We start from the raw sequence: 56790 nt of genomic DNA on the forward strand, positions 1-56790 counted from the left end.
GGTGTGGCCGCATTTATGGCGGGCAGCCCGCGCCGCCTTCCGCCTTTGAACATGCTGCGTGCCTTTGAAGCGGCGGGGCGGTTGCTGAGTGTCACCCACGCGGCAGGCGAGCTGAGCGTCACACAGAGCGCGGTGAGCCACCAGATCAAGGCCCTGGAGGAATGGCTCGGCGTGGCGCTGGTGGCGCGCGACGGGCGGCGGCTGGCGCTGACCACCGCAGGGGCGGCGCTGCTGCCCGGGCTGACGGGTGCGCTGGACCTGATGGCGCAGTCCACGGCAGGCATCGAGCGGCTTCCGCGGCGCCACACGCTGGTCGTGAATGCCACGTCCACGTTGGCCTCGCAGTGGCTAATCCCTCGGCTCGCAGGCTTTTGTGCGCAGATGCCGGGGCTGGATGTGCAGCTGGTCACCACGGTAGGGCACCTGGATTTCGAGCCTGCGCAGTACGACGTGTCGATCCGCTGCTTTGCCGACAGTGAATTGGCAGCGCTGCCCGAGCGCGCGGGTTGGCGAGGCGTCAGCCTGGAGGCGTTCATCCCGGAGCAGTTCACGCCCGTGTGCAGCCCTGCCATGCTCGCGGGCGCCAAGGCCATGTTGTCTCCCCAAGGCCTTGCGCAGCACACGCTGCTGCACAGCCGATCCACGCCCTTGGTCTGGCAGCAGTGGCTGGAAAGGGCGGGCGCTCCCGGCCTGCAGCCCCTGGGCGATTTGGTGTTTGACCATGCGCACCTGAGCGTGCAGGCCGCCATCCAGGGCCTGGGGGTGGCGCTGGGCAACCCGCGTTTTCTGGGCGATGCGCTCGCCAGTGGCTTGCTGGTCATGCCGTTTCCCGAGCTGCTGTCGGGCGAGAAGAACTATTGCTGGCTGCGGCCCGCACGCGCAGCGCAGGACCCGGCCTCGGTGGCCTTCTGCGCGTGGCTGGTGTCGGCTTAGGTCCGCGGGGCGCGTGTTGCCAAGCGCCCTTGCAGGATGTATGCAGCCGCCGTGAGAAGCGCCCACGCCAGCAGCACATCCCAGAACGCCATGACCAGGCACACCGGCGCCAACAGGGGGCCTGCGAGCGGGATAACGTAGAGCGCGAGGCGGTGTGTCCAGAACCCCGGGGCCGACATGCAGGGTGACGAGAAGGGATCGAAACTGCCTGGCGAGCAGCCCAGGGCGCCCAGCACCTCCAGCGCCATCCGGTTGCCCAGGATGGGCGTGCCGAAGGCCACGCAAAAACTAATGAGCCCAAGCAGCAGCGTCCAGAAGGCGGCGCGCGATGCCCAGCGCGCGATGTCAGCGCCGTTGACCCTGGCGCGGCGCGCTTGGCTGCGTCCCGGCATCGCAGCCGCGCTGGCGGCATGGTGTGCAGCCCGGTGCGTGGCCACCAGCGCGAGCATCCACAGCGCGATCAGCGCCCAGAAGTTGTGCAGCAGGACAAAGGGGTAGTCCGAAATACCCCCGGCCGAAAGAAACGGCGTGAGTCTCAGGCCCAGCGCATTGGGCAGCCAGGAGCAGCTGCGCAGCGCGGGGTTGGCGTGCGGCTGGCATTGCAGCAGCTCCAGCAGGCGCTCGGCCACCGTGCCGCCCACCATCGCAAAACAGAGGCAAAAGAGGATCAGCCCCCACTGGAGGACCTTGAAGAGGTGTCTGTATGACACGGGATGTTCCCTCCCCGGTTGGGTGATCGTGTGGCCGTTGGCTGGTGCCCGAGTGTGCGCCGCGCTGTTTGTATGGCCTGCTCCGCCGGGTCGCTTGCGCTATCGCTACATCACCAGCGCCCGGCCCAGCATCACGCACCAGTCCCAGCCTCGAAGGCGCGGGCGCGTGTGCAGGCTGCCGCCGCGCAGCGCATCCACCTTGTCGAGGATGCGCAGGCCGCCCTGCACCACCAGCCGCAGTTCCCATCCAGCTCGGCCAGGCAGGCGATGCACCAGTGGGGCTCCGCTCTGCATGCTGGCACGGGCCCATTGGGCGCAGTCGGTGATGAGGCGGATGTTTTCGGGCGTGTTTTGCAACGCCAGCAACTCGGCCTGGCAGGCACCGTGGGCAGCGCAGTCGGCGCGGGGCAGGTAGTGGCGGCCCCGGGGGATGTCCACGGAGAGGTCCTGCCAGAAGTTGATGAGCTGCAGTGCGGTGCAGATGGCGTCGCTTTCTTGCAGCGCCTGGGCGTTTGTCACGCCGTACAGATGCAGCAGCAGACGGCCCACCGGGTTGGCCGAGCGGCGGCAGTAGTCGAGCAGCTCCGCGCGGTCGGCGTAGCCCTCGGCGTCGCGGGTTTTTTCGACGTCCTGTGCAAAGGCGCTGAGCAGGTCTGCCAGCAGCGGCACAGGCAGCTGGTGGCTTTGCAGAACGGCCTGCAGTGGCAGGAACACGCCCGCCCAGCGCCGCGATGGGGCGTCGCCGCGCGCAATCGCCATGAGGTCGGCTTGGTAGGCGGCTAGATCGGCCAGACGCTCGGCGGGCGGGGCATCGCCTTCGTCGGCAATGTCGTCGGCGGTGCGCGCAAATGCGTAAATGGCGGCGATCGGCTGGCGCAGGTGCGGAGGGCAGAGCACCGATGCGACGGGGAAATTCTCGTAGTGCGTGACGGCGGGCGCGGCGGTGATTGCGGCGGTCGTCGCGGTTTGCACGGGGCCGGAGGGGCTCTGCGGCAGGGCGGCATCAGCAGCCGCGTGGGGGGCTGCGTTTGAGGCGGGGGAGGGGCTGGGGCGGTCGTTCACGGCCTGAATTGTCGCTTGACAACACAGGGTGGCTTCTCATAGATTACTAACCGGTCAGTCATTAAATAAAAATTACGTCCTGAGGCAAGGGGGGCTGATCGGTATTCGCCTGTGACGCAGGCTCCTCGGGATCCTCAGTGCGAATCGCCGCGCCGTGTGCATTTGCGGTGTCGGGCGGTCTGCTGCGTTGCAAATGCTCGCAATAGCTCGGCTATTGCTGTGCTTTGCGCCTAGCAGCCCATCCCGATCCGCAGCGCACACTTACCGCTCGATTCGTGCAGAGGATCCCAGGCCTGCGTTTTGCGTGCCATTTCCGCAGCTCCATCAATTTCACCGGATCTCCCATGCGCAATCCCTCCGCCCAGCGGTCTTCTTCTTGGCTCAGCAGGCCCCTGCTGGTGCTGGCCAGCGTAGCGCTGCTCGCCGCCTGCTCACGCCCCGCGCCGCCCGAAGCGCCGGTGCGCTCGGTCAAGTTGCTCACGGTGGGCGTGGGGGCGTTGCAGTCGAGCCTGGAGTATTCCGGCGAGGTGCGTGCGCGCGTCGAGTCCCGGTTGGGCTTTCGGGTGGCGGGCAAGATCGTCAAGCGCCAGGCGGAACTCGGCCAGCATGTGCGCGCCGGGCAGGTGCTGGCCCAGCTCGACCCCAAGGATTACCAACTGGCCACCGACGCTGCACGCGCGCAGCTCGCGTCGGCCACCACGCAGCGCGACCTGGCGGCGGCCGACTACAAGCGCTACCAGGCGCTCAAGGACCAGAACTTCATCAGCGGCGCCGAGCTGGAGCGCCGCGACGCGACCCTGAAGGCCGCGCAGTCGACGCTGGACCAGGCGCGCGCGCAGCTGTCGTCGCAAGGCAATCAGGCCGCCTACACGACGCTGATCGCCGATGTGTCGGGCGTGGTCACTGGCATTGATGCCGAGCCGGGCCAGGTGGTGTCGGCCGGCACGCCCGTGGTGCGCATTGCACAGGATGGGCCACGCGACGTGGTGTTTGCGGTGCCTGAAGACAAGGTGACGGCGATCGCGCCGGACTCCGAAGTGGCGGTGCGCGGCTGGTCTGGCGGTGCCGAGCTGCTGGGCCGCGTGCGCGAAGTGGCCGCCAGTGCGGACGCCTCGACCCGCACTTACCAGGTCAAGGTGGCCATCGAGGGCGCTGATGTGCCCCCGCTGGGCTCCACCGTGTACGTCAAGCCCAAGGTGCTGAACCACGCGGGCGTCCCCGCCATCAAGCTGCCCACCAGCGCACTGCGCCAGGAGGGCCAGGCCACCGCCGTGTGGCTGTACGACGCCGCGAGCGGCACCGTGAAATCGCATGTGGTGCAGATCGCCACGGCCGACGGCAACGAGGCGGTGGTGGCAGGCGGGCTCACGCCCGGGATGCAGGTGGTGGCTACGGGCGTGCATGTGCTCTCGCCTGGCCAGAAGGTGCTGGTTTATCAGCCAAAAGTGGCCTCAGCGCCTGTCAGTAAAGCGCAGACAGCTACTAATACTGTAGCAATCCCCGCGCCGGTGAATGCCACTGCCGCTGCCGTGGCTCCTGCCGCCCCGGCGAGCGCCAACTGAAGGCCGTTGCCATGACGCAAGTACAACCCAAAGAGGGGTTCAACCTCTCCAAGTGGGCGCTCGACCATCCCGCGCTCACGCGCTACCTGATGCTGGTGCTGATGCTGCTGGGCTTTGCGGCCTACTTTCAGCTGGGGCAGGACGAGGACCCGCCGTTCACCTTCCGTGCGATGGTGGTGCGCACCTACTGGCCGGGCGCCACGGCGCAGCAGGTGGCCGAGCAGGTCACCGACAAGCTTGAGCGCACGCTGCAGGAAGTGCCGTACGCGGACAAGATCCGCAGTTATTCGAAGCCCGGCGAGTCGCAGATCATTTTCCAGATCAAGGACTCTTCCAAACCGGGTGATGTGGCCAACGTCTGGTACAGCGTGCGCAAGAAGGTCGGCGACATGCGCTACACCTTGCCGCAGGGCATCCAGGGCCCGTTCTTCAACGACGATTTCGGTGATGTGTACGGTGTGATCTACGCGCTGGAGTCCGAAGGCTTCAGCTACGCCGAGCTCAAGCAATTTGCCGATGACGCGCGCCAACAACTGCTGCGCGTGCCCGATGTGGCCAAGGTCGAGCTGTTTGGTGCCCAGGACGAGAAGCTCTTCATCGAGATCTCGCAAAAACGCCTGTCCCAGCTGGGCCTGGACATGAACCAGGTGCTGGCGCAGCTGGGCCAGCAGAACGCCGTGGAGAGCGCCGGCGCCATCCAGACGCCGCAGGACCAGGTGCAGGTGCGTGTGGAGGGGCAATTCAACGCGGTAGAGGATCTCGCCGCGATGCCCATTCGTGGGCCTTCAGGCGCCCAACTGCGCCTGGGCGATATCGCCGAGGTCAAGCGCGGCTACGTCGACCCCGCTACCGTGAAGGTGCGCCACCAGGGGCGCGAAGTGATCGCGTTGGGCGTGTCGATGGCCAAGGGCGGCGACATCATTGCGCTGGGCAAGGCGCTGCACACCACCACCGACCGGATTGCCGGGGTGCTGCCAGCGGGCGTGAAACTCGTCAACGTGCAGGACCAGCCCACGGCAGTGGCCACCTCGGTGAACGAGTTCGTCAAGGTGCTGATCGAGGCCGTGGTCATCGTGCTGGCCGTGAGTTTCATTGCCCTGGGCCTGCACAAGCGCCCCGGCAAACAGCCGCTGTGGAAGCGCTGGTACATCGACCCGCGCCCGGGCATGGTGGTGGGCATCACCATTCCACTGGTGCTGGCCATGACCTTCCTAGCCATGTGGTACTGGGGCATTGGCCTGCACAAGATTTCGCTGGGCTCGCTCATCATTGCGCTGGGCCTGCTGGTGGACGACGCGATCATTGCGGTCGAGATGATGGTGCTCAAGCTCGAAGAGGGCTACGACAAGGTGCGCGCCGCGACCTTCGCATACGAGATCACCGCCATGCCCATGCTCACGGGCACGCTGATCACCGCCGCAGGCTTCCTGCCCATCGGCCTGGCCAAGTCGACGACGGGCGAGTACACCTTCGCCATCTTCGCCGTGACCGTGATCGCGCTGGTCTTGAGCTGGATCGTGTCGGTGTACTTCGTGCCCTACCTGGGTACGCTGCTGCTGAAGGTACCCGAACACGTGCTGCATGCGCAGGAGCACCACGGCACCGCCGAGGGCGCGCACGAGGTCTTCGACAGTCCGTTCTACCGCGTGTTCCGCCGCCTGGTGAATTGGTGCGTGTTGCACCGCTGGATCACCATCGGCCTCACCATCCTGATCTTTGTGCTGGGCATTGTGGGCATGGGCAAGGTGCAGCAGCAGTTCTTCCCGGATTCGAGCCGGCCCGAGATTCTGGTGGACATCTGGTTCCCGGAGGGCACGTCTTTCGCGGGCAATGAAGAAGTCACCAAGCGCGTGGAGCAGCGCCTGATGACCGAGGCGGGCGTTACGTCAGTCAGCACCTGGGTCGGTTCGGGCGTGCCGCGTTTTTACCTGCCGCTCGACCAGGTCTTTCCGCAGAGCAATGTGTCGCAGTTCATCGTGCTGCCCAAGGACCTCAAGGTGCGCGAATCGTTGCGCGTCAAGCTGCCCGCGCTGCTGGCCGAGGAGTTCCCTGAAGTGCGCGGCCGCGTGAAGCTGCTGCCCAACGGGCCGCCGGTGCCATACCCGGTTCAGTTCCGCGTGGTAGGTCCTGAGCCGCTGGTGCTCCGTGCCCGCGCCGATGAAGTCAAGGCCGTGCTGCGCCAGAACGCCGACATGCGCGGCGTGAACGACAACTGGAACGAGTCCGTGAAGGTGCTGCGCCTGGAGGTCGACCAGGCCAAGGCGCGCGCATTGGGCGTGACGAGCCAGTCGATTGCGCAGGCCTCCAAGACCATTCTGTCGGGCACGCAGGTGGGCCAGTTCCGCGAGGGCGACAAGCTCATCGACATCGTGCTGCGCCAGCCGCTGGACGAGCGCAACGCGATCACCGACATCGCCAACGCTTACCTGCCCACGGCGTCGGGCAAGTCGATCCCGCTCACGCAGATCGCCAAGCCGGTCTTCACCTGGGAGCCGGGCGTGATGTGGCGCGAGAACCGCGACTACGCGATCACCGTGCAGGGCGACGTGACCGAGGGCCTGCAGGGCGCGACCGTGACGGCGGCGCTGCAGCCGGCCCTGAAGGTAATCGAGGATAAGTGGCACGCGGCAGGGCAGAGTGCCTACCGCATCGAAGTGGCAGGTGCGGTGGAGGAGAGCTCCAAGGGCACCAGCTCCATCGTGGCGGGTGTTCCCGTCATGCTGTTCCTGGTGTTCACGTTGCTGATGCTGCAGTTGCACAGCTTCAGCCGCGCGTTCCTGGTGTACATCACCGGGTTCCTCGGGATCGCGGGTGTCTCGGCCGCGCTGCTGCTGCTCAACCGTCCCTTCGGCTTCGTGGCGCTGCTGGGCGTGATCGCGCTCATGGGCATGATCCAGCGCAACTCGGTGATCCTGATCGACCAGATCGAACAGGACCGAGCCCGGGGCGTGCCGGCGTGGGACGCTATCGTGGAGTCGGCCGTGCGCCGGCTGCGGCCCATCGTGCTCACAGCCGCCGCTGCGGTTCTGGCCATGATCCCGCTGTCGCGCAGCGTGTTCTGGGGCCCGATGGCCGTGGCCATCATGGGCGGCCTGGTCGTTGCGACCGTGCTGACCCTGCTGGCGCTGCCCGCGATGTACGCGGCCTGGTTTCGTGTCAAACGTCCCGCTCCGGAGCTTCTTGGAGGGGCTTGATTCCCACCCCGCCCGCATCAGGGTAAAATAGAAGGTTGACCGATTTCACACAGGCGGCAGCTCCGGTTGCCGCCTGTTTGTTTGTAGAACTGCGCGGGTGGCGAAATTGGTAGACGCACCAGGTTTAGGTCCTGACGCCAGCAATGGTGTGGGGGTTCGAGTCCCCCCCCGCGCACCACCCCTGTGAGACTTTGCGGAACACGGCGCTGCTGCGCTGCAGCCAGCACGATCCACATCCATAAGAGGAATAGCCATGGCCGTTACTGTTGAAACCCTTGAGAAGCTCGAGCGCAAGATTACGCTGAGCGTGCCCGTCACCCTGATCCAGTCCGAAGTCGACACGCGCCTGAAGCGCCTGGCCCGCACGGTCAAGATGGACGGCTTCCGTCCTGGCAAGGTGCCCATGAACGTGGTCGCCCAGCGCTATGGCTACTCGGTGCAATACGAAGTGCTCAACGACAAGGTCGGCGAGGCATTTGCCGTGGCTGCCAACGAAGCCAACCTGCGCGTGGCCGGCCAGCCCCGCATCACCGAAAAAGAAGGTGCTCCAGAAGGTCAAGTCACCTTCGACGCCATCTTTGAAGTGTTCCCTGAAGTCAAGATCGCCGACCTGTCGGACGCCGAAGTCGAAAAGCTGTCAGCCGAAGTCACCGACTCCGCCATCGACAAGACCATCGACATCCTGCGCAAGCAGCGCCGCAGCTTTGCCCAGCGCGCCATCGACGCTGCTGCGCAAGACGGCGACCGCGTGACCGTGGACTTCGAAGGCAAGATCGACGGCGAACCGTTTGACGGCGGCAAGGCCGAAGACTTCCAGTTCCTGGTCGGCGAAGGCCAGATGCTCAAGGAATTCGAAGACGCAGTGCGCGGCATGAAGTCGGGCGAAAGCAAGACCTTCCCCCTGGCATTCCCAGCCGAGTACCACGGCAAGGACGTCGCCGGCAAGACCGCTGACTTCCTCGTGACGATCAAGAAGATCGAAGCCGCCCACCTGCCCGAAGTGAACGACGCCCTGGCCAAGTCGCTGGGCATCGCCGACGGTTCCGTGGACGGCCTGCGCGCCGACATCAAGAAGAACCTGGAGCGCGAAGTCAAGTTCCGCCTGCTGGCCCGCAACAAGCAAGCCGTGATGGATGCCCTGGTGTCCAAGGCTGAGCTCGACCTGCCCAACTCCAGCGTGCAGGCTGAAATCGCCCGCCTGCTCGAAGGCGCCCGCGCCGAACTCAAGCAACGCGGCATTAAGGACGCCGACAAGGCCGAAATCCCTGAAGACGTGTTCCGCCCCCAGGCCGAGCGCCGCGTGCGCCTGGGCCTGGTGTTGGCTGAGCTGGTGCGCGCCAACGAACTGCAGGCCAAGCCCGAGCAGCTCAAGGCCCACATTGACGAGCTGGCTGCCAGCTACGAGAAGCCCGACGACGTGGTGCGCTGGTACTTCGGTGACCGCCAACGTCTGGCCGAAGTCGAAGCCGTTGTGATCGAAAACAACGTGACCGAATTCGTGCTGGGCAAGGCCAAGGTAGTGGAAAAGGCCGTATCCTTCGACGAGCTGATGGCCCAACAAGGCTGATAAGCCTTTGCCGCGCCGGCAGGCCCCTTGGGGCGGCCGATGGTGGTAATACATACCAGGGGCTTGTGCTTGACGGCACAGGCCCCAATTCATTTCTGGGTACAGTACCTGCTTGTCTGGAGAAAACATGAGCGCATTGGAAACACAAGGCCTGGGCATGGTCCCCATGGTCATCGAGCAGTCCGGCCGTGGCGAACGGTCTTATGACATTTACTCGCGCCTTCTGAAGGAGCGGGTGATCTTTCTGGTGGGTGAGGTGAACGACCAAACGGCCAACCTGGTGGTGGCCCAGTTGCTGTTCCTGGAGAGCGAGAACCCCGATAAGGACATCTCGTTCTACATCAACTCCCCGGGCGGCAGCGTGACGGCCGGCATGGCCATCTACGACACGATGCAGTTCATCAAGCCTGATGTGTCCACGCTTTGCTGCGGTTTTGCGGCCAGCATGGGCGCCTTCCTGCTGGCTGCCGGCGCGAAGGGCAAGCGTTTTGCGCTGCCCAACTCCAAGGTCATGATCCACCAGGTGCTGGGCGGAGCCCGCGGCCAGGCGACTGACATCGAGATCCACGCGCGCGACATCCTGCGCACGAAGGAACAGATGAACAAGATCCTGGCCGAGCGCACCGGCCAGCCGCTGGAAAAGGTCCGCGCCGATACAGAGCGCGACTACTTCCTCACGGCCGATGAAGCCAAGGACTATGGCCTGGTCGATCAGGTGATCAGCAAGCGTTCCTGATCTGCCGAGGACGGCGCGGCGGCGTTTTCCCTCGGGGAAGACGCCGTTTTTTATTTGGTTATCATCCCGACAACTTTCCGTACGTAACAAGGCATTGCCCCCATGGCCGAGAAAAAAGGCTCTTCCAGCGAAAAAACCCTTTACTGCTCTTTCTGCGGCAAGAGCCAGCACGAAGTAAAGAAGCTGATCGCCGGCCCGTCGGTCTTTATTTGCGACGAGTGCATTGACCTGTGCAACGAGATCATTCGTGATGAATTGCCGGCTGGTGACGCGGCGCGCGAAGGACGCAGCGACCTGCCCACGCCGTCCGAGATCAAGACCAACCTCGACAACTACGTGATTGGCCAGGATGTGGCCAAGCGCACGCTGGCGGTGGCGGTGTACAACCACTACAAGCGGCTGCGCCACAAGGACAAGGCCCACAAGGACGATGTGGAGCTCTCCAAGAGCAACATCCTGCTGATCGGGCCCACGGGCTCGGGCAAGACGCTGCTGGCCCAGACGTTGGCGCGCATGCTCGATGTACCGTTCGTGATGGCCGACGCCACCACGCTGACGGAAGCCGGCTACGTGGGTGAGGACGTGGAAAACATCGTCCAGAAGCTGCTGCAAAGCTGCAACTACGAGGTGGAGCGCGCCCAGCGCGGCATCGTCTACATCGACGAGATCGACAAGATTTCGCGCAAGTCGGACAACCCCTCCATCACCCGCGATGTGTCGGGCGAGGGCGTGCAGCAGGCGCTGCTCAAGCTCATCGAAGGCACCATGGCCAGCGTACCGCCCCAGGGCGGGCGCAAGCACCCGAACCAAGACTTCCTGCAGATCGACACGACCAACATCCTGTTCATCTGTGGCGGCGCGTTTGCGGGGCTCGAGAAAGTCATCGAGAACCGGACGGAGGCTTCGGGCATCGGTTTTGGCGCATCGGTCAAGAGCAAGAAGCAGCGTTCGCTGACCGAGGTGTTCACCGAGATCGAGCCGGAAGATTTGATCAAGTTCGGCCTGATCCCCGAATTGGTGGGACGCATGCCGGTGATCACGGCCCTGACCGAACTGAGCGAGGACGCGCTGGTCGAGATCCTGACCGAGCCCAAGAACGCGCTGGTCAAGCAGTACAACAAGCTCCTGTTGATGGAAGGCGTGGACCTCGAGATCCGCCCCGCAGCGCTCAAGGCCATCGCCCGCAAGGCGCTGGCGCGCAAGACGGGTGCCCGTGGCTTGCGTTCCATCCTGGAGCAATCCCTGATCGGAACCATGTTCGACCTGCCCAATACCAGCAACGTCGAAAAAGTGGTGGTGGACGAGTCCACCATCGAAGAAAACAAGCCACCGCTACTCGTGTATCGCGAGGCGGCCAAAAAGGCCTGAGATGCCCGGTGTGGGCGCCGACCTGTGGCCGCCCTTTGCCCTGATCAACCCTGGCCGCAGTACGGCTCTGTGCCAGGGTTGAAAATCCTTCCATGTGGACCCATCTCCACAGCGTACTTTGAGGATTTCCATGTCCGGACATACCCCCCTGCCTGCCACCCCGCTTGACCTGCCGCTGTTGCCTCTGCGCGACGTGGTGGTGTTCCCCCACATGGTGATCCCACTGTTTGTGGGCCGCCCCAAGAGCATCAAGGCGCTTGAACTGGCCATGGAGGCCGACCGCCGCATCATGCTAGTGGCCCAGAAGGCAGCAGCCAAAGATGAACCGTCCGTCGCGGACATGTTCGATGTGGGCTGCGTCTCTACGATCTTGCAGATGCTCAAGCTGCCCGATGGGACGGTCAAGGTGCTGGTCGAAGGCCAGCAACGCGCGCTGGTGACCTCCATTGAAGATGCCGAAACGCATTTCACTGCCACGGTGACGCCGGTCGAGGCCACGCCCGATGCGAACAAGCCCAGCGAGATCGAGGCACTGCGCCGTGCTGTGATGCAACAGTTTGACCAGTACGTCAAGCTCAACAAGAAGATTCCGCCGGAGATCCTGACGTCGATTTCCAGCATCGATGATCCAGGTCGTTTGGCCGACACCATCGCTGCGCACCTGCCGCTCAAGCTCGAAAACAAGCAGGTAGTGCTCGACCTCTCCGACGTGAAGGCGCGGCTTGAAAACCTGTTCGAACAACTGGACCGCGAAGTCGACATCCTGAATGTCGACAAAAAAATCCGTGGGCGCGTAAAGCGCCAGATGGAGAAGAACCAGCGCGATTTCTACCTCAACGAGCAGGTCAAGGCCATCCAGAAGGAACTGGGCGAGGGCGACGAGGGCGCCGACATCGAGGAGATCGAGAAGAAGATCAAGCTCGCCAAGATGTCTTCCGAAGCGCGCAAGAAGGCTGATGGCGAGCTCAAAAAGCTCAAGCTCATGTCGCCCATGTCCGCCGAAGCGACCGTGGTGCGCAATTACATCGAAGTGCTCACGGGCCTGCCCTGGAGCAAGAAGACCAAGATCAAACACGATCTCGTCAATGCCGAGGGCGTGCTCAACGAAGACCATTACGGTCTCGACAAGGTCAAGGACCGCATCCTTGAATATCTTGCGGTGCAGCAGCGCGTGGACAAGGTGAAGGCGCCCATCCTGTGCCTGGTGGGGCCTCCTGGCGTGGGCAAGACCTCACTCGGGCAGTCGATTGCCAAGGCCACGGGGCGCAAGTATGTGCGCATGGCCCTGGGCGGCATGCGCGACGAGGCCGAGATCCGCGGGCACCGCCGCACCTACATCGGCGCGCTGCCGGGCAAGGTATTGCAGAGCCTCTCCAAGGTGGGGACTCGCAATCCGCTGTTCCTGCTCGACGAGATCGACAAGCTGGGCACGGACTTCCGCGGCGACCCGTCGAGCGCGCTGCTGGAGGTGCTGGACCCCGAGCAGAACCACACGTTCGGCGACCACTATGTGGAGGTGGACTTCGACCTGTCTGACGTGATGTTCGTCGCCACGTCGAATTCGATGAACATCCCGCCGGCGCTGCTCGACCGCATGGAGGTAATCCGCCTTTCGGGTTACACCGAGGACGAGAAGACCAACATCGCCATGAAGTACCTGCTCCCCAAGCAGCTCAAGAACAACGGCGTCAAGGACGAGGAACTGCTGATTACCGAGCCCGCCGTGCGCGACATGGTGCGCTACTACACCCGTGAAGCAGGTGTGCGATCACTTGAGCGCGAGCTCTCCAAAATCTGCCGTAAGGTGGTCAAGGGCCTGCAGCTCAAGAAGCTGGAACCCCAGGTAGTCGTTAACGCGGACAACCTGCCGGACTTCCTGGGTGTGCGCAAGTACACCTATGGCCGCGCAGAGGCGCAGAACCAGGTGGGCCAGGTGGTGGGTCTGGCATGGACCGAAGTGGGCGGCGATTTGCTGACCATCGAAGCGGCCATCATGCCCGGCAAAGGTGTGATCACGCGCACCGGCTCGCTGGGCGATGTGATGAAAGAGTCCGTGGAAGCCGCGCGCACCGTGGTGCGCAGCCGTTCGCGGATGCTCGGCATCAGGGATGACATATTTGAGAAGCGCGACATTCACATCCACGTGCCCGATGGCGCTACTCCCAAGGATGGCCCCAGCGCAGGCGCGGCGATGACCACGGCGTTTGTCTCGGCGCTCACGGGTATTCCGGTGCGCGGCGATGTGGCGATGACGGGTGAGATCACCCTGCGCGGTGAGGTCACGGCGATCGGTGGGCTCAAGGAAAAGTTGTTGGCGGCGCTGCGCGGTGGCATCAAGACCGTGCTCATCCCCGAAGAGAACGTGAAAGACCTGCAGGAAATCCCGGACAACGTGAAGAGCGGCCTGGAGATCGTGCCTGTGCGCTGGATCGACAAGGTGCTTGAAGTGGCCCTAGAGCGCAAGCCCGTTCCGCTGACGGACGAAGAGGTTGCCGAGGTGGCTGCCGCTGCTGCGGCCGCTGACAAGACCAAGCCCCATTCGCCGGCCCCGGCGGGCGATGGCTTGAAACATTGATTGATTGATTGGCGCATTTTTTTGGAGAGCCCCAAAAAATGCGCTACAATTCACACCACTGCAGCAAACGTTGTACAATGTGAGGCTTCAGTAAATGCGGGAATAGCTCAGTTGGTAGAGCGCAACCTTGCCAAGGTTGAGGTCGAGAGTTCGAGACTCTTTTCCCGCTCCAATTTCCACAAAAAGGGAAGCAGTTGCTTCCCTTTTTTGTCAGAGGAATGTGAATTCCTGGCGCGGTAGCAAAGCGGTTATGCCCCGGATTGCAAATCCGGTTAGTCCGGTTCGACTCCGGACCGCGCCTCCAGATTGACTGGATTTTGGTAACTCCGGTGCCAAGGTCCGGGCCAGCAGTTTGCTGGGTTTGGCACGACGAAGTGGTTGGATGAATTTTTTGGCCGGCGAATATGCGGTGCTGAAAAATGGCGATATAATTTGAGGCTTGCTGATTTGCACTGACGGTAACGTCAGCGAATCGCGGCAAATGCGGGAATAGCTCAGTTGGTAGAGCGCAACCTTGCCAAGGTTGAGGTCGAGAGTTCGAGACTCTTTTCCCGCTCCATATCCCAAAGGGAAGCCTCGGCTTCCCTTTTTTCTTGGGCGGTGCAGTCACTGTGTTGCAGTGGCCCCGCTATCCCGCGAGACAGGGCATTGCGCGCATGCGTCGCCCGGGTTACGCTGCAACGCAGGTGTGCGTCGGCAGCCGGCGCCCCGATGGTGAAATTGGTAGACACTGCGGACTTAAAATCCGCCGCTTTCCTGAAAAGGGGCGTGCCGGTTCGACCCCGGCTCGGGGCACCACTACGAATCAATGATGTCAAGTTACAACGCTCCCTTCGAAATCCACGTCCACGGGCAGGTTCAGCTGCGTCCCGATGCCAGTTTTGAGCAGCTTCAGGAAGCGCTCAAGCCCCTGTGGAAATACGCTGGAGCCCGCTCTTTGGCCGACGGCGCAGCCAGCGCTTACGAAGAAGAGCCCGGCATCAAGTTCGATGTGCAGGACCACTTGCTGCAAATGTGCTGGACGGTGCGGGGCGACGAGGATTTTCGCCAGTCGCTGGACGAAATGTGCATGAACCTCAACGAGCTCGCGGAGCAGGGCGCTGCCCTTGAGGTCACCTTCTACGACGCGGACTTTGACGAAGATGAGGAAGGCGATGGCGCTGAGTCGCGCGACGACTTCGTCATGCTGTTTGTGGGCCCGACGCCGGCAGCCATCATGCAGGTCCAGCGCGATTTGCTGGTGCAGGATGTCGTGAACATGATGGAGCGCCACTTTGACGGCGCTGAGCTGGGCGGCGTGGTCACCGAGATCGACAAGCTGTTCAGTCAGCGTTTTGATGCACTGGTGAACTCGCTGGAGATCGGCAAGCCCCCGCGCGGCTCCGGTGGGTCTGGCGGTGGCGGCCATGGTGGCGGTGGCGGACGCCGCCCGCGGCACTTGCACTGAGCCGAAAGAAACAAGTCACCCCTGAACGATGGCGTTGTTGCTGATGGCAGCAGCGCCATCTGTCCATACGACGCCGGTTGCTCCATTTGCCTTTTGGCTTGATAAGGGTTTGATCGGTGTCATGAAGATCGGGCATACGCCGTTGCTCGCACCGCGTGACGACAAGCGTGGCCAGCCCCGGCGCACAGCCCTAGCCCTCGTGCTTGCCGCCCCACCGCCGACTGTTTTTTGTGCCAATGAAATCCGACCTTCCCTATCTGAGCGCCTACCCCGAGTCCCTGCAAGACCAGGCGCGGGAACTGCTGGTGCAGGGGCGGCTGGGCACCGTGCTGCTGCGCAAGTACCCCTCGCCCCACGCGGTGCGCAGTGACCGCGGTCTATACGACTACACGCAGGAGCTGAAATCTCGTTACCTGCGCAATGCAGGCACGATCAACAAGGTCCTGTTCGACAACAAGATCCACGTGGTGCGCCACGCCCTTGGTTTGCACACAACCGTGTCGCGCGTTCAGGGCAACAAGCTCGCGGCCAAGCATGAAATCCGCATCGCCGCGATGTTCAAGCAGGCGCCAGACGAGTTCTTGCGCATGATCGTGGTGCATGAGCTGGCCCACCTGCGCGAGAAGGACCATGGCAAGGCCTTCTACCAGCTCTGCGCGCACATGGAGCCCCACTACCACCAGTACGAGTTTGACCTGCGCCTGTACCTCACGCACATGGAGCATTCGGGGGAAAGGCTGTGGGGCGCCGACGCTGTGTAGCGTGTGTACCTGCCTTGCAGACATCTGTTTTGCTATTCTTTTGATAGCAACAAGCGCTTATAAATCAAGCGCTGGGGCCTGAAATGGCTTAGAAGTTAAGCTGGGATATCTCGTCGACCTCGTCACGAAAGCCGCCGCGACACCTCACGACGCCATCTTTTAACGGCACCGTCTTTTCACGGCACTGACACGCTGGCACAGCAGTCCGCCGGCAGGCCCAGCCAGCGTAGCGCGCCCGCCTGCAGCATGGCGACTGGCCCCGTTGTCAGCAGGCGAATCTCCGGCGTCGCAGTGAATGCCTCCTGGGCACCCCCATCGCCGTCCTCCCCGGCGACCTGTGCGGCGGCCCGCTCTCGCAGCAGCCCCGCCGCCTCCAGCAACCGCCGCGTCTGCCGCGCCACCGGTTCGCCGGTCTCGATGAGCTGCACCTTGGGACCGACCAGCGCCCGCAGTTCGTGCGCCACGAAGATGTAGTGGGTGCAGCCCAGCACCAGGGTATCGATCTGCCCCGGTGCTGTGCCAAACGCGCCCATGGCTTGAAGGTAGCGCGCGCACAGCGCCCCGGTTTCAGTGCCGGCCACGGCGCTGCCAACACCAGCGAGATCGCCAGGGGTGCCCAGCGCAGTTTCGGGCAGGTTCACGCTGCGCTCGATGGCGTGGGCCAGGCCGTCGCATGGCTGCACCACAAACTCCGCCTGGCCTTCCAACGAGGCGAGCAGCTTGCCGAATTTGCTGCTGGTGAGCGTGCCCCGCGTGCCGATCACGCCCACGCGGCCGGTCTGGGTCACTGCCAGCGCGGGTTTGATGGCGGGTTCGAGGCCGACGAGGGGCAAGGCGGGGTGGCTGCTGCGCACTTCGTGGATGGCGGCCGCAGTGGCGGTGTTGCAGGCCACCACCAGCGCCTTGATGTGATGCTGCTCGCACAGGTACTGCGTGATGGCATGTGTGCGCGCGCTCACATAGGCGTCGCCGCGCTCGCCGTAGGGTGCGTTGGCACTGTCCGCCAGGTACACGAAGTTCTCATGGGGCAGGGCCGCGCGCAGGGCGCGCAGGACGCTCAGTCCGCCGACACCGCTGTCAAACACGCCGATAGGGGAGGAAAGCAGCGGCATCGAGGACTTCACTTGGGGCAAAGCTGAGGATTGTAGGAAAGACAGAGCGCGCGATGGTGCCGCAGGGCAATCCCGGTGGCGGGCCCTGGGACGAAGACGTCACGAAGTACGCCCTGGGGAGAGTCCTCGGCACGCCCCCATAAAAAAACCGCCCGAAGGCGGTTTTCAAAAAGGGCGCACACGCAATTGCTGCCCGGCTGGGCGGTCCATCAGGCCGCGGCCACCCCGATGCCCTTGAACTCGCCGGTGGCGATGCGCTTTTCCCATTCAGCCGGGCCGGTGATGTGCGCGCTGGTGCCGCCGGCATCCACGGCCACGGTCACGGGCATGTCCACCACGTCGAACTCGTAGATGGCTTCCATGCCCATGTCGGCAAAGCCCACCACCTTGGCAGTCTTGATGGCCTTGCTGACCAGGTAGGCGGCGCCGCCCACGGCCATCAGGTAGGCGCTTTGGTGCTTCTTGATGGCTTCGATGGCGACCGGGCCGCGCTCGGCCTTGCCGATCATGGCGATCAGGCCGGTTTCGGCCAGCATCATTTCGGTGAAGCCGTCCATGCGGGTGGCGGTGGTGGGGCCGGCGGGGCCAACGGCCTCGTCGCGCACAGGGTCCACGGGGCCAACGTAGTAGATGACGCGGTTGGTGAAGTCCACGGGCAGCGGCTCGCCCTTGGCCAGCATGCCCTGGATGCGCTTGTGCGCAGCGTCGCGGCCGGTCAGCATCTTGCCGTTCAGCAGCAGGGTGTCGCCGGGTTTCCAGCTGGCGACTTCGGCCTTGGTCAAGGTGTTCAGGTCTACCTTTTTGCTGGTTTTGTAGTCGGGCGTCCAGTTCACGTTGGGCCACAGGTCCAGGCTCGGCGGGTCCAGGTAGACCGGGCCACTGCCGTCCATCACAAAGTGGGCGTGGCGGGTGGCGGCGCAGTTGGGGATCATGGCCACGGGCTTGCTGGCGGCGTGGGTGGGGTACATCTTGATCTTTACGTCCAGCACCGTGGTCAGGCCGCCCAAGCCTTGCGCGCCAATGCCCAGGGCGTTGACCTTTTCCATCAACTCGATGCGCAGGGCCTCGACCTTGGTCAGCTCGGCGCCAGAAGCCTTTTTGGCCTGCAGCTCGTACATGTCCAGGTCGTCCATCAGGCTTTCCTTGGCCATCAGCACGGCTTTCTCCGCGGTGCCGCCGATGCCGATGCCCAGCATGCCAGGTGGGCACCAGCCAGCGCCCATGGTGGGCACGGTCTTGAGCACCCAGTCGACGATGCTGTCGCCGGGGTTGAGCATGACCATCTTGCTCTTGTTCTCCGAGCCACCGCCCTTGGCCGCAACCGTCACTTCCACGGTGTTGCCGGGCACGATCTCGGTAAAGATCACCGCGGGCGTGTTGTCCTTGGTGTTCTTGCGGTCGAAATGCGGGTCGGCCACCACGCTGGCGCGCAGGGTGTTGTCGGGGTGGTTGTAGCCGCGTCGCACGCCTTCGTTAATGGCGTCGTCCAGGCTGCCCGTGAAGCCGTCCCAGCGCACGTCCATGCCCACTTTCAGGAACACGTTGACGATGCCGGTGTCCTGGCAGATGGGGCGCTGGCCGGTGGCGCTCATCTTGCTGTTGGTCAGGATCTGGGCGATCGCGTCCTTGGCCGCCGGGCTTTGCTCGCGCTCATAGGCGCGGGCCAAGTGGGCGATGTAGTCGCTGGGGTGGTAGTAGCTGATGTACTGCAGCGCGGCGGCTACGGATTCGATGAGATCGTCCTGGCGGATGGAGGTGGTCATGGCGGGTTCGTGGGGGTCTTTTGGGGAGAACGCAAGCGCGTTCCTGTCCTGCCCGCCGCACGCACCGCCTGGCGGCCAGCGCTGGGCCGCAGACAGCACTGCCGAAGGCAGGCGGACCGTATTTTGACAGACCCCTGCTGTTACCCCCTCGCGCCAGGGCCTTGGCCGGTTGCACAACTGCCCCTGCACGCCACGCTCGACAGCATTACCGCGGCAGCAGTGCCCCAACCCGCGGTACCCGGCGCGGTCTAGCGCTGCGCGGTTTCCAGCTCTTCCTCGTCCCCATCTTGTGCATCTGCGTCCGTCAACGGACGGTCGGGCAGATCGTCCGCGGTCAACGGGGATGTATTGGCGTTCTGGCGGCCGGGGTCGGCGTCGAGCGCATCGCTCAGATCCGTTTGCGTGCCGTCATCGGGGTCGGCCCCTTCGTCGGGCCCGCCCACGCCCATGCTTTCCACATGGTCCGGCAGGATGTCACGCGCCGTGGGGGAGTCCTGCTCCACGCTGCCACGTTCGCCCGTGCCAAAGCGGTCGGTGTCGCTGTCGGAGTCTGCGCTGTAGACCCCCGCGCTGTCGCTGCCGGAGTCCGAGGCATCGCTGGGGCCCAGGCTGTCGATGCCGGTGGCGCTGTGCACAGGAGGGAGGTTGTCGGAATCAATGCCAAGAAGGCTGCTGGTGGCCATGGTGGTTCTCCGGTCGGTGGCAGGGCGGCAAATTTTGCCCATTGCGACCATGTTGGACGCCGGGCGAGCCCCACCACGTCAGGCGGCGCTGACATGCATGTCATCCTTCTTCGCCGGCACCAACCGCAGGCTGTGGCGCTGCACCGCCGCTGCGCGCCGCGGTCCGCCTAATGGACCGGGAGCTTGCCAACAACCGATGGTGTGAAATCTGCGCTGCCCGGCGGCTTCTCGCCCTGCGACCAGGCCAGCAGCATGTCCGCCGGCATCGGGCGGGCGTAAAAGAAGCCCTGCAGTTCGTCACAGCCCATCGCCAGCAGGATGTCTCGCTGCCCGCCGGTCTCCACGCCTTCGGCCACCACGCGCAGCCCCAGGGCATGGGCCAGGCTGACCACTGCAGCCACGACGGCACGGGCGTCTTCGCTGCTTTCCAGGTCGTTCACAAAACTGCGGTCGATCTTGAGCTGCTGTGCGGGCAGCTGGCGCAGGTAGTTCAGGCTCGAATACCCGGTGCCGAAGTCATCGATGGACAAAAACACGCCGATGCGTGCCAGGCCTTCAAAGGTGCGCTGCGTGGCCTTGATGTCCTCCATGGCCACCGATTCGGTGATCTCGCACAGCAGTTGCGAGGCCTCCAGCCCGTGCCGCAGCAGGGCCTGCTCGATGCGCTCGGCCAGGCCGCTCTCGCGCAGCTGGTGCACCGACAGGTTGATGGCGACGCGCATGCGCATGCCACTGCGGCCCCACTCGGCGGTCTGGCGGCAGGCTTCGTTGATGACCCAGTTGCCCAGCCGGCCGATAAGGCCAAAACGTTCGGCCAGGGCAATGAACACCACCGGGCTCACCATGCCGTGCTTGGGGTGCTTCCAGCGCAGCAGGGCCTCCACGCCGCTGATCTGGCCGCGCGTGCCGTCGATCTTGGGCTGGTAGTGCAGCGCCAGTTCGCCGCGATCAAGCGCCTGCCGCAGGTCGTTCTGCAGTTCCAGCTGCTCCGACGCGTCCGATCCCATGTGGGGTTCGAACAGCGCGTAGCAACTGCCGCCGGCGCGCTTGGCGGCGTACATGGCGGCGTCGGCGTTGGCCACCAGCTTGTTGCGGTCGCCATGGTCCGGGTGCACCACGATGCCGATGGAACACGCAATCTGCACGTGCTTGCCCGACACCTCAAACGGCTGCGACAGCGACGCCAGCACGCGGTTGGCCACGGTGATGGAGGCTGCAACGTCCGATACGTTTTCCAGAAGAATGAGGAACTCATCGCCCCCCACCCGCGCCACGGTATCGCCCTCGCGCGCCTCCTGCAGCAGCCGCGCTGCGGCGCTGCGCAAAATGACATCGCCAGCTGCATGGCCAAACGAATCGTTGATGGGCTTGAAGCCGTCCAGGTCCACGAACAGCACGGCCAGCCGGTCTTCCACACGGTGGTGGTTGGTGCGGTCCAGGCGCAGCAGGGCGTGAAGCAGCCGGTCTTCGAACAGCAGGCGGTTGGGCAGGCCGGTCAGGGCGTCGGCAAAAGCGCGCTTTTGCAACTCGTCATTGGCGGCCTGCAGGCTGTTGTTGCTGTCTTGCAGCGATTGGGTCAGGCGTTCGGACGTGGTCTGCAGGCGCGCGTCCAGGATCGCGGTGAACAGCGTGCTGACAAGCAGCATGCCGGTGGCGATCATCACCATGGCCGTGAGGCCCGGCCCGCCCAGCTCGCCCGCGCTCAGGCACACCGAACCCATGGCAAAGCTGGCCGCCGCCATGCCGGTGTAGTGCATGCCGCAAATGGCTACGGCCATCACAAAAGACGCCGCCAGCTGGTAGGGCAGGCGCTGGCTGGGCTGCACCCTGCGCAGCCACTGGAAGATGGCCAGCGCCGTGGCCGAGGCCAGCACCGCGATCAGCACCGACAGCGCCACCAACGCGGGGCTCCAGGTAATGCGGGGCGCCATCTCCATCGCTGCCATGCCGATGTAGTGCATGCCGCTGATGCCAGCCCCCATGACCAGGGCGCCCAGGGCCAGCTGGGCACGGCCAAACTGCTCGCGGCTGGCCAGGCCCAGGGCCACGCCGGAGGCGCCCACGGCGGCCAGCCATGACAGCAGCGTGAGGCCGCCGGCAAAGCCGATGGCAATCGGCAGCCGGAAGGCCTGCATACCCAGGAAGTGCATCGCCCAGATGCCGGTGCCCATCACGATGGAGCCCGCGGCCCACCAAGCCTGCCCCACGCGGCGCTGGGCGGTGCGCACCCGGCGGGCCAGATCCAGCGTGACGTACGAAGCCAGCATGGCGATGGCAAAGGATGCTGCCACCACCAGCAGGTTGTAGCTGGAAGGCATGAACGTGTTCATGGTCGGGAATGGGGGTTGTGGGCAGGGTGCATCGGGCGCGCTGTGCCGTCAAGGGGCAGCGCCGGCGGCACCAGAAAAGGTGCGCTAAGGGGCGAGACGCCGCGCAGTGTAGCGGGGGGGGCCTGGCCGCGCCGGCGTACGGGTATACGCCACAAGACCCTGTTGCCGCCAGGGCGAGCCGCCCGCGTGCCCGTGCAAGCCGCCCCTGACAAGCGACGGACGGACCCGGCCAGCTGGGTCCAGTGAACGGAGATCGACCGGCTTTCCCCCCGGGCTCGCTCAGCCCTGCAGATGAGAATGGTTTGTTTTTGCACTATGCTGCCAACAAGCTTTTCGCGCCGCCGGTCTCGCCTGTCCGGCTGTTTCCTGACGCATGCCCCATCAGCCGTGTTGAACCGAGCCAGGCGCGGGCCGCCAGCGCGGCGCCCCGACCCGAGCCTTGCGCCACGCCCTCAGCCTTTCCTCTGGAGAACCCTTCTCATGACCACCCGCACCGAACGCGACACCTTTGGCCCCATCGAGGTCCCTGCCGACAAGCTTTGGGGCGCGCAGACGCAGCGCTCGCTGCAGAACTTCGACATCTCGGGCGAGCAGCAGCCGCGCGAGATCATCAAGGCGCTGGCCCAGGTCAAGCGCGCCTCCGCCGTGGTCAACCAGGCCCTGGGCCTGCAGGACGCGAAGAAGACCGACGCCATTGTGGCCGCGGCCGACGAAGTCATCGCCGGCCAGCACGCGAGCGAATTCCCATTGGTGGTGTGGCAGACCGGCTCGGGCACGCAGACCAATATGAACGTCAATGAAGTGCTGGCCAACCGCGCCAGCGAACTGCTGGGCGGCGAGCGCGGCGAGGGCCGCCTGGTGCATCCCAACGACGACGTGAACCGCAGCCAGTCGAGCAACGACGTGTTCCCCACTGCCATGCACGTGGCCGCCGTGGAGGCGCTCACGCACAAGCTGCTGCCTGCCATTGCCAGGCTGCGCGCCACGCTGGCGCAGAAGGCCCAGGATTTCGACGGCATCGTCAAGATCGGCCGCACTCATTTGCAGGACGCCACCCCGCTCACGCTGGGCCAGGAGTTCTCGGGCTACGTGGCGCAACTGGACCATGGCGAGCGCCACGTGCGCGCCGCGCTGCCCCACCTGTACGAGCTGGCCCTGGGCGGCACCGCCGTGGGCACGGGCCTGAATGCGCCCAAGGGCTATGCCGAGCAGTCCGCCGCCGAGCTGGCGCGCCTGACGGGCCTGCCCTTCGTCACCGCGCCGAACAAGTTCGAGGCCCTGGCCTCGGTCGATGGCCTGGTGTTTGCGCATGGCGCCTTGAAAACCCTGGCTGCCAGCATGATGAAGATCGCCAACGACGTGCGCTGGCTGGCCAGCGGCCCGCGCAGCGGCATCGGCGAACTGAGCATCCCCGAGAACGAGCCCGGCTCGTCCATCATGCCCGGCAAGGTCAACCCCACGCAGAGCGAGGCAGTCACGATGCTGGCCGCCCAGGTGTTCGGCAACGACGTGGCGATCAACTTCGGCGGTGCATCGGGCAATTTCGAGCTCAACGTGTTCCGCCCCATGGTGGCCCACAACTTCTTGCAGAGCGTGCGCCTCTTGGCCGACGGGATGGTGAGCTTCAACGACCAGTGCGCCGTGGGCATCGAGCCCAACCGCGAGCGCATCACCGAGCTGGTGGACCGCTCGCTGATGCTGGTGACGGCGCTCAATACCCACATCGGCTACGACAAGGCGGCCTTCATTGCCAAGAAGGCCCACAAGGAAGGCACCAGCCTGCGCGAAGCCGCCGTGGGCTCGGGCCATGTGACGGGCGAGCAGTTCGACCAGTGGGTGGTGCCGGGCAACATGGTGGGCCGCTGAGGCCCTGGCAGGGGGCACCCGCCAAGAAATTCAAGCCAAAATGGCCTCCAGCGCTTGATCCATAAGCGCTAACAGCTATTGTTTTGGTAGCAAGCGCTGTTTTGTGGCATTGCGACGCCCCCGCGCCGCGCGCTCTACCCCTGCTGCGCCAGCGCTTCGAGCTGGTCCTGCTGATAGACCACGATGCTGCGCTGGTGGATGCCGATGATGCCCTCGCGCTCCATCCACTTGAGCTCCACATTGATGCGCTGGCGCGAGCCGCCCAGCAGTTGCGCCAGCTCGTCCTGCACCAGCGCCAGACCGATGGGGCCGCGCTGGCCCGGCACGGCGGCGCGCTCGCCAAAGCGGCGCAGCACATGGAGCAGCTGCTTGGCCAGCCGCGCGCGCAAAGGCAGGGTGGCCATGTCTTCCATCATCCAGTACAGGTAGCGCATGCGGCGCGCCTGCAGCGTGAGCAGCGCCTCGCCAAACTCCGGGTGCTCGCGCAGCAGTTGGCGGAACACGCCTTCGGCCACGCTCAGCACCGTGGTCGTGCCGTGCGCGTGCGCGTCGTAGGTGTTGGGGCCGCGGTGCAGCACCTCGGCCTCGCCGACCCAGATGCCGGGCTCCACGTAGGCCAGCGTCACCTGCTTGCCTGATGGCGTGGTGCGCCGAAACCGGATGGCGCCGCTGGCGCAAGCAAACCAGTCCTGCGCCAGCTCGCCCTGCTCGACGATGGTCTGCCCGTGGGTGTAGCGCGTCACGCGGCCCAGCCGAAAGATGTCGTGCCGCAGCGAGGGCGTGAGCGCCGCGAACCAGCGGCCGCGGTTGATGGCTTCGCGCTCGGGCGGGCTCAAAAAAGGGCGCTGGTGATGGTGGTCGGCCGGCGGGCTCGCGGGCGACTCGGGCAAGGCAAGGGTGGCGGTGGGCATGGCGGCAGGCGGTGGGATGGGCTGGCCGGCCTGTGCGCAGGGCCGGGCCGACGGGGCAAAGGAAGGCGCGGGCGCAAGTTTAGCCACGCGGTTCGGCAGGCGGGAGGGGCGGGCGGCACCTGCGCGACACCCGCAGCAAGCGCCGCCGAAGGGCCGGAGCGCGGCAGCTGACGCGGCGATTTTCGAGATCGCCGCTTTCTAAGCCTTGGCCGCCGCCCGCCGCTTGCGCGGCTTGCGCAGAAACGCCAGCAGCCGGCGCTCTGCCGCACTCAGCCCGCGCGGCGCAGCGCCGCCGCCAATGCGGTTCCAAACCTCCTGCATGCCCGGGCCCGCGTCGGACGCGAGGCGCGAGCCCAGCTCCAGCACGGCGGGGTGCACGTACGACTTCTTGCACACGGCGGGCGTGTTGCCCAGCTGGCGCGCCACCTCGGCAAGGATGGCTTTGGCGCTGTAGCGCACGCTTTTACCCCCGCCTTTACCGGCGTCGTCGAGGGCGGCAGCATCGCATTGTGTGCAGGCCAGGCGCGTCAGCTCCAGCGCCTGCGTGGTGCCGTGCCAGGTGCGGAAGTCCTTGGCGGTAAAACGTTCGCCCTCGGTATCGGCCGCACCATGGGTGATCTCGCGCAGGTAGTCGTTCACGTCGCCCGACCCCACGGCGCGGGGCGTGCCGTCTTCGTCCTCGTACTGAAAAAGCTCCTGTCCCGGCAGTTGCTGGCAGTGGCGCACCACGCGGGCCACGCGCGGGTCGTCCAGCTCGACCTCTTGCTGCACGCCGCTCTTGCCGCGAAACCGCAGCTTGAGCTGGTCGCCCTTGAGTTTGGCGTGCCGGGTGCGCAGCGTGGTCAGGCCGTACGAGCGGTTGGTGCTGGCGTATTCCTCATTGCCCACGCGCAGGTAGGTGGTGTCCAGCAGGCGCACCAGCGTGGCCAGTACCAGCGTGCGCGTGATCGGCCGGCCGCTGCGGTGCGCCGCCAGGTCGCGGGCCACGCGGGCGCGGATGCGCGGCAGCGCGTGGCCAAAGGCCTGCATGTGCTCGAACTTGCCCTCGTCGCGCTGCTCACGCCACTGCGGGTGGTAGCGGTACTGGCGCCGCCCGCGTGCATCCAGCCCCGTGGCTTGCAGGTGGCCGTTGGGCAATGGGCAGATCCACACGTCGGTGTACGCAGGCGGGATCGCCAAACGCTGAATGCGGGCGATCTCGTCCGGGTCCTTGAGCAGTTGGCCCCCTGGCAAGCGGTAGCGAAACGTCTTGTCGCCACTGGGCTCGCGGGTCAGGCCCGGCATGGTGGGCGTGACGTAGACCAGGCCCCCCGGCAATTTTTGCGGGCGGGCAGCGGGTGGAATGGGCGCGGGGGCGCGGGTCGATGGGGATGAGGCGGGCATCGGTGCGATGGAGTGAGAGGGCCAGTGCGTGGCTCCGATCACACCCGCGCCCGGGCGTTGGCGGTGTAGGTGCGCTGCGTGCGGCGGAGTGAGACTGCGGCCGAATCGCAGGCCTCCTTGGAAGCGAATTTTGATTCAAAATGGCCCCTAGCGCTGGATGGATAAGCGCTTATAGCTATCAAAATAATAGCATCCGTGCGGTGCAGCCGCGTCAGAACATTGCGGGCCGCAACGTATCCGGACTGCCTTGCCTCATTCGATACAGCCGCTCATCCCGGCGCCCAGCGCCGTCGTACCGCACCTAGCTCGGGCTACGACGAGCCATCAATGCGCTGACGCACAGAGGGTGCGCGCAGGCAGCTAGCGTGGGGCAAGCCGATGGGCCCCCTCGTCCCCGCCTTCTCACTCACTCACTCACTCACTCACTCACTCACTCACTCACTCACTCACTCACTCACTCACTCGCACTCGGGTCCAGCGCAAAACCCACGCCATACACCGAACGGATCCAGTCGGTGCCGTCTGCACTCGCGGCCTTGAGCTTCTTGCGCAGGTTCTTGATGTGGCTGTCGATGGCGCGCTCGTTCACATCCAGCGTGTCGTCATAGGCCTGGTCCAGCAGCTGCGCACGCGAGAAGATGCGCCCGCGCTGGCGCGCCAGCACCTGCAGCAACCGGAACTCGCGCCGCGTGAGCCCGAGCGGTGTGCCGTGCAGCGTGGCCTGCCAATGTGCTTCGTCGAGCAGGAGCGCCGACGCCGCGGCAGCGGCCGGCGGGCCCTGTGTGGCGGCAGTGCGGCGCAGCACGGCTTTGGCGCGCGCCACCACTTCGCGCGGCGAAAACGGCTTGCAGATGTAGTCGTCTGCGCCCAGCTCCAGGCCGATGAGGCGGTCCACTTCTTCGACGCGGGCGGTCAGCATGATGATGGGGTGCTCTGTGTGGCGCCGCGCCTGGCGCAGGATCTCCAGCCCATCCATGCCCGGCAGCATGATGTCCAGCAACGTGAGGTCGGGCGGCGCGGCCAGCATGCTGGCGAGCGCGGCGCGGCCTTCAGCCTGGTGCTCCACGGTGTAGCCCGCGTGGCGCAAGTAGTCCACCACGATGGCGGCGATGTCGGGTTCGTCTTCGACGACGAGGATGCGCTGGCTCATGGTCATCAAGGGCGCAAAACGGTGGAAGGCCAGGCTGCCCGCCCAATCGGGCAGGGCGTCAGCGGATCCGTGTTGGCGCCAGTCCTCATGGGGTGTTGTTGTCGAACAAAGGCAGGTCCAGCGTCATGCGCAGGCCGCCCAGGGGTGAGGCTTCAGCCGCCAGGGTGCCGCCATGCGCGAGCACGATGGCGCGGCAGATCGCCAGGCCCAGGCCCGAGCCGCCGTGGTCGCGATTGCGCGAGGTCTCGGCGCGGTACAGGCGCTCAAAAATGCGCGGCAGCTCGTGCACGGGCACGCCGGGCGCACTGTCGTCCAGCTGCAGTCGCAACAGCGGGGAGCCGCCCGCGGCCTGTGTTGCCAGGGCTGCGATGCGCAGCTGGCCACCGGCGTCGGTGTAGCGCAGGCTGTTTTCGAGCAGGTTCATGAACACCTGGTGCAACTGCTGCGCATCGCCTTGCACCAGCGGCGCAGGCGACTGCGTAGCCAGGGCGTCGAGGCCGGTAGTGTCCACGCTGATACCGGCCTGCGCCAGGCGCGGCCGCATGGACGCCAGCGCCTCGGCCAGCAGCGACAGCGGGTGCACCGGCACCTGGGCCGACGGCGCGCTGGTGCCGGCCGCGTCCAGGCTGGCGCGCAGGTCGCCCACCAGCTGGATGAGGCGCATCACCTGGCGGTGCAGGCGCAGCGCGGTTTTGTCGTCGAAGGTGCGCACGCCGTCCTGCACGGCTTCGATCTCGGCGCGCATGGCGGCCAGTGGCGTGCGCAGCTCGTGCGCCACGTCGCCCAGCCACTGTCTGCGCGAGGCTTCGATGCTCCCGAGTTGTTCGGCCATGGTGTTGAAGCTGCGGGCCAGCTGCGCCATTTCGTCGCTGCCATGCACGGGCACGCGCGTGTGCAGGTGGCCCTGGGCAATGCTGCGCGCACCGCTGGCGAGGGCCTCCACCGGGGCCAGCCAGCGCCGGGCCAGCCAGCCCGAGAGCACCAGCGTCAGCGCCAGCCCCGTGAGCCCCGTCCAGGCCACAAAACCCAGGTGCTGCGACAGAAAGGCCTGGTCGGCTTCGCTGCGCACACCTTGGGGCGGCGCGAGGACGATGTGGCCAATCGTTGCGCCATCGGCACCGCGCAGCGCCAGGCGTGCGCTGCCGGGTTGGGGCGCGTTGCCGGCCACCAGGCGGTCTTGCGCATCCACCAGGCCCAGGCGCGGAAAGATGTCATCGCCATGCCGCGGCGGCGGGCCCAAGCCGCTGCGGCCGTCAGTGCCGGTTGGATTGGGCGGCAAGGGTGGGGGAAGGCCGTCGGGCGGGCCGCTCCGGGGACCGGACGCGGGGGCGTTCGGCGGGCGATCCGGTGAGTTAGGCAATGGGCTACTTGGCGTAGCGCCCGGGCTGTCGCCGGGACGGGTCTGCGGGCCTGTGGGTGGCGTGGTGAAACCTGGCGGGCCGAGGCCGCTGAACTCCGGTGGCTCGGGTGGTGCGCTGCCTTCTGTGCGCGGGCGGGTGCCGGTGGTGGCGCGTCCGCTGCTCCACGCAGGGTGGCTGAGCCGGCTCCACAGCATGGGCTGGCTGCGCAAGCTCTCCCACCCGCCGGTCTCGGTGTAGTGCGCCTGCAGGCGCTCGGCCAGCCAGCCCATGCGCGTGACTTCGATCTCGGCCACATAGGGCCCCAGGCCCCGTTGCAAGCCCAGCCGCGAAAAGCCCGCAAAGATCAGCAGCAAGGCCAGCAGCAGGGCGGCCAGGGTGATGAAGGCTTTGCGGTGAAGGGTCAGGGCGGGCATTTAAGAACCTGTTCAAAGTCTTTTCGGGGATCGCGTTGGAGCGCAATCGGGAGGAGTGGATGCTTCGGATGCGCCGCATGGGCTCATGCCAATGCAAGCAGCCGGGGCGTCCAATCGCCCGATTTCGCCCCAACCCTTCGGGCAAGTGCCTTGCCGGGCGGTCTGCAGCGTTGCGGCGATTGCCAATAGCCTAGCTATTGGCTGCGCACCGCGCCTTGCATCCCCTCCCGGCAAGGCAGTTGCGCGACCCCGAAAAGACTTTGAACAGGTTCTTAGGGGCAGGTCAACGGGCGGGTGGCGGGCCGCCCGCGCCACCGGGGCCGCCGGCGGGCATGGCCACCAGGGTGCCGCCCATTGTGCGGCATGTGCCGGTGAGCGATTTGCCGTCCGGCATGGTCAGCGTGACGCTGGCGCCTTCGGTCTTGCCCTTGCAGGCGGCATAGGCCTCGGGTGGAGGAGCGGGTGGGGCCTGGCGGCCCTGGGATTGCGCGAGCACGGGGGCGGCGGATGCTGCAGTGAGCACGGTCGCAAGGGCCACGCGGGCCAGCAAGTGGTGACGAATAGGTTGGAAAGGCATGGTTTTTTCTAGGGTTGGTGGAGAAAGGGCGTCCAGCAAGTCGGATCCGCCGCTTGAAGCCGGCGCGGCCTCGTGCCAGGGCCCCCGTGCAAGGGCCGCCCTGCCGCACTGGGGGCGCCCCTCCTTGGGGGAAGGCGCCGAAGCGACTCAGGGTGACAGATCAAACTGCAATAGAAATCGTGATGCTGGCCGAATATCCGCCGCCGCTGTTGGCCTGCATGGTGGTCATCTCCAGGTCGGTGCCGTCGCTGAAGATGCCGTCGGTGGCAAAGGACAGGGAAGCCAGGTTGCGCACACTGGAGCTGTAGCCCGAGTTGGCGCTGTAGATGGTGCTGAGCAGCGCTGTGGGGAAGGCCAGCTGCGTGGTCTTGATCTTGTTGCTGGCGTTGTTGGCCGATGCCAGCGTGGGGTAGACCTCCAGGTGCATGTGTGGCATGCGGCCTGAATAGCAGCCCGGCACGATGGTGGTGAAGGTGACAGTGCCGCTGGCATCAGTGGCCTGCACGCCGCGCAGGTAGTTGTCGGCAATGTTGCTGGTGGTGTAGACGGAGTAGTTGCCGTCCTGCGTGCAGTGCCAGAGGTAAATGGCGTAGCCGGAAAGCGCCGCGCAGCTGGCCTTGGTGTTGGTCAGCGTGATCGTGATGGTGAGCGGCACGCCGCTGACCTGGGTGGACGACCCGATCGAGCTGCGGATGTCCGAGCGCACGATGCCGCTGAGTGCGAGCACGTTGTAGGTGTTGTTGCTGGCGTTGGAACCATCGGCCGGGTAGGGGCCGGCGGTTTCTTCCGGAACGACCGAGCAGGTTGTGGTGGTGGTGCCGGTCCCTGTACCTGTGCCCGTTCCGGTTCCAGTGCCCGTGCCCGTGCCCGTGCCCGTGCCGGTCCCAGTGCCGGTACCCGTGGTGTCGGTGGTGGTCTCGGTGTCGCTGCCGCCGCCGCAGCCGAACAGGGTCGCCACGCCCAGCGAGCCCAGGGCATTCAGCGCAAAGCGGCGGTTGGCAGGCGCCTGCACGGCGGCGGCGGTGAGGGCGGTGGAGGTCTGCGAAAGGGTGCTGCGGTCCATGGATTTCTCCTGCAAGTGGGTATGGCCTGCACTTTGCCGCCCGATTGAGGAGAAATTGAGGAGTGGGGGACCGCGTGCCTCAGCTCCCTAGCCTGGCGCGCTACATCGCGTTGCTGGCGTTCACGAGGTCGTTGTAGGCCTTGATCAGTTTTTCGCTGCTGCCTTCTACCATCCAGCCGCTTCCGGGCTTGAGCATCATCCGCTCGCCATCGCTGTAGGGCACCTTGTCGCGAACGCGCCGAAAGCGCTCTTTGGAGGCCTTGCGAAATTCTTCGGCCGTGCGCTCAAAGCTCGACCAGCCGTGCGGGACCCCGTCCTTGATTGGCTTGACAAAAGCCATGGCTTCATCGGCCATGGCCTCGTAGGCCTGCAGACGCGGCGCGGCGACAGCGGCGTCGAAGGTCTCGTCGCCCAGCACTTCGGACAGGCCCTTGGCCTTGGCCATCAGCGCCATCTGGTAGTAGGGCAGCTTGCGGCCCTGGGTTTTTTCAATCTGCGCCAGTTGGGCGGCGAGCAGGTTGTCGTTCTCTACATCCAGCGCCTTCGAGAACGCTGTGCTGGCCTGTGAAAAGCTCTCAAAGCCGGCTGCCAGCGGGCCGTGGATGGCCTTACCCTTGGCAAACTTGTCGTCCTTGTAGTTGTCGCGGTCGTAATAGGTATAGGCGTCGGCCACCAGCTTGTCCATGGCCGTGAGCGCAACCATGTAAGCCTTCCCGGCGGAGTCGAGCTCAGGCAGTGCTGGCCGCAGGGCGGCCGCTTGCGCGAACTCCGCCACGCAGGCTGTCACGTCTTCGCTAGAGATCGAATAGAGGCCGTAGACCACTTTCTCAGTCCCCGTGGGCCCTGACTTCATGTCTTTGACCCAGCTGGAATAGCGGGTGATGGTGCGGTGCGCGCGCTCGTCCAGCTTGTTGTAGCAGTTGATGTAGGTCTGCAGCTTGGCGTTGAGATGGTCTGCTGCGGGGGCCGGCGTGGGCTCGGCAGCTTTTTCTGGTGCGGCGGGTGCGGCGGCCCCGGCCACAGCAGGGGCTGCGGGGGTTTCTGCCGTGGTCGAGTCAGACTTGGGACTGCATCCGAGCAAGGCGAGCAGCAAAAGCGGAGCCAGGCCCAGAAAGCGTGGGGCAAGAAATTTGGTGTGCATGGAATGAAGGGAGAGGCGCAGAACGAGGGCGGATACCCGATGGCCCACAGGCATCAGACAGCCGTGGGGCGCCTTGGATTTTCGTTGGGGCAGGGGGAAAAGTTCCTAGCGCCCGCAGCAAAAGCGTAATGAGATGTACGGTGCAGGGCGGTGAAGCGCGTGACCAGTTCGCACTACGTAAATCCTTACTAGCTTGTGATACTCCCGCACCTGCTGGTCGCTGAGGCCTGCCCAGCTCGTGGAAACATCTTCAATGCCTTAAGCATCAATCTTCGATTGGAAGGTTCTGTTGCATTGAAGGCGGTGCGGGACGACGGACGCAGCAGCCGGAGTCGTGCATTGCGCCCTGCTTCATCGTGACGTAAGCCGCCGGGGCTGCAATCGCCAGTCCCGGCTTGGGCGTCCATCTCTGCGCTGTCAGTGCCAGGCACGTCCTCGCAGCATGCCCGATCGGATTCAGTGCTTGTCCGGGCCGTGTGCCATCAGACGGTCTGTCATCGCAATGGCCAGCGCGCTGAGCAGGAACACCACATGAATGATGGTCTGCCACATCAGCACCTTGGTGTCGTAATTGGCGGCGTTGATAAAGGTCTTGAGCAAGTGGATCGAGCTGATGCCGATGATGGCGGTGGCCAGCTTGACCTTGAGCACCGAGGCATTCACGTGGCTCAACCATTCGGGCTGGTCGGGGTGGTCTTCGAGGTGCAGGCGCGAGACGAAGGTTTCGTAACCCCCCACGATCACCATGATCAGCAGGTTGGAGATCATCACCACATCGATCAGCGCCAGTACCACCAGCATGATGATGGTTTCATTGAGGGCGGTGACCTCGAAGTCGCTCTTGTAGCCGATGCTGGACACCAGTTGCTTGAGCGCCGCCGTGTTGCCAAACGCCGCCTCGATCAGGTGCACCAGCTCCACCCAGAAGTGGAAGACGTACACCGCCTGGGCAAGGATCAGGCCCAAGTACAGGGGCAGTTGCAGCCACCGGCTGGCGAAGATCAGCGAGGGCAGGGGCCGCATGGGGGACGGGGTACCAGGAATTTTTTTGGGGTTGGACATGGAATGGGGGGTGGGTCTTGGGTCGCGCGATTTTAGGGGTGTGGCGTGACAGCCCCTTTCGCGCTGTGCCTTTCGCCCAGTCGGGGAGGCGGCCGGTTTCTGTAAGCTTCGTGCCAGTCAGTGGCTTGTAAGTGCTGCGGTCGACAGTACCGCCCAATTCGAATAAGACGCTCTGGCAGGCATGAGGTGCCCCTTCACGGCCACCGGACGCAGTCAGACACCTTCATCAAAACCAGGAGACAAACCATGAGTGCGCCCACATCCGCGATCGAGTCCGTATTGGTCGAGAACCGCGTGTTCCCACCCGCAGACGCCATCGTCAAGGCCGCCCGCGTATCGGGCATGGCGGGTTATGACGCGCTGTGCGCCGAGGCCGACAACGACTTCGAAGGCTTCTGGGCACGCTTGGCACGCGAAAACGTGCAGTGGACCAAGCCGTTTACCCGCACCCTGGACGAGTCCAACGCGCCTTTCTTCAAGTGGTTTGATGACGGCGAGCTCAACGCCTCGGCCAACTGCCTGGACCGCCACATCGGCACGCCCGTCGAGAACAAGACCGCCATCGTTTTTGAGGCTGACGATGGCACCGTCACCCAGATCACCTACAAGGAGCTGTTGGCCCGCGTAAGCCAGTTTGCCAACGCGCTCAAGGCCCACGGCGTGAGCAAGGGCGACCGCGTGCTGGTTTACATGCCCATGACGATCGAGGGTGTGATTGCCATGCAGGCCTGCGCGCGCATCGGCGCCACACACAGCGTGGTATTCGGCGGCTTCAGTGCCAAAGCCGTGCAAGAACGCATCATCGACGCGGGCGCCGTGGCCGTCATCACTGCCAACTACCAGATGCGTGGCGGCAAGGAGCTGCCGCTCAAGGCCATCATCGACGAGGCCCTGGCCGCAGGCGGCTGCGACACCGTCCGCAACGTCTTCGTCTACCAGCGTACGGCCACGGCTTGCAACATGGTGGCTGGGCGCGACAAGACCTTTGACGAAGCGCTGGCCGGGCAAAGCACCGAATGCGCTCCTGTGGCCGTGGGCGCCGAGCATCCGCTGTTCATCCTGTACACCAGCGGCTCCACCGGCAAGCCCAAGGGCGTGCAGCACGCCACGGGCGGCTACCTGCTGTGGGCCAAGCTCACCATGGACTGGACGTTTGACCTGCGCCCCGACGACGTGTTCTGGTGCACGGCCGACATTGGCTGGATCACCGGCCACACCTATGTGGCTTACGGCCCGCTGGCCGCGGGCGCCACGCAGATCATTTTTGAAGGCATCCCCACCTTTCCCAATGCTGGCCGCTTCTGGCAGATGATCGAAAAGCACAAGTGCACGATCTTCTACACCGCGCCCACGGCGATCCGTTCGCTGATCAAAGCCGCCGAGGGCGATGCCGCCGTGCATCCCGCGCGTTCGGACCTGTCGAGCCTGCGCATCCTGGGCAGTGTGGGCGAGCCCATCAACCCCGAAGCCTGGATGTGGTACCACAAGAACGTGGGCGGCGAGCGCTGCCCCATTGTTGATACCTTCTGGCAAACGGAGACCGGCGGCCACGTCATCACGCCGCTGCCAGGCGCCACGCCGCTGGTGCCCGGCAGCTGCACGCTGCCCCTGCCCGGCATCACCGCCGCCATCGTGGATGAAACTGGAAATGACGTGGCCAATGGGGCCGGTGGCATTCTGGTGATCAAAAGGCCCTGGCCCAGCATGATTCGCACGATCTGGAACGACCCCGAGCGCTTCAAGAAGGCCTACTTCCCCGAAGAGCTCAAGGGCTACTACCTGGCTGGCGACGGTGCGGTGCGCAGCGTGGATCGCGGCTACTTCCGCATCACTGGCCGCATCGACGATGTGCTCAACGTCTCAGGCCACCGCATGGGCACGATGGAGATCGAATCGGCCCTGGTCTCCAAGACCGACCTGGTGGCAGAAGCCGCGGTGGTGGGCCGCCCCGACGACGTGACTGGCGAAGCCATCTGCGCCTTCGTCGTGCTCAAGCGCTCGCGCCCCACAGGCGAAGAGGCCAAGCAGATCGCCAACGAGTTGCGCGCCTGGGTCGCCAAAGAAATCGGCCCGATTGCCAAGCCCAAGGACATCCGCTTCGGCGACAACCTGCCCAAGACCCGCAGCGGCAAGATCATGCGCCGGCTGCTGCGGAGCATCGCGAAGGGCGAGGCCATCACGCAAGACACGAGCACGTTGGAAAACCCCGCAATTCTGGATCAGCTGGCCCAGACCAACTGATCCAGAAGGCGCCGTGCAAACGGCGCCAGCGCGCAGCGCTTGCGGGGTTTGTGGACACTCATATCGCGCAGCGATGTGATGTGGCCGCAAAATTCGGCGGTGCTCCACTCCGCGTGATTGAGTTAATTCAACTGATCCAGAAGGCGCCAGGCGCCGTGCAAACGGCGCCAGCGCGCAGCGCTTGCGGGGTTTGTGGCCACTCATATCGCGCAGCGATGTGATGTGGCCACAAAATCCGACCACAGCTCCACCGTGCGGATGAAAGTCCCGGCCAGCTCATCAATATCGGTCGCCGGCATGGCTTGTCCGCAACGCTGGGCTGGCCGCTGCAGGCCCAAATTCCTTCCGGTGTGCCGCGCCCTGTAGGACGTCACCTGAAATCGCCCGCACCACAGCATCAACTCCACTTGCATGCGTTACAACGGCGGCATCGCGTGAACGGCCTGCCCATCCTGGCAATGGCCGGCACCGCTGTCACCGGAGTTTTCACCATGAACTTTCGTTCTGTCGTCTTGTTTCTGACTGTGCTGGCAATTGCCGCGCTGGCAGCGCTCAACTGGCCTGCGCTGGCCACTCCCACTGCGATTTCCCTTGGGGTGATCACGTTTGAGGGCCCGCTGGGTTTGCTCATGCTCGGCCTGACAACCCTGTTGGCCATTTTCTTTGTAGCGTATGTCCTGTCGCTGCAAGGCTCAGTGCTTATGGAGACCCGCCGCCACACCAAGGAGCTTCACGCCCAGCGCGAACTCGCTGACAAAGCCGAGGCATCGCGTTTTACCGAGCTGCGGCATTTTCTGGAGATTCAGCAAGGCCAATCCCATACCGCCGTGTTGGCGCGCCTGGACACCCTAGAGCAACGTTTGGCTGCCCGCGTGGAAGAGTCAGACAACGCCACTGCCGCGTATGTGGGTCAACTGGAACATCAGCTGCGCACCCGCAACCAAGCTCAACAGGTGGTCACGCCGCTGGTGTGAGCAAAAGGGGTTTGTGAGCTACGCGCCATTGAGGTTGGGGCTACTCTGCCACGCATCCATTTTCGATAGATCAAAACAAAACAGCCGCATCACAAAGTGATGCGGCTGTTTTCCCAAGCGATTCCAGACGGTGTACTTGCATTCGCGTTTGCCGGTCGATCCGGCAAAAGTCACTTCTGCGTGAGCACCCAGGCAGCCAACTTCTTTGCGTCGGCGTCGTTAACCTGCGCGTTGGCCGGCATGGGCACGGGGCCCCACACGCCAGCACCGCCCTTGATGATCTTGGCCGCCAGCTTGTCCACGGCGTCTTTCTGCCCAGCGTATTTGGCTGCCACATCCTTGTAAGAAGGGCCCACCAGCTTCTTGTCCACCGCATGGCAGGCCATGCAGTTCTTGGCCGTTGCGAGTGCCTGGTCCGCCAGTGCGGGCGCGGCAATCGACAGTGTCATAGCCAGAGTGATCAGGGTACGCTTCATGGTGGGTTTTCCTGGGGTTGAGTTACAGTTCTTTTAATGAGATTGTAGTGACTGGGGTTGACACGCATTTGTCCTCAGTCAATCAAGGGTTGGACGCTATTTTCTGGAGATTGCGATGTACCTGCTGGGCCTTTCCCTCGTGCTGCTGGCGCTGAAGTATTTAGAGATCGGACCTGTCGCCACTTGGTCCTGGTGGTGGGTGATGGCACCCTTCGGCGCTACCGTCTTATGGTGGGCCTGGGCTGATTCCACCGGGTATACCAAGCGTAAAGCTATGGAAAAGATGGACAAGCGCAAACAGGACCGCATCGACAAGAACAAAGAAGCGCTGGGAATGCGCCCAAGAAAGCCGCGTTGAGTTTGATAGGTGAGCCGGGGTTCTGGCTCCGCGCCTTTGGTCATAAAACAAAACGCCCGTAGCTTCCGCTACGGGCGTTTTGTTTTTGTCTGTCGCATTGAGCCGGCCGCCTGCCGGCTCTTCAGCCATCAATACGCGTCCAGCACAGCCCCCTTGCTCGCGCTTGATGCGTTGAACGCAAACTTGGCTTGTACGCCGCGTGTGTACCTTGGCGCGGGAGCGGTCCAGCCTTCGCGGCGTTTGGCGATTTCGGCTTCGGACACATTGAGTTCCAGCTTGAGCTGAAGGGCGTCGATGGTGATGCTGTCGCCTTCATTGACGAAGGCAATGGTGCCGCCGGCGGCCGCTTCAGGCGCCACGTGGCCCACGACCATGCCCCAGGTGCCGCCCGAGAAGCGGCCGTCGGTAATCAGGCCCACACTCTCGCCCAGTCCGGCGCCGATCAGCGCGCCGGTGGGGGCCAACATTTCAGGCATGCCGGGGCCGCCCTTGGGGCCCAGGTAGCGCAGCACCATCACGTCGCCGGCGACGATCTTGCCGGCGAGGATGGCTTCCAGGGCCGATTGTTCGTCGTCGAACACGCGGGCAGGGCCGGTAATGACGGGGTTCTTCAGGCCCGTGATCTTCGCCACGGCGCCTTCGGGGCTCAGGTTGCCCTTCAGGATGGCCAGGTGGCCCTGGGCGTACATGGGCTTGTCGATGCCGCGGATCACGTCCTGGTCGGTGCGGGGTTGGTCAGGCACGTCCTTGAGCACCTCGGCAATCGTCTTGCCACTGATGGTGATGCAGTCGCCGTGCAGCAGGCCGGCGTTCAGCAGTACCTTCATCACTTGCGGGATCCCGCCTGCGCGGTGCAAATCGACCGCCAGGTATTTGCCGCTGGGTTTGAGGTCGCACAGCACCGGGGTCTTTTGGCGCACGCGCTCGAAGTCGTCGATGGTCCACTCCACGCCCGCCGCGTGCGCAATCGCCAGGAAGTGCAGCACCGCGTTGGTGGAGCCACCGGTGGCCATGATCACGGCCACGGCGTTCTCGATGGACTTCTTGGTCACGATGTCCCGCGGCTTCAGGTCCATCTTGATGGCCTCGATCAGCACCTTGGCCGATTCCTTGGCCGAGTTCATCTTCTCGTCGTGCGGGTTGGCCATGGTGGACGAATACGGCAGGCTGATGCCCAGCGCTTCGAACGCGCTCGACATGGTGTTGGCGGTGTACATGCCGCCGCACGAGCCGGTGCCGGGAATGGCGCGCTTTTCGATCTCTTTCAGGTCGAAGTCGCTGAGCTTGCCCGCGGCGTTTTCGCCCACGGCCTCGAACACGCTCACGATGTTCAGGTCCTGGCCCTTGTAGTGGCCTGGCAGGATGGTGCCGCCGTACACATAGATGGCGGGCACGTTGGCGCGCAGCATGCCCATCAGGCCGCCGGGCATGTTTTTGTCGCAGCCGCCGACCACTACCACGCCGTCCATCCACTGGCCGCCCACGCAGGTCTCGATGCAGTCGCTGATGACCTCGCGGCTGACCAGGCTGTACTTCATGCCTTCGGTGCCCATGGCCATACCGTCGGAGATGGTGGGCGTGCCGAACACCTGGGCGTTGCCACCGGCTTCCTCGATGCCTGCGATGGCCGCATCGGCCAGCTTCTGCAGGCCGCTATTGCAGGGGGTGATGGTGCTGTGGCCGTTGGCCACGCCGACCATGGGCTTGACGAAGTCGCCTTCCTCGTAGCCCATGGCGTAGTACATGGAGCGGTTGGGCGCGCGCGATTTGCCCTGCGTGATGTTGGCGCTGCGGCGGTTGATCGGCTGGATCGGGATCGTCTTGCTGTCTGCCATGGCGGTTTTCCTGGTGGGGAGTCGTTGTGGGGAGAGCGGGCACCGGTGCTGTGCCGGTGCCTCGGCTGTCGGGTTGCAAGTATGCGAGGTTTGCGTCCGCGTTTCCAATCCCTTTCGCCTGCTCCATTAATATGCAAAACATATCAATGAAGCACCCACGCCATGAAGGAAGCAATCATCGACGTTCGCGCCTGGCGCCAGTTCGTGGCCGTGGCCGAAGAGCTGCACTTTGGCCGGGCTGCGCTGCGCCTGCACATGACGCAGCCACCGCTTACCCAGGCGATTGCGCAGATGGAGCGGTCGCTGGGCGTGATGCTGTTTGATCGCACGCGCCGGCGCGTGGCGCTGACGCCGGCGGGCGAGGCGTTGTTGCCCGATGTGCGTGACTTTCTGGAGCGGGCCCTGGCTTTGCCCGCGCGGGCGCGTGCCGCCGCAGCAGGTGAGGTGGGGCGCATGCGGCTCGGCTTTGTCTCGACCATCGGCTTCGAGCGCTTGCCACAGTGGGTGCGCGACTTTCGCCTGCTGTGCCCGCAGGTTGCGCTGGAGCTTGTAGAAGCCACGGGCGATGTGCAGCGTGAACTCTTCTCACGCGGTGAGCTGGATGCCGGCCTGATGCTGCATTCGCCCGGGTTCGCCCCCCCTGAGCTGGCGCGCCTGGCCGTGGCCCAGGAGCCGCTGGTGCTGGCGCTGCCAGCGCATCATCCCTTGGCCTTGGCGCCACGCGTGGGTTTTGCCGATGTGCTGGCGGAGCCCCTGGTGATCTTTCCGCGCCGCATCGTTCCGTCGTTGCACGACGCGGTCTTTGCGCTGTACCACGCCGCGGGCCGCGTGCCCGTGGTCGCGCAAGAGGCCATCCAGATGCAGACCATCGTCAACCTGGTGTGGGGCGGCCTGGGCGTGGCCTGGGTGCCCGAGAGCGTGACCCAGTTCCGCCGTGAGGGCGTGGTCTACCGTGCGGCCGATGCCTTCGGACCTGCGCCTGATGCGGTGGGCAAGGCGCGGAGCAAGGCTGCTGCGAAATCGCCCGCCACGCCACCGCTGCCCCTGTGCGAGACCAGCCTGGTCTGGCCCGCTGCGCTCAACAACCCGGCGCTGGAGCGTTTTATCGCCTTCGTGCAGGAGCGCTCGGCGGTGGCCTGACTCAGCCCGGTGCGGCCGCCGCCCCGCGCCCGCGCACAAAAAGCAGGGCGGCCGCAACCGCCAGCAGCGGCAGGGCCACCGCATTGATGGCGGTCCATCCCACGCCGGTCAGCAGCGCCCCGGAGGCAAAGGACATCAACGCTGCCACCACACCGTTGGCCAGCTGCATCAGCGCCTGGGCCTGGCCGCGCTCTTCGGGCGCGTGGGATTCGGCCAGCAGCGTCGTGCCCGAAATCACCATCAGATTCCAGCCCGTGCCCAGCAGGACGGAACTGGCCAGGAATTCGGCGAACGAAATGCCCGACAACGCCACCACCGCGCTGGCCCCCAGGCATGCCGCACCGACAGCGGCCACGGGACGGCTACCAAACCGATCCACCAGCGTGCCCGAAAAGAGCGCCGGCAAAAACATGCCGATCACATGCCACTGGATCACCTGCGCCGCCGACGCCGCCGAGAAGCCGCAGACTTCCATCGCCAGCGGCGTGGCGTTCATCACCAGGATCATCAGGCCGTGGCCGATGGCCGTCATCACCACCGCAGCGCGCAGCCCGGGGCGGGCTAGCAGGGCGCGCATGGCCGCGATGCCACCGGCTGCAGGGCGCGGCGCCACGCCTTCGCGCAGCCGTGCCATCACCAGCCAGCCCAGCGCTGCCAACGCGGCGATGGCCAGATAGGCACCCGCCAAGGGCGTACCCATCGCGTTGCGCGACCACAGCGCCAAGGGCGGCGCGAACACCGCAGCGCACAAGCCGCCGGCCACCACGCAGGCGGCGGCGCGGCCTTTCTGCACGGGGTCCACCGCCTCCAGGGCCGCATAGGTGTAGTAGCCCGACGAGGCCTGGTACACGCCGATGGCCAGCGTGCCCGCGCAGAACACGGCAAAGCTGCCCGACTGCACGCCGACCATGCTGACCAGCCCACCCGCCACGCCAAACAGCGCCCCGGCTTGCAGTCCGGCGCGACGGCCTCGGCGCTGCATGAACAAGGACAGCGGCTGCACCGACAGCAGGTTGCCCAGCACCAGCAGCGCCAGTGGCAGCGTGGCCAATGCCGGCCAGGGTGCCAACCGTGCACCCACGATGGAAGTGAGCGTGATGCCGATGATGGAGCAGCCCCAGTACAGGGCTTGGCCAGCAAACAGCAGGCGAACAGAGGCATTGCGCAAGAGCAGCATGGGGGCTTTCGGTGGTGCGCCGGGCAGGCGCGCAAGGGGATACGAGAAGGCGTTGGAGCGGCCAAAAAAACTCAGCGAAGCGGTTCTGGCTAGGCGCTGCGTCGCAGGCAGTACCAGGGATACAACCAGGGCGCGGCAACGCCGCCGGAAGAGTTTTGTGAGCCGCTCCTAGTCCGGCAATACACCGGCGCCAAAGCGCTGCGCATAGGCCTGCGGACTCACGGCGCGGTGCTTATGGAAGCTGCGGCGCAGGTTTTCGGGATGCTCAAAACCGCACAGCCGCGCCACGGTGGAGACCGATGCCTGCGCCTGGGCGAGCAGGGTGGAAGCAGCTTCCACGCGCACCCGCTCCACATAGCGGCCGGGCGTAGTGCCGAGCTCGCGCTGGAACACGCGGGTGAGGGTGCGCGGGGGCATGCAGGCGCGGCCGGCCAGTGCGTCCAGCGACAGGTCGCCGCCAAGCTGCGACGGAATCCATTCGAGCAGCGCCGCCAGCCGCGGCGCATGCCGGGTTTCGGGCGCCAGCAGTGCGCTGAACTGGGCCTGCCCGCCGGGCCGGCGCATGAACATCACCAGCCGCCGCGCCACGGCCAGCGCCATGGGCCGGCCCAGGTCCGCCTCCACCAGCGCCAGAGCCAAATCGATGCCAGCCGTGACGCCCGCCGAAGTGAACAGGTGGCCGTACACCGCGCTCGCCGCGTCGTAGGTGTGCAAGCAGTCCTCGTCCACTTGCACGGCCGGGTGGTCCTGGCGCATCCGGTCCATGCGGCACCAATGCGTGGTGGCACGCAGGCCGTCGAGCAGGCCGGCCTGGGCCAGCAGCAGGGCGCCCGAGCAGACTGAGCCCAGGCGGCGCACCTGGGGCTCTGCACAGCGCAGCCAAGCCAGCAGGCCAGCGTTGTCGAGTTGCCCGAGGACGCCGTCGCCCCCCGCCACCAGCACCGTGTCGATGCGGGCCGGGTCCAGCGTGTCCCAGCCGCTATCGGCCACCAACGCAAAACCTGCGGAGGTGGTGACGGGGCCCGCGGTTTCCGCAATCAGATGCAGCGCATAGGCTGGGGGCAGGCCGTGCCCCGTGCGCTCGGCATTGGCCGAACCGAAAACCTGCATCGGGCCGACCGCGTCCAGGCTCATGAAGTCCGGGTAGATCAGGCAGGCAACGGTGCGTGGGGGGTGGTCCATGCCGCCAGTGTCAGTGCTTGCCACGTTGGCGGCAATGACAACCAGCCCACAGATCTGGCCACTGGCGTCTGGCAGGCCTACGGGCTCTGTGTGCGTCGGGCGAGATGCCTTCCCTGCTGCGGTTGACAGACCGATCAACTCAGGTGCGGTCGCATTCATCACAAGGCAGGCCGACGTCAGGCAGCAATCCGCACCCAGCTACCGGATTGGACGGACATTTGCATCACGGCCTGCGCAGCCGCTGCCCCCACACCCCGCGGGGCTGCAGCGCACGAAGTGCCATGCAGCGCGGGCACAATACCGCCCAAATGCTGACCTACCCCCACATCGACCCCGTCGCCCTGCAGATCGGGCCCCTTGCCATCCACTGGTATGGGCTGACCTACCTTGCGGCCTTTGGCCTGTTCATGCTGCTGGGCCTGCAGCGCCTCAAGCACCAGCCCTTTGCGTCCATCACCGGACCTGGGGCATGGTCGCGCAAAGACGTCGAGGACATTCTTTTCCTGGGCGTTGCGGGCGTGGTGGTGGGCGGCCGACTGGGGTATTGCCTGTTTTACAAGCCGGCCTACTACCTCAGCCATCCGCTGGAGATATTCGCGGTGTGGCAAGGCGGCATGGCTTTCCATGGCGGGCTCCTCGGTGTCATCGTGGCGATGATCTGGTTTGCGCATTCGCGCAAGCGGCCGTGGCTGCAGGTGGCCGACTTTGTGGCGCCCTGTGTCCCCACGGGCCTGGCGGCCGGTCGGGTGGGCAACTTCATCAACGGCGAACTCTGGGGCCGTTTTGCCAGCCCAGATTTGCCGTGGGGCATGGTGTTTGCGCACAGCGGCTCGATGCAGCCGCGCCATCCGTCGCAGGTCTACCAGTTCCTGCTCGAAGGCCTGCTGCTGTTTGTGCTGCTGTGGCTGTATGCCCGCAAGGAGCGCCGCCAGGGCCAGGTGGCCGCCGCCTTCTTGGTCGGCTACGGCAGCTTCCGTTTCATTGCCGAGTACTTCCGCGAGCCCGACGCGCACCTGGGCTTGCTTTCGCTGGGCATGAGCATGGGCCAATGGCTCTGCGTGCCCATGGTGGCCGCGGGTGTTGCGATGTGGGTGTGGGCACAACGGCGGCCGGTGGTGGCATTGAATTTGAAGTAAAAATGGCCTCTAGCGCTTGATGGGCAAGCGCGAGTAGCTATCAAAATAATAGTGTTGCCGCGCTGTGCAGCGTGCGAGGCTGAGAGCGCTCGCCAAGTTGCTGGCGCCATCTACCGGATTTGCTCGATCCGCTGGGCCTGAGAGGTGGCGTGCGGTGCGCCCCGGCGGTGGCCCACTGACCGGCGGTGCCGGCCGAACGGTTAGACCGTCGGCATAAACCGCCGCGCCGCCAACCAGTGCGCCAACGCAGACTACGCCAACGATTTCTTCATCTGCGCCAGATAGAAGCCCAGCACATAGTCCTCATGCGGGCGTATTCCGCATAGCCCTGCTTCACGTAGAACTCCCGCGCCTGCCACTCGAAGGTCTCGAGCTTGGCATGGCGCGCACCCAGCGCCTTGCCTTGCGCTTCGGCCCAGCACAGCAGATGGCGCCCCAGGCCTTGCCCTCGGCGGTCATCGGCCACCCACAGCAGATCGGTGTGCATAGGCCCCAGACTCACTGTGGCACCGCCGCCTCATTTCGCACGACTTGTCGCCGTCCATCCGGATTTCGGGTTTTCGCGCTTGTAATTTTCCATAATTATGAGAAATTACGTTCAACACAGAGGAAGCGGTCGGTTTGTGAACCGTTTGAGCCTGATGGCAGCAAAAACGCGTTCGTGAATGTTGCCGAAGCCTCTGAAACCCTGGAAAAGCCCCTGCACCATGCGCCCGGTTCCCAACTCACTGCACGACGAAGCTGCCTCGCGGCTGCGGGAGCAGATTTTTGCCGGGGCCCTTGCACCCGGCAGCTTCCTCGACGAAGCCGCGCTGTGCGAGCGCCTGGAGATCTCGCGCACTCCGCTGCGCGAGGCGCTCAAGGTGCTGGTGGCAGAAGGACTCTTGCGCCACGAGCCACGCCGCGGCTGTTTTGTGGCCGAAATCACCGAGCGCGATCTGGACGACCTCTTCCCCGTGATCGCGCTGCTGGAAGGCCGGGCCGCGCACGAAGCCACCCGCCGGGCGGGCAGCGCCGACGTGGCGGCGCTGGAAGTGCTGCATGAGCGCCTGCAGCTGTGCGCTGCCGAAGGCCGCATCACCGACTACTACGAGGCCAACTACGCGATCCACGAGGCCTTCATCACGCTCGCCGACAACCGCTGGCTGGCCCAGGTGATTGGCGATCTGCGCAAGATCCTGCGGCTGGCGCGGCTGCAGACCCTGCACGCACCAGGGCGGATGCAGCAGAGCCTGGCGGAACACCTCGCAGTGTTTGCCGCGCTGAAAGCGCACGACTGCGACGCCGCGGAAGAAGCCATGCGCAACCATCTTTTGCGCCAGCGCGATGCGCTGCGCGACGTAGCCCGCAACCAGCAATCGAGGCTGACACCATGATGAACACCACCCCCGAATGGATTGCGCGCAGCGTCTCGCGCCTGCGCACTGCCGCCCCGGCGGCAGACAAGGCCACCGACAAGGCCGTCGACAAGCCCGTCGACAAGCCCGCCAAGGCTGCGGGCCTCGACAAGACCGTGACCGACGTGGTCGCCAAGGCCGTGCCGCCGCGCTCCACCAACGAGCGGCTGCAGGCCACGCTGCGGCGCGGGCAAGAGACGCTGTCGCCGCGCGCGCTGCGCCGCTTGCTGGCCGATTTGCAGGAAGTGGTGGCCCCGCAGGTGAGCGAGATCGAAGGCGGGCGCCGCGCGCAGGCCGTGGCCGAGTGGTACGCCAAGGCCGAGCCCGAAGAGCGCCGCGACATGTGGCTGTTGATGTGCGAGCAGTTCGCGCCCGACGCGACGCGCTTCAAGTCGGCCCGCCAGCGCTACGAGGCTGCCGCTGGCACGGCCGAGGAAGGCCAGGCCGAGATCAGCCTGCGCCGCGCCATGGTCACGCCCCGCACCCGGCTGCTGCAGCGCTTTGCGGTCTTCCCCGAAGGCATGCGCTTTTTGGTGGACATGCGGGCTGAGCTGCTGCCGCTGCTCAAGGCCGACAAGCGCCTGCTGGCGCTTGATGCCGAGCTCGAGCATCTGTTCTCGACCTGGTTCGACGTCGCTTTCTTGCAGCTGCGCCGCCTGTCGTGGGACTCACCCGCCTCGCTGCTCGAAAAGCTCATCAAGTACGAGGCGGTGCACGACATCCGCAGCTGGGCGGACCTCAAGAACCGGCTGGACAGCGACCGCCGCTGCTACGGCTTCTTCCACCCGCGCCTGCCCGACGAGCCGCTGATCTTTGTGGAGGTGGCGCTGCTCGACAAGATCTCGTCCAGCATCACGCCGCTGCTGGATGAAGCCGCGGCACCGGCCGATATCTCGCGCGCCACCACGGCCATTTTTTATTCCATCAGCAACACCCAGACGGGTCTGCGCGGCGTGAGTTTTGGCGACTCGCTCATCAAGCACGTGGTGGAGACGCTCAACGCCGAGTTTCCGCGCCTGCGCACCTTTGCCACGCTGTCGCCCATCCCGGGGTTTCGCAGCTGGCTGGGCAAACACGCTGCCGCCATGCTGGAGCGCCTGGACGACAAGCGCCGCAGTGAGCTGGGCCGCGCGGTGGGGTTTGAGCCGCCACAGCCCACACATCTGCTGGCCGCCATCGACAAGGCACTGGAGCTCGACGCCAAGTCGCCCGTGCGCCAGATGCTGCTGGAATGCGCCGCGTACTACCTGGCCCGCGAGATGCAGGAAGGCAAGCCCGTGGACCCGGTCGCGCGTTTTCACCTGGGCAACGGCGCGCGGGTGGAGCGCCTGAACTGGGCGGGTGATCCGTCGACCAAGGGCGTCAAGCAGTCGTATGGGTTGATGGTCAATTACCTCTACGACCTCAAGCGCATCGACAAGCACCGCAGCCTGCTGGCGCAGGGCAAGGTGCCGGTGTCGGGCGAGGTGGAGGGGCTGATTTCCTGACCCGCACCCGTGGGAGAAGGCAGTGACAGCGACGCAGTGACAGCGCAACAGTGCTCCACAGAGAGCACGCCGAAAGGGCCGCCCGCCAGGGACAGCCGGTTCATCACAACAGGAGACAACACATGCGGCAGACTTTGCACAGGCGCGCGTTGCGCGGCTGGACCCACGGGGTGCTGGGAGTTTCATTGGTGCTGGCGGCAAGCAGCGCCCACGCCCGCGTCACGCGGATCGTGGTGGACGAGCGGCTGCCCCTGCCCGCAGCGCACTCGGGCGGCGAGGCGTCCGAGCAGATTGCCGGTCTCGCTTTTGGCGAGCTCGACCCGCAAGCCCCGGCCAACGCGATCATCCAGGACATCGGCCTGGCCAAGGACGACGATGGCAAGGTGCGCTATGTCGCTACTTTTGTGCTCACCAAGCCGGTCGACATGGGCCAGGCCAGCGGCCTCCTGTGGCACGAGGTGCCCAACCGCGGCAATGCGCGCCCCAACGTGGTGGCCGAGCGCGCAGCGGGCGACGTGGACCTGACCAGCGCATGGCAGGGCGACAACGCCGGCGCCACGGCCGTGCGGGAGGCTGCAGCGGTCAGCCAGCCGCACTGGCTCAAGCTGCCTGTGGCCCGCAATGCCGATGGCTCGCAGATCACGGGCGATGTGTTCGGCCGCATCGTCAACCGCAGCGGGCCGGGCTCGCAGCCTTTGATCGTGCAGACCAATCCTGTCCCCTACAAACCGCGGAGCTTGGGTACCTCAGAGGCGCGTCTGGTGATGCGCACGGCCGAGTCGACCCGGGGCGAGGTGGTGGGCGAGTCCGTGATCGCCTCGGCCGACTGGGCCTGGGCGCGCTGCGATGCGGCGAAGCCATTTCCGGGCACGCCGGACCCGACGCAGATCTGCCTGAAAAACGGGTTTGACGCGTCCAAGCTCTATCAGGTGGTGTTCAAAGCCGCCGACCCCTATGTGCTGGGCATTGGCTTTGCGGCCTGGCGCGATGTAGGGCAGTTCTTCAAGTCCGCCGTGGCCGATGATGCTGGCACGCCCAATCCACTCGCGGGCCGGATCACGCACACCATTGGCCGGGGCGTGTCGCAATCCGGTAATTTTCTGCGGGGCTGGCTGCACCTGGGCTTCAACCGGGACGAGGCCGGCAAGCAGGTGCACGACGGGCTCTGGCCCATCATTGCGGGCCGCCGCATTGCACTGAACTTCCGCTGGGCCCAGCCCGACGGTGTGCTGGAGCTTTACCAGGCCGGCAGCGAGGGCCCGCAATGGTGGCTGCCCCACGCCGACCCCGTGCGCGACGGCGCCAACGCCAAGGCCCTCGGCATTCTGGACCGCTGCACCGCCACCAGCACCTGCCCCAAGATCATCGAACACTTCGGCTCGGCCGAGGTGTGGGCGCTCAAGCTGACGCCCGAGTGGATCGGCACCGACGCCAAGGCCGACCTGCCCCTGCCACCCCACGTGCGCCGCTACTACATCGCCAGCTCCCACCACGGGGGCGGGGCAGGGGGTTTTGACACCAGCCTTGCCGGCGTGGGCTTGCCCACGGTGGGCGCCACGTGCCCGGGCAACAACTACGGCACGGGCCTGCTGCCCGCCAACCCGGTGCCCCACACCGAAACCGTCAACGCCTTGCGCGAGCATTTCCGCCAGTGGGTGATGCGGGGCACGGTGCCGCCACCGAGCCGCTGGCCCACGCTGGCGCCGCAGCCCGGGCAGGCGCGCGGCACGCTGGTGCCGGCGCACAAAGAGGCCCTGGGTTTCCCCACCTTGCCGCAGCTTCGGCCCACGGTGCCCGAGCCCGACTTCATCATGCCGGTGATCGACTACGACTGGGGCCCTGCGTTCAAGGCCGCCGACGGCGCGGGCGTGGCGTCCAACGCGCCGCCGCCCATCCGCCAGGTGCTGCCCATGTACGCGCCGCGCGTTGATGCCGACGGCAATGAACTCGGCGGGGTGCCCGTGGTGCTGCTGGAGGCCCCGCTGGGCACGTACCTGGGCTGGAACATCACCGCCGGGGGCGCGCGGCCTTTTCACCAAGGGCAGATCTGCAACTATGTGGGTGGCATGATTCCATTCGCCCGCACCGCGCAGGAGCGGCAGGCCCTGGGTGACCCGCGCCTGTCCCTGGAGGAGCGCTACGGCAACCACGCGGGCTACGTGGCCGCCGTGCGCAAGGCGGTGGCCAAGGCCGCGTCCGAAGGCTTTCTGCTGCCGGCGGACGGCGCCCGGCTGATCCAGGCCGCCGAGGCCAGCAAGGTGCTGCGCTGAGCCTCAGCGCTGCGCCATGCCTGGGCTGTCATTTGCATCTGACAACATTGAACATTTACACCAACGGAGACAAAAAACCATGAAATCTGCGACCCGACGAGACGTGCTACGTGCTGCTGTAGCCGGCGCCACCATGTATTCCACCGCTGGCTATGCCCAGTCGTCCTGGCCTGCCAAGCCGGTCAACCTGGTGGTGCCCTTCCCCGCTGGCGGTGGCACCGATGCGTTTGCGCGGCCGCTGGCAGCGCAGTTTGCCAAGGCCACCGGCAAGACGCTGGTGATCGACAACCGCGGCGGCGCGGGCGGCACCGTGGGGGCGAGCTTTGCGGCCAAGGGCGCACCCGACGGCTACACCCTGTTCATGGGCGCCGTGCACCACGCGATTGCGCCGTCGATGTACCCCAAGCTCGACTACGACATCGAGAAAGACTTTGTCCCGCTGTTCCTCCTGGCCAACGTGCCCCAGGTGGTGGTGGTCAACCCCAAGAACGTCCCGGTGAACAACTTCCAGCAGTTCATGGACTACGTCAAGCGCAACCCCGCCAAGCTCAACTACGGATCTGCCGGCGCGGGCACCTCGCACCACCTGGCGGGCGAGCTGTTCAAGCAGCAGACCAACACCTTCATCACGCACATCCCCTACCGCGGCGCGGGCCCTGCGCTGCAGGACCTGATCGGCGGGCAGGTGGACATGATGTTCGACGGCCTGGGCTCATCCGCAGCCCACATCAAGGGTGGCCGCGTGAAGGCGCTGATGGTCTCGGGCACCAAGCGCAACGCGGCCTTCCCGGATGTGCCTTGCGCTGCCGAAGTGGGCCTGCCCGACTACACCGTGACCACCTGGTACGGCCTGTGGGCCCCCAAGGGTACGCCGGCCGATCTGCAGGCGCGCATCGTCGAAGAAGTGCGCAAGCTGGGCACGGCCGACGAGCTCAAGACCATCTGGGCCAACAACGGTGCCGAGTACGGCGGCTTGTCGCAGCAGCAGTTTGCGGCCATGGTGAGCAGCGAGGTCAAGCGCTGGTCGGCGGTGGTGAAGGCTTCTGGCGCCAAGCTAGATTGACCCCCTGTGGCGCTGCGCGCCTCGGTGGCAGTGCCAGAGGCACAGCCTCTTCGGCCTGTCCAAGCCTGCGCAGGCAGGCTTGGAGCCGCAGGCCTCAGCCCCTGAAGGGGGACGCCACCCGTGGCCCGGCAAAGCCGGTTCCACGGTGGCACTGGCGATGGCGCTGCGCCGGTTTTGCAGGGCGATGTTTGTACAGAGTGATGGATGGGCACTATGTCGGGTGAAGTGATCGTGGATGCAGCGGAGCGTGGCGTGGTGCACGTCACGCTGCGGCATGCTGGGCGCTTGAATGCAATGTCGCGCGCGATGTGGCGGCAGTTGCGGGAGGTGTTCCTGGGCATCCAGCAGCAAGCCGAGCGCGGCGATGACGGCGTGCGCTGCGTGCTCATTGCGGGGGAGGGCGGGGCGTTCTGCGCCGGGGGGGATATCTCTGAATACCCCGACTTCCGCTTTGACCCTGCCGCCTTGCGCGACTTTCACGAGAACGATGTCTGGGGCGGGCTCGCCGCCATGCTGGCTTGCGATGTGCCCATCGTGGCGCGCATCGATGGCGCGTGCATGGGGGCCGGGGTGGAGATCGCCAGCTGCTGCGACATCCGCATCGCCGGCAGCAGTGCGCGGTTTGGCGCGCCGATTGCCAAGCTTGGTTTTCCGATGGCGCCGCGCGAGGCACAGCTGGTGGCCGGCGCGGTGGGCGACGTGACCGCGCGGCAGATGCTGCTGGAGGCCGCCACGTTCACCGCGCCCGAGATGCTGGCGCGTGGCTTTCTGAGCCGCGTGGTGCCCGACGACCTGGCCGCCGCCGAAGCGCAGGGCAGTGTGCAGCGCATCGCCACCTTGGCACCCCGCGCCGCGCGCATGAACAAACAGACGTTTCGGGCCTTAAGAATGCCTCTAGCGCTGGATGGAAAAGCGCTTTCAGCTATCGAAAACATAGTAAACGGCACGCCCGACCCGTACGCCTATGCCAACAGCGCCGAGCACCGTGAAGGCATCACCGCCTTCATCGAAAAGCGCGCGCCCGCGTTCTGAGCGCCGCACGATGGCCTGCCGCCCACGATCACAGCCACTACTTCGCCGACCGAATACCCGATCGATACCCACCAGCCTACTGCCATGAGCCAACACAACCTCTTCAGCGCGCTGCGCGCCGCCTTCCCCACCGATTTGTCCAGCGCCGCCGTGGAGACCACGGCGCCGGACGGCACCGAGCTGGTCTACAGCTGGGACGACCTGGAGCGCGCCAGCGCCCGCATCGCCAACCTGCTCGCATCGCTCAAGCTGCCCGAAGGCAGCCGGGTGGCGGTGCAGGTCGAGAAATCGGTCGAGGCCATGCTGCTGTACCTGGCCACGCTGCGCGCGGGCTATGTGTTCTTGCCGCTCAACACCGCCTACCAGAGCGCCGAGATCGAATACTTCATCGGCAACGCCGAGCCGGCCGTGGTGGTCTGCACGCCCGGCAACTTCGGCTGGGTGAGCAAGATCGCGTTCACCCAGGGCACGGGCCATGTGTTCACACTGGGCGACGACCGCACCGGCAGCCTGCTGGAGCGCGCGGCGCACCACAGCGACGTGCACACGCCGGTGAACAAATCGGCCGACGACCTGGCCGCCATCCTGTACACCAGCGGCACCACGGGCCGCAGCAAGGGCGCGATGCTCACGCACGGCAATTTGCTGTCCAACGCGCAGGTGCTCAAGGACTACTGGGGATGGAAGGCTGGTGACGTGCTCATCCACGCGCTGCCCATCTTTCACGTGCACGGCCTGTTCGTGGCCATCCACGGCGCGCTCATCAACGGCAGCAAGATGAGCTGGTTTTCCAAGTTCGACCCCAAGGCGGTGCTGGCCGCCATGCGCCGCGCCACCGTCTTCATGGGCGTTCCCACGCTGTACGTGCGCCTGCTGGCCGAGCCGGGCCTGACCAAGGAAGCCGCCAAGAACATGCGCCTGTTCGTCGCGGGCTCTGCCCCGCTGCTCATCGAGACTTTCAACGAATGGCAACAGCGCACCGGCCACACCATCCTGGAGCGCTACGGCATGAGCGAGACCATCATGCTGACCAGCAACCCCTACGCGGCCGATGCGCGCCACGGCGGCCAGGCGGATCGCCGCGGCGCCACCGTGGGCTTTGCGCTGCCCGGCGTGGGCCTGCGCGTGGTGGACGATGCCAACCAGCCGCTGCCCGTGGGCGAGATCGGCGCCATCCAGGTCCAGGGCCCCAACGTGTTCAAGGGCTACTGGCGCATGCCCGAGAAGACGGCGGAAGAGTTCACTGCCGATGAACAAGGCGGCAAGTGGTTCAAGACCGGCGACGTGGGCAAGGTGGACGAGCGCGGCTACATCAGCATCGTCGGCCGCAGCAAGGACCTCATCATCAGCGGCGGCTACAACGTCTACCCCGCCGAGATCGAGGGCTACATCAACGACATGCCCGGCGTGGCCGAGAGCGCCCTGGTCGGCGTGCCCCACCCGGACTTCGGCGAGGTGGGCGTGGCGGTGGTGATTGCCAAGCCCGGCGCCCAGCTCGACGGCGACGCCATCGTGGCGCAGCTCAAATCCAAGCTGGCCAACTTCAAGATCCCCAAGCGCTGCTTTGTGGCCGCCGAACTGCCGCGCAACACCATGGGCAAGGTGCAGAAAAACCTGCTGCGCGATCAGCACAAAGGGCTGTTTGCCTGATTTGCTACTGTTTTTATAGCTACTAGCGCTTATGGAATAAGCGCTGGAGGCCAATAAGGCTTGACTTTTGGGCTGGTGAGGCGCTGCGGAGCACTCGCGACTGCAGCCCACGGCTGCTGCCGTGCGCGCCCCTGGCCGGCTTTGCGCCGCACCTGAGGACCGTGATAGCGGATGTGGTCTGCCGACGGCACCCGCGCAACAGGCAGATCTTGCCGGTGAGCCCAGCGTGCCGGGCGGGTGCCGGCCTACCTCAACACCAGCACCGGGATGTGCGAGTGCGTCAGCACATGCTGCGTCTCGCTGCCCAGCAGCAGGCGCTGGATGCCCTTGCGGCCGTGCGAGGCCATCACGATGAGGTCGCACTTGTGCTTCTTGGCGGCCGAGATCACGGCCTCGGCCACCAAGTCGGACTTGGCGACCACGGCCTTCACCGTCACGCCCAGCGCGCTGCCCTCGGCCTTGACGCCGTCGACCATGGCCTGCGCGCCGTCGGACCACTGCTGTTCGATGCGCTTGGCGTCGTTCCGGTCGACCGACACACCGCCCTCGAAATAGCTGCGCGGGTACCGCGGCACGACCTTCAGGGCCACCACCGTGGCGCCCGAAAGCGATGCGAGCGCAAGGCCGTGGTCCACCGCCTTTTTCGACAGGGCGGAACCGTCGGTAGCGATCAGGATGCGTGTGTACATGGTGAGCTCCTCAACGTGATGGCACCAGCGTAAGGCGAATCATCTGCCGCGGCTTGATCCAGGTCAATGTGGGTGCGTGACCCCGGCGATAGCCTTGAACCATGTCCATGTTTCGCCCCGTTGCGCTGGCTGATCCCGCTGCGCCCCAGCCCGGCGCCGCCCCGGCCACGGCGCCGTCCGCGCCCACGTTGCTGCTGGACGATCCGCACGAGTGGTCGGCGTTTGGCCGGCCCTGCACCCCTGCAGGCGATGTGCCCGCTGACCCCGCGGGCTGCGCTTGGGAGTCGCAGGTGGTGCTCGAGGGCATGCACTGCGCGGCGTGCGCGCTCACCATCGAAGACGCGCTGCGCGCTGTGCCCGGCGTGCAGCAAGCCGACGTGAGTGCGGCCACGCGCAGGGCGCGCGTGGTGTGGCACCCCGGGCAGGTGCGGCCCTCAACGTGGATGCAGGCTGTGCAACGCGCCGGCTACAACGCGCTGCCCGCCATGGACGCCTTTGCGCGCGACCAGCGCCAGCGCGAGAGCCGCCGCGCCCTGTGGCGCTGGCTGGTCGCAGGCTTTTGCATGATGCAGGTGATGATGTACGCGTGGCCCGCGTACGTGGCCCAGCCGGGCGACCTCACGGCCGAGATGGAGCAGCTGCTGCGCTGGGCTTCGTGGGTCATCACGCTGCCCATGGTGGTGTTCTCGTGCGGGCCGTTTTTTGCCAGCGCCCTGCGCGATGTGCGCCTGCGCCGCGTGAGCATGGACCTGCCCGTGGCGCTGGGCATGGCCATCACCTTTGCCGTGAGCACGGCGGGCACGTTCGATCCCTCGGGCCTTTTTGGGCGCGAGGTGTTCTATGACTCGCTCACCATGTTCGTGTTCTTTTTGCTCACCGGGCGCTGGCTGGAGCTGCGCCTGCGCGACCGCACCGCTGGTGCGCTGGAGGCCGTGATGAACCGCCTGCCCGACAGCGTGGAGCGGCGCGGGGAAGACGGCAGTTTCACCCGGGTGGCCACGCGCCGCCTGGTGCTGGGCGACACCATTCGTGTGCTGCCGGGCGAGGCGTTCCCGGCCGATGGCCGCATCACGCGGGGCAACACGCAGGCCGACGAGGCGTTGCTCACCGGCGAATCCACGCCGGTCGTGCGTCCGCTGGGCAGCACCGTCACCGCTGGCAGCTACAACCTGCAGTCGCCGGTCGAGATGGTTGTTGAGGGCATTGGCGCCCAGACGCGTTTTGCACAGATCGTGGCGCTGATGGAAAGCGCATCGCTGCAGAAGCCGCGCCTTGCGCAGCTGGCCGACCGGATCGCCCGGCCGTTTCTGGTGGCCGTGCTGCTGGCAGCCGTGGCGGCTGCCGTTTGGTGGTGGCCGTCAGACCCGGGCCATGCGCTGATGGTGGGCGTGGCCGTACTCATCGTCACCTGCCCGTGCGCGCTTTCGCTGGCCACGCCGGTGGCCATGCTGACTGCTGCGGGCACGCTGGCGCGCCATGGCGTGCTGGTGCGCAACCTGCAGGGGCTGGAGGCCTTGGCAGGTGTGGACACCATCGTGTTCGACAAGACCGGCACGCTCACACGCGACGGCATGGCGCTGCGCGCGATGCAGGCGGCGGGCGATCTCACGGTCAATGAGTCATTGGCGCTGGCGGCTGCGCTGGCGCGGCAGTCAATGCACCCCGCCTCGCGCGCGCTGGTGGCTGCAGCGGCCGGCATTGCGGGTGCGGCGCCACAGTGTGTTGCACACAACGTGCAGGAAGAGGCCGGCTTGGGTCTGGTCGGCACGGTGATGTCGGCCAACGCAGGCCGCGAGCGCCGGTTGCGCCTGGGCTCAGCACAACATGCGGGCGTGGCGGTGCAGGAGGGCGGCGACGTGCTTCAGGTGGTGCTGTCCGAAGAAGCCGCAGACGGTGCCGTGCGCGAGCTGGCGCGCTTCGACCTGGTCGAGGACCTGCGCGCCGAGGCCGCCCCTGTCGTCAAGGCGCTGGAGCAAGAGGGCGTGGCCGTCCAGCTGTTGTCGGGCGACCGTGCCCGCGCCGTACAGCGTGTGGCCGCACAGGCAGGCATCGCGCTGGCGCAAAGCGAATGCACGCCCCAAGGCAAGCTCGCGGCCCTGCATGCGCTGCAGGCCCGGGGACGCCGTGTGGCCATGGTGGGCGATGGCTTGAACGACGGCCCGGTGCTGGCCGGCGCCCATGTGTCCTTCGCCTTCGGCCGCGCGGTGCCGCTTGCGCAATCGCGCGCTGACTTTGTGGTGCTGGGCGACAGCCTGGCACTGGTGCCGCAAACCGTGCTGCTGGCGCGCCGCACGCTGCGCGTGGTGCGGCAGAACCTGTGGTGGGCGGCGGGCTACAACGCACTGTGTGTGCCCCTGGCCGTGGGCGGCTTCATGCCTGCCTGGCTGGCGGGGCTGGGCATGGCGCTGAGCTCGCTGCTGGTGGTGCTTAACGCATCACGGCTGGCGCGCGATTTGCCGCCCCTGGCGGAGGTGGGGCAAGACCTGCCGCTGCCGCCGAACCAGCAGCCTGCTCCCTCGACACACACCCGACTGGAAACTGCCTGATGGACATCCTGTACCTGCTGATTCCGTTGTCTGTGGTGCTGGTGCTCATGGTGCTGGCGGGCCTGTGGTGGGCGGTGCACCACGGCCAGTTCGAAAGCGTCGAACAAGAAGGCGAGCGGATTCTCCGAAACGATTGACTTGCGTCAATGTGCACCGGGGCCGGTTGCAAGAAACTCAGATTGCAAACAAAGAGGTGCCCGATGGATTCTCCAAAAACAATGGCTGCGCATTACAACGACACCGTCGTGCGGCAGTTCTCGATCATGGCCGTGGTCTGGGGGGTGGTTGGCATGCTGGTGGGCGTCATCATTGCCGCCCAGCTGGCCTGGCCTGAACTCAACTTCGGCATTCCGTGGCTCAGCTACGGGCGCCTGCGCCCGCTGCACACCAACGCGGTGATCTTCGCGTTCGGCGGCTGTGCCCTGTTTGCCACCAGCTATTACGTGGTGCAGCGCACAAGCCAGGTGCGGTTGTTTGCGGCCCCGCTGGCGGCTTTCACTTTCTGGGGCTGGCAACTGGTCATCGTGGCTGCGGCCATCAGCCTGCCACTGGGCTATACGTCCGGCAAGGAATACGCCGAACTCGAGTGGCCCATCGACATACTGATCACGCTGGTGTGGGTGTCCTACGCCATCGTGTTCTTCGGCACCATCGGCGTGCGCAAGGTCAAGCACATCTACGTGGCCAACTGGTTCTTCGGCGCGTTCATCCTGGCCGTGGCATTGCTGCACGTGGTCAACAGCGCAGCGATTCCTGTGAGCTTCATGAAGAGCTACTCGGCCTACGCTGGCGTGCAGGACGCGATGGTGCAGTGGTGGTACGGCCACAACGCCGTGGGCTTCTTCTTGACCGCGGGCTTCCTGGGGATGATGTATTACTTCATCCCCAAGCAGGCTGGCCGCCCGGTGTACAGCTACCGCCTGTCCATCGTCCACTTCTGGGCACTCATCTTTACCTACATGTGGGCGGGGCCCCACCACCTGCACTACACCGCGCTGCCAGACTGGACGCAATCGGTGGGCATGGTGTTCTCGCTGATCCTGCTGGCTCCCAGCTGGGGCGGGATGATCAACGGCGTGATGACGCTGTCGGGCGCCTGGCACAAGCTGCGTGAAGACCCCATCCTGCGCTTCCTGATCGTGTCGCTGTCGTTCTACGGCATGGCCACGTTCGAAGGTCCGATGATGTCCATCAAGACCGTCAACGCCCTGAGCCACTACACCGACTGGACCGTGGGCCACGTACACGCTGGCGCTCTGGGCTGGGTGGGGCTGATCTCGATGGGCTCGCTGTACTACCTGGTGCCGCGCCTGTTCGGCCGCGACAAGATGCACTCCATCCCGGCGATCGAGCTGCACTTCTGGCTCGCCACCATCGGCATCGTTCTGTACATCGCCGCGATGTGGA

General features: G+C 65.6%; 44 protein-coding genes and 5 tRNA genes (2 of these 49 only partly in view). 29 read left to right on the forward strand and 20 right to left on the reverse strand.

The window, feature by feature from the left end; all coding sequences use genetic code 11:
* On the forward strand, window positions 1–933 hold the 3' portion of the coding sequence (locus tag ACSQ3Q_RS08745) for a LysR substrate-binding domain-containing protein (RefSeq protein ID WP_436134007.1). It extends 30 nt beyond the left edge of the window; the window shows 933 of its 963 coding nt (coding positions 31–963); the start codon falls outside the window, past its left edge; it ends in the stop codon at window positions 931–933.
* On the opposite strand, the gene ACSQ3Q_RS08750 is transcribed toward ACSQ3Q_RS08745, so the two are convergent.
* Together ACSQ3Q_RS08750 and hpnC are read right to left on the reverse strand one after the other, a co-directional pair.
* Window positions 930–1643, reverse strand: coding sequence for a hypothetical protein (locus ACSQ3Q_RS08750; protein WP_436134008.1), 714 nt, complete (start codon window positions 1641–1643; stop codon window positions 930–932). The genes ACSQ3Q_RS08745 and ACSQ3Q_RS08750 overlap by 4 nt on opposite strands.
* Before the next feature lie 105 nt (window positions 1644–1748).
* Complete coding sequence (gene hpnC, locus ACSQ3Q_RS08755; RefSeq protein ID WP_436134009.1) at window positions 1749–2705, reverse strand: squalene synthase HpnC; 957 nt, start codon at window positions 2703–2705, stop codon at window positions 1749–1751.
* Window positions 2706–3049: 344 nt separating this feature from the next.
* Here hpnC and ACSQ3Q_RS08760 point away from each other — a divergent pair, with 344 nt between their 5' ends.
* The 13 genes from ACSQ3Q_RS08760 to ACSQ3Q_RS08820 all read left to right on the forward strand — a co-directional run bounded on the left by ACSQ3Q_RS08760 (window position 3050) and on the right by ACSQ3Q_RS08820 (window position 15915).
* Complete coding sequence (locus ACSQ3Q_RS08760; RefSeq protein ID WP_436134010.1) at window positions 3050–4267, forward strand: efflux RND transporter periplasmic adaptor subunit; 1218 nt, start codon at window positions 3050–3052, stop codon at window positions 4265–4267.
* Between the two features lie 11 nt (window positions 4268–4278).
* Complete coding sequence (locus tag ACSQ3Q_RS08765; RefSeq protein WP_436134011.1) at window positions 4279–7461, forward strand: efflux RND transporter permease subunit; 3183 nt, start codon at window positions 4279–4281, stop codon at window positions 7459–7461.
* A 91-nt stretch (window positions 7462–7552) separates the two neighbouring features.
* Window positions 7553–7639 (forward strand) — tRNA-Leu (locus ACSQ3Q_RS08770).
* 75 nt (window positions 7640–7714) lie between these two features.
* On the forward strand, window positions 7715–9028 hold the full coding sequence (tig, locus tag ACSQ3Q_RS08775; RefSeq protein ID WP_436134012.1) for a trigger factor: 1314 nt from the start codon (window positions 7715–7717) through the stop codon (window positions 9026–9028).
* Window positions 9029–9155: 127 nt separating this feature from the next.
* Window positions 9156–9764, forward strand: coding sequence for an ATP-dependent Clp endopeptidase proteolytic subunit ClpP (gene clpP, locus ACSQ3Q_RS08780; RefSeq protein WP_436134013.1), 609 nt, complete (start codon window positions 9156–9158; stop codon window positions 9762–9764).
* Between the two features lie 102 nt (window positions 9765–9866).
* Entirely contained in the window at window positions 9867–11132 is a 1266-nt protein-coding gene (gene clpX, locus ACSQ3Q_RS08785) for an ATP-dependent Clp protease ATP-binding subunit ClpX (RefSeq protein ID WP_436134014.1), read from the forward strand.
* Window positions 11133–11262: 130 nt separating this feature from the next.
* Entirely contained in the window at window positions 11263–13707 is a 2445-nt protein-coding gene (gene lon, locus ACSQ3Q_RS08790) for an endopeptidase La (RefSeq protein WP_436134015.1), read from the forward strand.
* A gap of 96 nt (window positions 13708–13803) precedes the next feature.
* A tRNA-Gly gene (locus ACSQ3Q_RS08795) sits at window positions 13804–13879 on the forward strand.
* A gap of 58 nt (window positions 13880–13937) precedes the next feature.
* Window positions 13938–14011, forward strand: a tRNA-Cys gene (locus tag ACSQ3Q_RS08800).
* Between the two features lie 179 nt (window positions 14012–14190).
* A tRNA-Gly gene (locus ACSQ3Q_RS08805) sits at window positions 14191–14266 on the forward strand.
* A gap of 146 nt (window positions 14267–14412) precedes the next feature.
* A tRNA-Leu gene (locus ACSQ3Q_RS08810) sits at window positions 14413–14505 on the forward strand.
* 13 nt (window positions 14506–14518) lie between these two features.
* Window positions 14519–15154: a DUF6806 family protein gene (locus tag ACSQ3Q_RS08815; RefSeq protein WP_436134016.1), complete on the forward strand. Its 636-nt coding sequence runs from the start codon at window positions 14519–14521 to the stop codon at window positions 15152–15154.
* 236 nt (window positions 15155–15390) lie between these two features.
* Window positions 15391–15915: a M48 metallopeptidase family protein gene (locus tag ACSQ3Q_RS08820; protein WP_436134017.1), complete on the forward strand. Its 525-nt coding sequence runs from the start codon at window positions 15391–15393 to the stop codon at window positions 15913–15915.
* A 176-nt stretch (window positions 15916–16091) separates the two neighbouring features.
* On the opposite strand, the gene ACSQ3Q_RS08825 is transcribed toward ACSQ3Q_RS08820, so the two are convergent.
* The 4 genes from ACSQ3Q_RS08825 to ACSQ3Q_RS08840 all read right to left on the reverse strand — a co-directional run bounded on the left by ACSQ3Q_RS08825 (window position 16092) and on the right by ACSQ3Q_RS08840 (window position 21803).
* On the reverse strand, window positions 16092–17027 hold the full coding sequence (locus tag ACSQ3Q_RS08825; RefSeq protein ID WP_436134018.1) for a glutamate racemase: 936 nt from the start codon (window positions 17025–17027) through the stop codon (window positions 16092–16094).
* Window positions 17028–17236: 209 nt separating this feature from the next.
* Window positions 17237–18790 (reverse strand): fumarate hydratase, encoded by a 1554-nt coding sequence (locus ACSQ3Q_RS08830; RefSeq protein ID WP_436134019.1) that lies wholly within the window; start codon window positions 18788–18790, stop codon window positions 17237–17239.
* 248 nt (window positions 18791–19038) lie between these two features.
* Window positions 19039–19473 (reverse strand): hypothetical protein, encoded by a 435-nt coding sequence (locus ACSQ3Q_RS08835; protein WP_436134020.1) that lies wholly within the window; start codon window positions 19471–19473, stop codon window positions 19039–19041.
* Between the two features lie 167 nt (window positions 19474–19640).
* On the reverse strand, window positions 19641–21803 hold the full coding sequence (locus ACSQ3Q_RS08840) for a putative bifunctional diguanylate cyclase/phosphodiesterase (RefSeq protein WP_436134021.1): 2163 nt from the start codon (window positions 21801–21803) through the stop codon (window positions 19641–19643).
* Between the two features lie 480 nt (window positions 21804–22283).
* Here ACSQ3Q_RS08840 and fumC point away from each other — a divergent pair, with 480 nt between their 5' ends.
* Entirely contained in the window at window positions 22284–23669 is a 1386-nt protein-coding gene (gene fumC, locus ACSQ3Q_RS08845; RefSeq protein ID WP_436134022.1) for a class II fumarate hydratase, read from the forward strand.
* Window positions 23670–23803: 134 nt separating this feature from the next.
* On the opposite strand, the gene ACSQ3Q_RS08850 is transcribed toward fumC, so the two are convergent.
* The 8 genes from ACSQ3Q_RS08850 to ACSQ3Q_RS08885 form a co-directional block, all read right to left on the reverse strand.
* Window positions 23804–24580, reverse strand: coding sequence for a Crp/Fnr family transcriptional regulator (locus ACSQ3Q_RS08850; RefSeq protein WP_436134023.1), 777 nt, complete (start codon window positions 24578–24580; stop codon window positions 23804–23806).
* Window positions 24581–24778: 198 nt separating this feature from the next.
* A complete protein-coding gene (locus tag ACSQ3Q_RS08855; RefSeq protein WP_436134024.1) occupies window positions 24779–25963 on the reverse strand; it encodes a DNA topoisomerase IB in 1185 nt (394 codons plus the stop codon).
* Window positions 25964–26417: 454 nt separating this feature from the next.
* Complete coding sequence (locus ACSQ3Q_RS08860; RefSeq protein ID WP_436134025.1) at window positions 26418–27113, reverse strand: response regulator; 696 nt, start codon at window positions 27111–27113, stop codon at window positions 26418–26420.
* A gap of 85 nt (window positions 27114–27198) precedes the next feature.
* Window positions 27199–28887 (reverse strand): ATP-binding protein, encoded by a 1689-nt coding sequence (locus tag ACSQ3Q_RS08865; RefSeq protein WP_436134026.1) that lies wholly within the window; start codon window positions 28885–28887, stop codon window positions 27199–27201.
* Between the two features lie 283 nt (window positions 28888–29170).
* Entirely contained in the window at window positions 29171–29464 is a 294-nt protein-coding gene (locus ACSQ3Q_RS08870; RefSeq protein ID WP_436134027.1) for a hypothetical protein, read from the reverse strand.
* Window positions 29465–29624: 160 nt separating this feature from the next.
* Entirely contained in the window at window positions 29625–30527 is a 903-nt protein-coding gene (locus ACSQ3Q_RS08875; protein ID WP_436134028.1) for an intradiol ring-cleavage dioxygenase, read from the reverse strand.
* 100 nt (window positions 30528–30627) lie between these two features.
* Window positions 30628–31668, reverse strand: a complete 1041-nt coding sequence (locus ACSQ3Q_RS08880; protein WP_436134029.1) for a YiiG family protein — start codon at window positions 31666–31668, stop codon at window positions 30628–30630.
* A gap of 456 nt (window positions 31669–32124) precedes the next feature.
* Complete coding sequence (locus ACSQ3Q_RS08885; protein ID WP_436134030.1) at window positions 32125–32730, reverse strand: TIGR00645 family protein; 606 nt, start codon at window positions 32728–32730, stop codon at window positions 32125–32127.
* Window positions 32731–32976: 246 nt separating this feature from the next.
* Between ACSQ3Q_RS08885 and acs the strand changes: the two genes are divergently transcribed.
* Entirely contained in the window at window positions 32977–34971 is a 1995-nt protein-coding gene (gene acs / locus ACSQ3Q_RS08890) for an acetate--CoA ligase (RefSeq protein ID WP_436134031.1), read from the forward strand.
* A 491-nt stretch (window positions 34972–35462) separates the two neighbouring features.
* Window positions 35463–35945 (forward strand): LapA family protein, encoded by a 483-nt coding sequence (locus ACSQ3Q_RS08895; protein WP_436136970.1) that lies wholly within the window; start codon window positions 35463–35465, stop codon window positions 35943–35945.
* A gap of 170 nt (window positions 35946–36115) precedes the next feature.
* Here the strand turns inward: ACSQ3Q_RS08895 and ACSQ3Q_RS08900 are convergent, their stop codons facing one another.
* Window positions 36116–36421: a c-type cytochrome gene (locus ACSQ3Q_RS08900; protein ID WP_436134032.1), complete on the reverse strand. Its 306-nt coding sequence runs from the start codon at window positions 36419–36421 to the stop codon at window positions 36116–36118.
* Between the two features lie 115 nt (window positions 36422–36536).
* Between ACSQ3Q_RS08900 and ACSQ3Q_RS08905 the strand changes: the two genes are divergently transcribed.
* Complete coding sequence (locus ACSQ3Q_RS08905) at window positions 36537–36779, forward strand: TIGR04438 family Trp-rich protein (protein ID WP_436134033.1); 243 nt, start codon at window positions 36537–36539, stop codon at window positions 36777–36779.
* Between the two features lie 128 nt (window positions 36780–36907).
* Here ACSQ3Q_RS08905 and ilvD read toward each other — a convergent pair whose 3' ends face one another.
* A complete protein-coding gene (ilvD, locus tag ACSQ3Q_RS08910; protein ID WP_436134034.1) occupies window positions 36908–38614 on the reverse strand; it encodes a dihydroxy-acid dehydratase in 1707 nt (568 codons plus the stop codon).
* 162 nt (window positions 38615–38776) lie between these two features.
* On the opposite strand from ilvD, the gene ACSQ3Q_RS08915 reads away from it, so the two are divergent.
* Window positions 38777–39754, forward strand: coding sequence for a LysR family transcriptional regulator (locus ACSQ3Q_RS08915; protein ID WP_436134035.1), 978 nt, complete (start codon window positions 38777–38779; stop codon window positions 39752–39754).
* Window position 39755: 1 nt separating this feature from the next.
* Here the strand turns inward: ACSQ3Q_RS08915 and ACSQ3Q_RS08920 are convergent, their stop codons facing one another.
* Complete coding sequence (locus tag ACSQ3Q_RS08920) at window positions 39756–40931, reverse strand: MFS transporter (RefSeq protein ID WP_436134036.1); 1176 nt, start codon at window positions 40929–40931, stop codon at window positions 39756–39758.
* A 168-nt stretch (window positions 40932–41099) separates the two neighbouring features.
* Window positions 41100–42113 (reverse strand): GlxA family transcriptional regulator, encoded by a 1014-nt coding sequence (locus tag ACSQ3Q_RS08925; protein WP_436134037.1) that lies wholly within the window; start codon window positions 42111–42113, stop codon window positions 41100–41102.
* Between the two features lie 308 nt (window positions 42114–42421).
* On the opposite strand from ACSQ3Q_RS08925, the gene lgt reads away from it, so the two are divergent.
* Window positions 42422–43249: a prolipoprotein diacylglyceryl transferase gene (gene lgt / locus ACSQ3Q_RS08930; RefSeq protein WP_436134038.1), complete on the forward strand. Its 828-nt coding sequence runs from the start codon at window positions 42422–42424 to the stop codon at window positions 43247–43249.
* 268 nt (window positions 43250–43517) lie between these two features.
* Here lgt and ACSQ3Q_RS08935 read toward each other — a convergent pair whose 3' ends face one another.
* The gene (locus ACSQ3Q_RS08935; RefSeq protein ID WP_436134039.1) at window positions 43518–43736 is read right to left on the reverse strand and encodes a GNAT family N-acetyltransferase; all 219 of its coding nucleotides are present in this window, start codon (window positions 43734–43736) and stop codon (window positions 43518–43520) included.
* Window positions 43737–43956: 220 nt separating this feature from the next.
* Here ACSQ3Q_RS08935 and ACSQ3Q_RS08940 point away from each other — a divergent pair, with 220 nt between their 5' ends.
* From ACSQ3Q_RS08940 to ACSQ3Q_RS08965, 6 genes are all read left to right on the forward strand, one after another.
* Complete coding sequence (locus ACSQ3Q_RS08940) at window positions 43957–44625, forward strand: GntR family transcriptional regulator (RefSeq protein ID WP_436134040.1); 669 nt, start codon at window positions 43957–43959, stop codon at window positions 44623–44625.
* Window positions 44625–46133, forward strand: a complete 1509-nt coding sequence (locus ACSQ3Q_RS08945) for a malonyl-CoA decarboxylase (protein ID WP_436134041.1) — start codon at window positions 44625–44627, stop codon at window positions 46131–46133. The genes ACSQ3Q_RS08940 and ACSQ3Q_RS08945 overlap by 1 nt, the downstream gene beginning before the upstream one ends.
* A 122-nt stretch (window positions 46134–46255) precedes the next feature.
* Window positions 46256–48403: an alpha/beta hydrolase domain-containing protein gene (locus tag ACSQ3Q_RS08950; protein ID WP_436134042.1), complete on the forward strand. Its 2148-nt coding sequence runs from the start codon at window positions 46256–46258 to the stop codon at window positions 48401–48403.
* A gap of 79 nt (window positions 48404–48482) precedes the next feature.
* Window positions 48483–49466, forward strand: coding sequence for a Bug family tripartite tricarboxylate transporter substrate binding protein (locus tag ACSQ3Q_RS08955; protein WP_436134043.1), 984 nt, complete (start codon window positions 48483–48485; stop codon window positions 49464–49466).
* A 213-nt stretch (window positions 49467–49679) separates the two neighbouring features.
* Complete coding sequence (locus tag ACSQ3Q_RS08960; RefSeq protein ID WP_436134044.1) at window positions 49680–50498, forward strand: enoyl-CoA hydratase/isomerase family protein; 819 nt, start codon at window positions 49680–49682, stop codon at window positions 50496–50498.
* 84 nt (window positions 50499–50582) lie between these two features.
* The gene (locus ACSQ3Q_RS08965) at window positions 50583–52148 is read left to right on the forward strand and encodes a malonate--CoA ligase (RefSeq protein ID WP_436134045.1); all 1566 of its coding nucleotides are present in this window, start codon (window positions 50583–50585) and stop codon (window positions 52146–52148) included.
* Window positions 52149–52393: 245 nt separating this feature from the next.
* Here the strand turns inward: ACSQ3Q_RS08965 and ACSQ3Q_RS08970 are convergent, their stop codons facing one another.
* Window positions 52394–52837, reverse strand: a complete 444-nt coding sequence (locus tag ACSQ3Q_RS08970) for a universal stress protein (protein ID WP_436134046.1) — start codon at window positions 52835–52837, stop codon at window positions 52394–52396.
* A gap of 101 nt (window positions 52838–52938) precedes the next feature.
* Here ACSQ3Q_RS08970 and ACSQ3Q_RS08975 point away from each other — a divergent pair, with 101 nt between their 5' ends.
* The 3 genes from ACSQ3Q_RS08975 to ccoN all read left to right on the forward strand — a co-directional run.
* Window positions 52939–55383, forward strand: a complete 2445-nt coding sequence (locus ACSQ3Q_RS08975; protein ID WP_436134047.1) for a heavy metal translocating P-type ATPase — start codon at window positions 52939–52941, stop codon at window positions 55381–55383.
* Entirely contained in the window at window positions 55383–55520 is a 138-nt protein-coding gene (gene ccoS / locus ACSQ3Q_RS08980) for a cbb3-type cytochrome oxidase assembly protein CcoS (RefSeq protein ID WP_436134048.1), read from the forward strand. The genes ACSQ3Q_RS08975 and ccoS overlap by 1 nt, the downstream gene beginning before the upstream one ends.
* 63 nt (window positions 55521–55583) lie before the next feature.
* Window positions 55584–56790 carry the 5' portion of a cytochrome-c oxidase, cbb3-type subunit I gene (ccoN, locus tag ACSQ3Q_RS08985; RefSeq protein ID WP_436134049.1) on the forward strand. It continues 233 nt past the right edge of the window, so only the first 1207 of its 1440 coding nucleotides appear in the window; the start codon lies at window positions 55584–55586; the stop codon falls past the right edge of the window.

Origin of the sequence: Acidovorax sp. LjRoot129 (genome assembly GCF_964253765.1) — a bacterium.
Taxonomy (GTDB): domain Bacteria; phylum Pseudomonadota; class Gammaproteobacteria; order Burkholderiales; family Burkholderiaceae_C; genus Acidovorax.

Bases quoted from the DNA above. Each gene is read 5' to 3' on its own strand.
- ACSQ3Q_RS08880 (WP_436134029.1), bottom strand. From the start codon at position 31,668: ATGCACACCAAATTTCTTGCCCCACGCTTTCTGGGCCTGGCTCCGCTT.
- lon (WP_436134015.1), top strand. From the start codon at position 11,263: ATGTCCGGACATACCCCCCTGCCTGCCACCCCGCTTGACCTGCCGCTG.
- ACSQ3Q_RS08975 (WP_436134047.1), top strand. From the start codon at position 52,939: ATGTCCATGTTTCGCCCCGTTGCGCTGGCTGATCCCGCTGCGCCCCAG.
- ACSQ3Q_RS08895 (WP_436136970.1), top strand. From the start codon at position 35,463: ATGAACTTTCGTTCTGTCGTCTTGTTTCTGACTGTGCTGGCAATTGCC.
- ACSQ3Q_RS08840 (WP_436134021.1), bottom strand. From the start codon at position 21,803: ATGAACACGTTCATGCCTTCCAGCTACAACCTGCTGGTGGTGGCAGCA.
- ACSQ3Q_RS08905 (WP_436134033.1), top strand. From the start codon at position 36,537: ATGTACCTGCTGGGCCTTTCCCTCGTGCTGCTGGCGCTGAAGTATTTA.
- ACSQ3Q_RS08825 (WP_436134018.1), bottom strand. From the start codon at position 17,027: ATGCCGCTGCTTTCCTCCCCTATCGGCGTGTTTGACAGCGGTGTCGGC.
- ACSQ3Q_RS08945 (WP_436134041.1), top strand. From the start codon at position 44,625: ATGAACACCACCCCCGAATGGATTGCGCGCAGCGTCTCGCGCCTGCGC.
- ccoS (WP_436134048.1), top strand. From the start codon at position 55,383: ATGGACATCCTGTACCTGCTGATTCCGTTGTCTGTGGTGCTGGTGCTC.
- clpX (WP_436134014.1), top strand. From the start codon at position 9,867: ATGGCCGAGAAAAAAGGCTCTTCCAGCGAAAAAACCCTTTACTGCTCT.
- ACSQ3Q_RS08935 (WP_436134039.1), bottom strand. From the start codon at position 43,736: ATGCACACCGATCTGCTGTGGGTGGCCGATGACCGCCGAGGGCAAGGC.
- ACSQ3Q_RS08865 (WP_436134026.1), bottom strand. From the start codon at position 28,887: ATGCCCGCCCTGACCCTTCACCGCAAAGCCTTCATCACCCTGGCCGCC.
- ACSQ3Q_RS08835 (WP_436134020.1), bottom strand. From the start codon at position 19,473: ATGGCCACCAGCAGCCTTCTTGGCATTGATTCCGACAACCTCCCTCCT.
- ACSQ3Q_RS08870 (WP_436134027.1), bottom strand. From the start codon at position 29,464: ATGCCTTTCCAACCTATTCGTCACCACTTGCTGGCCCGCGTGGCCCTT.
- ACSQ3Q_RS08920 (WP_436134036.1), bottom strand. From the start codon at position 40,931: ATGCTGCTCTTGCGCAATGCCTCTGTTCGCCTGCTGTTTGCTGGCCAA.
- ACSQ3Q_RS08960 (WP_436134044.1), top strand. From the start codon at position 49,680: ATGTCGGGTGAAGTGATCGTGGATGCAGCGGAGCGTGGCGTGGTGCAC.
- ACSQ3Q_RS08860 (WP_436134025.1), bottom strand. From the start codon at position 27,113: ATGAGCCAGCGCATCCTCGTCGTCGAAGACGAACCCGACATCGCCGCC.
- tig (WP_436134012.1), top strand. From the start codon at position 7,715: ATGGCCGTTACTGTTGAAACCCTTGAGAAGCTCGAGCGCAAGATTACG.
- ACSQ3Q_RS08970 (WP_436134046.1), bottom strand. From the start codon at position 52,837: ATGTACACACGCATCCTGATCGCTACCGACGGTTCCGCCCTGTCGAAA.
- ACSQ3Q_RS08830 (WP_436134019.1), bottom strand. From the start codon at position 18,790: ATGACCACCTCCATCCGCCAGGACGATCTCATCGAATCCGTAGCCGCC.
- ACSQ3Q_RS08885 (WP_436134030.1), bottom strand. From the start codon at position 32,730: ATGTCCAACCCCAAAAAAATTCCTGGTACCCCGTCCCCCATGCGGCCC.
- ACSQ3Q_RS08820 (WP_436134017.1), top strand. From the start codon at position 15,391: ATGAAATCCGACCTTCCCTATCTGAGCGCCTACCCCGAGTCCCTGCAA.
- ACSQ3Q_RS08760 (WP_436134010.1), top strand. From the start codon at position 3,050: ATGCGCAATCCCTCCGCCCAGCGGTCTTCTTCTTGGCTCAGCAGGCCC.
- ACSQ3Q_RS08855 (WP_436134024.1), bottom strand. From the start codon at position 25,963: ATGCCCGCCTCATCCCCATCGACCCGCGCCCCCGCGCCCATTCCACCC.
- ACSQ3Q_RS08765 (WP_436134011.1), top strand. From the start codon at position 4,279: ATGACGCAAGTACAACCCAAAGAGGGGTTCAACCTCTCCAAGTGGGCG.
- ACSQ3Q_RS08955 (WP_436134043.1), top strand. From the start codon at position 48,483: ATGAAATCTGCGACCCGACGAGACGTGCTACGTGCTGCTGTAGCCGGC.
- ACSQ3Q_RS08925 (WP_436134037.1), bottom strand. From the start codon at position 42,113: ATGGACCACCCCCCACGCACCGTTGCCTGCCTGATCTACCCGGACTTC.
- ACSQ3Q_RS08915 (WP_436134035.1), top strand. From the start codon at position 38,777: ATGAAGGAAGCAATCATCGACGTTCGCGCCTGGCGCCAGTTCGTGGCC.
- clpP (WP_436134013.1), top strand. From the start codon at position 9,156: ATGAGCGCATTGGAAACACAAGGCCTGGGCATGGTCCCCATGGTCATC.
- lgt (WP_436134038.1), top strand. From the start codon at position 42,422: ATGCTGACCTACCCCCACATCGACCCCGTCGCCCTGCAGATCGGGCCC.
- ACSQ3Q_RS08965 (WP_436134045.1), top strand. From the start codon at position 50,583: ATGAGCCAACACAACCTCTTCAGCGCGCTGCGCGCCGCCTTCCCCACC.
- ACSQ3Q_RS08815 (WP_436134016.1), top strand. From the start codon at position 14,519: ATGTCAAGTTACAACGCTCCCTTCGAAATCCACGTCCACGGGCAGGTT.
- ACSQ3Q_RS08900 (WP_436134032.1), bottom strand. From the start codon at position 36,421: ATGAAGCGTACCCTGATCACTCTGGCTATGACACTGTCGATTGCCGCG.
- ACSQ3Q_RS08875 (WP_436134028.1), bottom strand. From the start codon at position 30,527: ATGGACCGCAGCACCCTTTCGCAGACCTCCACCGCCCTCACCGCCGCC.
- ilvD (WP_436134034.1), bottom strand. From the start codon at position 38,614: ATGGCAGACAGCAAGACGATCCCGATCCAGCCGATCAACCGCCGCAGC.
- ACSQ3Q_RS08940 (WP_436134040.1), top strand. From the start codon at position 43,957: ATGCGCCCGGTTCCCAACTCACTGCACGACGAAGCTGCCTCGCGGCTG.
- ACSQ3Q_RS08850 (WP_436134023.1), bottom strand. From the start codon at position 24,580: ATGCCCACCGCCACCCTTGCCTTGCCCGAGTCGCCCGCGAGCCCGCCG.
- fumC (WP_436134022.1), top strand. From the start codon at position 22,284: ATGACCACCCGCACCGAACGCGACACCTTTGGCCCCATCGAGGTCCCT.
- ACSQ3Q_RS08950 (WP_436134042.1), top strand. From the start codon at position 46,256: ATGCGGCAGACTTTGCACAGGCGCGCGTTGCGCGGCTGGACCCACGGG.
- acs (WP_436134031.1), top strand. From the start codon at position 32,977: ATGAGTGCGCCCACATCCGCGATCGAGTCCGTATTGGTCGAGAACCGC.